Origin of the sequence: Deinococcus aerius (assembly GCF_002897375.1) — a bacterium.
In the GTDB taxonomy this organism is placed as follows: Bacteria; Deinococcota; Deinococci; order Deinococcales; family Deinococcaceae; genus Deinococcus; species Deinococcus aerius.
Genome location: NZ_BFAG01000006.1, coordinates 175,842 through 230,561, shown reverse-complemented (window position 1 = coordinate 230,561; position 54,720 = coordinate 175,842). Strand labels below are relative to the sequence as shown.

Annotated in this window: 56 protein-coding genes, 2 pseudogenes and 1 riboswitch (2 of these 59 running past the window's edge); of the genes and pseudogenes, 23 read left to right on the top strand and 35 right to left on the bottom strand. The window is 69.8% G+C overall.

Annotated features, from left to right (window positions below; genetic code table 11):
* Positions 1 to 182, bottom strand: partial view of a hypothetical protein gene (locus DAERI_RS10605; protein ID WP_103129381.1) — the 5' portion only. 67 nt of this gene lie to the left of the window's left edge; the window shows 182 of its 249 coding nt (coding positions 1-182); it begins with the start codon at positions 180 to 182; its stop codon lies beyond the left edge, outside the window.
* 21 nt (positions 183 to 203) lie between these two features.
* Positions 204 to 848, bottom strand: coding sequence for a response regulator transcription factor (locus DAERI_RS10600; RefSeq protein WP_103129380.1), 645 nt, complete (start codon positions 846 to 848; stop codon positions 204 to 206).
* A gap of 120 nt (positions 849 to 968) precedes the next feature.
* Here DAERI_RS10600 and DAERI_RS10595 point away from each other — a divergent pair, with 120 nt between their 5' ends.
* Complete coding sequence (locus DAERI_RS10595; RefSeq protein WP_103129379.1) at positions 969 to 1,448, top strand: hypothetical protein; 480 nt, start codon at positions 969 to 971, stop codon at positions 1,446 to 1,448.
* A 9-nt stretch (positions 1,449 to 1,457) separates the two neighbouring features.
* Here the strand turns inward: DAERI_RS10595 and DAERI_RS10590 are convergent, their stop codons facing one another.
* The 6 genes from DAERI_RS10590 to DAERI_RS10565 form a co-directional block, all read right to left on the bottom strand.
* The gene (locus DAERI_RS10590; protein ID WP_103129378.1) at positions 1,458 to 2,372 is read right to left on the bottom strand and encodes a DMT family transporter; all 915 of its coding nucleotides are present in this window, start codon (positions 2,370 to 2,372) and stop codon (positions 1,458 to 1,460) included.
* An 82-nt stretch (positions 2,373 to 2,454) separates the two neighbouring features.
* Positions 2,455 to 5,382 (bottom strand): beta strand repeat-containing protein, encoded by a 2,928-nt coding sequence (locus DAERI_RS10585; RefSeq protein WP_103129377.1) that lies wholly within the window; start codon positions 5,380 to 5,382, stop codon positions 2,455 to 2,457.
* 58 nt (positions 5,383 to 5,440) lie between these two features.
* On the bottom strand, positions 5,441 to 8,602 hold the full coding sequence (locus tag DAERI_RS10580; protein ID WP_235610339.1) for an RHS repeat domain-containing protein: 3,162 nt from the start codon (positions 8,600 to 8,602) through the stop codon (positions 5,441 to 5,443).
* A 1-nt stretch (position 8,603) separates the two neighbouring features.
* Positions 8,604 to 11,372 (bottom strand): DUF11 domain-containing protein, encoded by a 2,769-nt coding sequence (locus DAERI_RS10575; RefSeq protein ID WP_103129375.1) that lies wholly within the window; start codon positions 11,370 to 11,372, stop codon positions 8,604 to 8,606.
* A gap of 126 nt (positions 11,373 to 11,498) precedes the next feature.
* Entirely contained in the window at positions 11,499 to 13,775 is a 2,277-nt protein-coding gene (locus tag DAERI_RS10570; RefSeq protein ID WP_103129374.1) for a hypothetical protein, read from the bottom strand.
* 56 nt (positions 13,776 to 13,831) lie between these two features.
* The gene (locus DAERI_RS10565; RefSeq protein WP_103129373.1) at positions 13,832 to 14,329 is read right to left on the bottom strand and encodes a hypothetical protein; all 498 of its coding nucleotides are present in this window, start codon (positions 14,327 to 14,329) and stop codon (positions 13,832 to 13,834) included.
* A gap of 355 nt (positions 14,330 to 14,684) precedes the next feature.
* Between DAERI_RS10565 and DAERI_RS10560 the strand changes: the two genes are divergently transcribed.
* On the top strand, positions 14,685 to 15,896 hold the full coding sequence (locus DAERI_RS10560; protein WP_103129372.1) for a vWA domain-containing protein: 1,212 nt from the start codon (positions 14,685 to 14,687) through the stop codon (positions 15,894 to 15,896).
* A 101-nt stretch (positions 15,897 to 15,997) separates the two neighbouring features.
* Here the strand turns inward: DAERI_RS10560 and DAERI_RS10555 are convergent, their stop codons facing one another.
* The 11 genes from DAERI_RS10555 to DAERI_RS10505 all read right to left on the bottom strand — a co-directional run bounded on the left by DAERI_RS10555 (position 15,998) and on the right by DAERI_RS10505 (position 24,947).
* Positions 15,998 to 16,462 (bottom strand): DinB family protein, encoded by a 465-nt coding sequence (locus DAERI_RS10555; protein WP_103129371.1) that lies wholly within the window; start codon positions 16,460 to 16,462, stop codon positions 15,998 to 16,000.
* 19 nt (positions 16,463 to 16,481) lie between these two features.
* Positions 16,482 to 16,868: a large conductance mechanosensitive channel protein MscL gene (mscL, locus tag DAERI_RS10550; RefSeq protein ID WP_103129370.1), complete on the bottom strand. Its 387-nt coding sequence runs from the start codon at positions 16,866 to 16,868 to the stop codon at positions 16,482 to 16,484.
* Positions 16,869 to 16,956: 88 nt separating this feature from the next.
* Positions 16,957 to 18,429, bottom strand: coding sequence for a DUF512 domain-containing protein (locus DAERI_RS10545; RefSeq protein ID WP_103129369.1), 1,473 nt, complete (start codon positions 18,427 to 18,429; stop codon positions 16,957 to 16,959).
* Between the two features lie 276 nt (positions 18,430 to 18,705).
* Positions 18,706 to 19,170 (bottom strand): 6,7-dimethyl-8-ribityllumazine synthase, encoded by a 465-nt coding sequence (ribH, locus tag DAERI_RS10540; protein WP_103129368.1) that lies wholly within the window; start codon positions 19,168 to 19,170, stop codon positions 18,706 to 18,708.
* A 149-nt stretch (positions 19,171 to 19,319) separates the two neighbouring features.
* Positions 19,320 to 20,531, bottom strand: coding sequence for a bifunctional 3,4-dihydroxy-2-butanone-4-phosphate synthase/GTP cyclohydrolase II (locus DAERI_RS10535; protein WP_103129367.1), 1,212 nt, complete (start codon positions 20,529 to 20,531; stop codon positions 19,320 to 19,322).
* A complete protein-coding gene (locus DAERI_RS10530; protein WP_103129366.1) occupies positions 20,528 to 21,166 on the bottom strand; it encodes a riboflavin synthase in 639 nt (212 codons plus the stop codon). The genes DAERI_RS10535 and DAERI_RS10530 overlap by 4 nt, the downstream gene beginning before the upstream one ends.
* Positions 21,166 to 22,233 carry a bifunctional diaminohydroxyphosphoribosylaminopyrimidine deaminase/5-amino-6-(5-phosphoribosylamino)uracil reductase RibD gene (gene ribD / locus DAERI_RS10525; RefSeq protein ID WP_103129365.1) on the bottom strand — a complete coding sequence of 356 codons (1,068 nt, stop codon included), beginning with the start codon at positions 22,231 to 22,233 and terminating at the stop codon, positions 21,166 to 21,168. Before ribD ends, DAERI_RS10530 begins: the two co-directional genes overlap by 1 nt.
* 105 nt (positions 22,234 to 22,338) lie before the next feature.
* Positions 22,339 to 22,557: riboswitch (FMN riboswitch) on the bottom strand.
* Positions 22,558 to 22,683: 126 nt separating this feature from the next.
* Positions 22,684 to 23,412: an SIR2 family NAD-dependent protein deacylase gene (locus DAERI_RS10520; protein ID WP_103129364.1), complete on the bottom strand. Its 729-nt coding sequence runs from the start codon at positions 23,410 to 23,412 to the stop codon at positions 22,684 to 22,686.
* A 49-nt stretch (positions 23,413 to 23,461) separates the two neighbouring features.
* The gene (locus tag DAERI_RS10515) at positions 23,462 to 23,956 is read right to left on the bottom strand and encodes a hypothetical protein (RefSeq protein ID WP_103129363.1); all 495 of its coding nucleotides are present in this window, start codon (positions 23,954 to 23,956) and stop codon (positions 23,462 to 23,464) included.
* Between the two features lie 141 nt (positions 23,957 to 24,097).
* On the bottom strand, positions 24,098 to 24,622 hold the full coding sequence (locus tag DAERI_RS10510; RefSeq protein ID WP_103129362.1) for an RNA 2'-phosphotransferase: 525 nt from the start codon (positions 24,620 to 24,622) through the stop codon (positions 24,098 to 24,100).
* A gap of 28 nt (positions 24,623 to 24,650) precedes the next feature.
* On the bottom strand, positions 24,651 to 24,947 hold the full coding sequence (locus DAERI_RS10505) for a hypothetical protein (RefSeq protein WP_103129361.1): 297 nt from the start codon (positions 24,945 to 24,947) through the stop codon (positions 24,651 to 24,653).
* Between the two features lie 37 nt (positions 24,948 to 24,984).
* Between DAERI_RS10505 and DAERI_RS10500 the strand changes: the two genes are divergently transcribed.
* The 5 genes and pseudogenes from DAERI_RS10500 (at position 24,985) to DAERI_RS10480 (ending at position 28,117) form a co-directional block, all read left to right on the top strand.
* The gene (locus DAERI_RS10500) at positions 24,985 to 25,599 is read left to right on the top strand and encodes a gluzincin family metallopeptidase (protein WP_235610338.1); all 615 of its coding nucleotides are present in this window, start codon (positions 24,985 to 24,987) and stop codon (positions 25,597 to 25,599) included.
* 61 nt (positions 25,600 to 25,660) lie between these two features.
* Positions 25,661 to 26,458 carry an IS5 family transposase gene (locus DAERI_RS10495; RefSeq protein WP_103129360.1) on the top strand — a complete coding sequence of 266 codons (798 nt, stop codon included), beginning with the start codon at positions 25,661 to 25,663 and terminating at the stop codon, positions 26,456 to 26,458.
* Positions 26,448 to 27,383, top strand: a pseudogene (locus DAERI_RS10490) (carboxypeptidase M32); the annotation flags it as partial. The gene DAERI_RS10495 and the pseudogene DAERI_RS10490, both read left to right, overlap by 11 nt.
* 54 nt (positions 27,384 to 27,437) lie before the next feature.
* Positions 27,438 to 27,704 (top strand): toxin-antitoxin system HicB family antitoxin, encoded by a 267-nt coding sequence (locus DAERI_RS10485; RefSeq protein WP_103129359.1) that lies wholly within the window; start codon positions 27,438 to 27,440, stop codon positions 27,702 to 27,704.
* Positions 27,701 to 28,117 carry a TA system VapC family ribonuclease toxin gene (locus tag DAERI_RS10480; protein ID WP_103129358.1) on the top strand — a complete coding sequence of 139 codons (417 nt, stop codon included), beginning with the start codon at positions 27,701 to 27,703 and terminating at the stop codon, positions 28,115 to 28,117. Before DAERI_RS10485 ends, DAERI_RS10480 begins: the two co-directional genes overlap by 4 nt.
* A gap of 97 nt (positions 28,118 to 28,214) precedes the next feature.
* On the opposite strand, the gene DAERI_RS10475 is transcribed toward DAERI_RS10480, so the two are convergent.
* Positions 28,215 to 29,264 (bottom strand): M42 family metallopeptidase, encoded by a 1,050-nt coding sequence (locus DAERI_RS10475; protein ID WP_103129357.1) that lies wholly within the window; start codon positions 29,262 to 29,264, stop codon positions 28,215 to 28,217.
* Between the two features lie 100 nt (positions 29,265 to 29,364).
* On the opposite strand from DAERI_RS10475, the gene DAERI_RS10470 reads away from it, so the two are divergent.
* The 3 genes from DAERI_RS10470 to DAERI_RS10460 are packed head-to-tail and all read left to right on the top strand — an operon-like array spanning position 29,365 to position 31,224.
* The gene (locus tag DAERI_RS10470; RefSeq protein WP_103129356.1) at positions 29,365 to 30,207 is read left to right on the top strand and encodes a MerR family transcriptional regulator; all 843 of its coding nucleotides are present in this window, start codon (positions 29,365 to 29,367) and stop codon (positions 30,205 to 30,207) included.
* Positions 30,208 to 30,260: 53 nt separating this feature from the next.
* Complete coding sequence (gene paaI / locus DAERI_RS10465) at positions 30,261 to 30,638, top strand: hydroxyphenylacetyl-CoA thioesterase PaaI (protein ID WP_103129355.1); 378 nt, start codon at positions 30,261 to 30,263, stop codon at positions 30,636 to 30,638.
* Positions 30,639 to 30,678: 40 nt separating this feature from the next.
* Positions 30,679 to 31,224 (top strand): single-stranded DNA-binding protein, encoded by a 546-nt coding sequence (locus DAERI_RS10460; RefSeq protein ID WP_103129354.1) that lies wholly within the window; start codon positions 30,679 to 30,681, stop codon positions 31,222 to 31,224.
* Between the two features lie 42 nt (positions 31,225 to 31,266).
* Here DAERI_RS10460 and DAERI_RS10455 read toward each other — a convergent pair whose 3' ends face one another.
* The 3 genes from DAERI_RS10455 to DAERI_RS10445 form a co-directional block, all read right to left on the bottom strand.
* Positions 31,267 to 31,698: a pyrophosphohydrolase domain-containing protein gene (locus DAERI_RS10455; protein ID WP_103129417.1), complete on the bottom strand. Its 432-nt coding sequence runs from the start codon at positions 31,696 to 31,698 to the stop codon at positions 31,267 to 31,269.
* Positions 31,699 to 31,958: 260 nt separating this feature from the next.
* Positions 31,959 to 32,597: a metallophosphoesterase family protein gene (locus DAERI_RS10450; RefSeq protein WP_103129353.1), complete on the bottom strand. Its 639-nt coding sequence runs from the start codon at positions 32,595 to 32,597 to the stop codon at positions 31,959 to 31,961.
* 609 nt (positions 32,598 to 33,206) lie between these two features.
* Complete coding sequence (locus DAERI_RS10445; protein WP_103129416.1) at positions 33,207 to 34,406, bottom strand: RNA-guided endonuclease InsQ/TnpB family protein; 1,200 nt, start codon at positions 34,404 to 34,406, stop codon at positions 33,207 to 33,209.
* 181 nt (positions 34,407 to 34,587) lie between these two features.
* Here DAERI_RS10445 and rocF point away from each other — a divergent pair, with 181 nt between their 5' ends.
* Positions 34,588 to 35,484 carry an arginase gene (gene rocF / locus DAERI_RS10440; RefSeq protein ID WP_103129352.1) on the top strand — a complete coding sequence of 299 codons (897 nt, stop codon included), beginning with the start codon at positions 34,588 to 34,590 and terminating at the stop codon, positions 35,482 to 35,484.
* A gap of 10 nt (positions 35,485 to 35,494) precedes the next feature.
* A complete protein-coding gene (locus DAERI_RS10435) occupies positions 35,495 to 35,695 on the top strand; it encodes a hypothetical protein (protein ID WP_103129351.1) in 201 nt (66 codons plus the stop codon).
* A gap of 1 nt (position 35,696) precedes the next feature.
* Here the strand turns inward: DAERI_RS10435 and DAERI_RS10430 are convergent, their stop codons facing one another.
* The gene (locus tag DAERI_RS10430; RefSeq protein ID WP_103129415.1) at positions 35,697 to 35,963 is read right to left on the bottom strand and encodes a hypothetical protein; all 267 of its coding nucleotides are present in this window, start codon (positions 35,961 to 35,963) and stop codon (positions 35,697 to 35,699) included.
* Positions 35,964 to 36,007: 44 nt separating this feature from the next.
* Between DAERI_RS10430 and DAERI_RS10425 the strand changes: the two genes are divergently transcribed.
* The 4 genes from DAERI_RS10425 (at position 36,008) to metK (ending at position 38,775) form a co-directional block, all read left to right on the top strand.
* Positions 36,008 to 36,292 (top strand): DUF3248 domain-containing protein, encoded by a 285-nt coding sequence (locus tag DAERI_RS10425; RefSeq protein ID WP_165794156.1) that lies wholly within the window; start codon positions 36,008 to 36,010, stop codon positions 36,290 to 36,292.
* 7 nt (positions 36,293 to 36,299) lie between these two features.
* On the top strand, positions 36,300 to 36,776 hold the full coding sequence (locus DAERI_RS10420) for a DUF3809 domain-containing protein (protein WP_103129350.1): 477 nt from the start codon (positions 36,300 to 36,302) through the stop codon (positions 36,774 to 36,776).
* Between the two features lie 72 nt (positions 36,777 to 36,848).
* Positions 36,849 to 37,313, top strand: coding sequence for a GNAT family N-acetyltransferase (locus tag DAERI_RS10415; RefSeq protein WP_103129349.1), 465 nt, complete (start codon positions 36,849 to 36,851; stop codon positions 37,311 to 37,313).
* Positions 37,314 to 37,485: 172 nt separating this feature from the next.
* The gene (metK, locus tag DAERI_RS10410; protein ID WP_103129348.1) at positions 37,486 to 38,775 is read left to right on the top strand and encodes a methionine adenosyltransferase; all 1,290 of its coding nucleotides are present in this window, start codon (positions 37,486 to 37,488) and stop codon (positions 38,773 to 38,775) included.
* A 238-nt stretch (positions 38,776 to 39,013) separates the two neighbouring features.
* Here the strand turns inward: metK and coaD are convergent, their stop codons facing one another.
* From coaD to DAERI_RS10395, 3 genes are all read right to left on the bottom strand, one after another.
* Positions 39,014 to 39,523 (bottom strand): pantetheine-phosphate adenylyltransferase, encoded by a 510-nt coding sequence (coaD, locus tag DAERI_RS10405; RefSeq protein WP_103129347.1) that lies wholly within the window; start codon positions 39,521 to 39,523, stop codon positions 39,014 to 39,016.
* Entirely contained in the window at positions 39,520 to 40,071 is a 552-nt protein-coding gene (locus DAERI_RS10400) for an RsmD family RNA methyltransferase (protein ID WP_103129346.1), read from the bottom strand. The genes coaD and DAERI_RS10400 overlap by 4 nt, the downstream gene beginning before the upstream one ends.
* A 64-nt stretch (positions 40,072 to 40,135) precedes the next feature.
* Complete coding sequence (locus tag DAERI_RS10395; protein ID WP_103129345.1) at positions 40,136 to 40,579, bottom strand: superoxide dismutase; 444 nt, start codon at positions 40,577 to 40,579, stop codon at positions 40,136 to 40,138.
* Between the two features lie 187 nt (positions 40,580 to 40,766).
* Here DAERI_RS10395 and DAERI_RS10390 point away from each other — a divergent pair, with 187 nt between their 5' ends.
* Positions 40,767 to 42,188 carry an aldehyde dehydrogenase family protein gene (locus DAERI_RS10390; protein WP_103129344.1) on the top strand — a complete coding sequence of 474 codons (1,422 nt, stop codon included), beginning with the start codon at positions 40,767 to 40,769 and terminating at the stop codon, positions 42,186 to 42,188.
* Positions 42,189 to 42,191: 3 nt separating this feature from the next.
* The gene (mobA, locus tag DAERI_RS10385; protein WP_103129343.1) at positions 42,192 to 42,779 is read left to right on the top strand and encodes a molybdenum cofactor guanylyltransferase; all 588 of its coding nucleotides are present in this window, start codon (positions 42,192 to 42,194) and stop codon (positions 42,777 to 42,779) included.
* Positions 42,780 to 42,867: 88 nt separating this feature from the next.
* Here mobA and DAERI_RS10380 read toward each other — a convergent pair whose 3' ends face one another.
* Entirely contained in the window at positions 42,868 to 43,359 is a 492-nt protein-coding gene (locus tag DAERI_RS10380; protein ID WP_103129342.1) for a DUF4385 domain-containing protein, read from the bottom strand.
* Between the two features lie 77 nt (positions 43,360 to 43,436).
* Positions 43,437 to 44,018, bottom strand: a complete 582-nt coding sequence (locus DAERI_RS10375; protein WP_103129413.1) for a Dps family protein — start codon at positions 44,016 to 44,018, stop codon at positions 43,437 to 43,439.
* Positions 44,019 to 44,338: 320 nt separating this feature from the next.
* On the opposite strand from DAERI_RS10375, the pseudogene DAERI_RS23325 reads away from it, so the two are divergent.
* Together DAERI_RS23325 and DAERI_RS22395 are read left to right on the top strand one after the other, a co-directional pair.
* Positions 44,339 to 44,611, top strand: a pseudogene (locus DAERI_RS23325) (DUF6328 family protein); the annotation flags it as partial.
* Positions 44,612 to 44,631: 20 nt separating this feature from the next.
* Complete coding sequence (locus DAERI_RS22395) at positions 44,632 to 44,778, top strand: hypothetical protein (RefSeq protein ID WP_165794155.1); 147 nt, start codon at positions 44,632 to 44,634, stop codon at positions 44,776 to 44,778.
* Between the two features lie 92 nt (positions 44,779 to 44,870).
* On the opposite strand, the gene DAERI_RS10370 is transcribed toward DAERI_RS22395, so the two are convergent.
* On the bottom strand, positions 44,871 to 45,773 hold the full coding sequence (locus DAERI_RS10370) for an MBL fold metallo-hydrolase (RefSeq protein ID WP_103129341.1): 903 nt from the start codon (positions 45,771 to 45,773) through the stop codon (positions 44,871 to 44,873).
* Positions 45,774 to 45,853: 80 nt separating this feature from the next.
* Between DAERI_RS10370 and DAERI_RS10365 the strand changes: the two genes are divergently transcribed.
* Positions 45,854 to 48,055, top strand: coding sequence for an APC family permease (locus DAERI_RS10365; protein WP_103129340.1), 2,202 nt, complete (start codon positions 45,854 to 45,856; stop codon positions 48,053 to 48,055).
* A gap of 454 nt (positions 48,056 to 48,509) precedes the next feature.
* Positions 48,510 to 49,721, top strand: coding sequence for an MFS transporter (locus DAERI_RS10360; protein WP_103129339.1), 1,212 nt, complete (start codon positions 48,510 to 48,512; stop codon positions 49,719 to 49,721).
* A gap of 60 nt (positions 49,722 to 49,781) precedes the next feature.
* On the opposite strand, the gene DAERI_RS10355 is transcribed toward DAERI_RS10360, so the two are convergent.
* Positions 49,782 to 50,330: a DUF4142 domain-containing protein gene (locus tag DAERI_RS10355; protein WP_103129338.1), complete on the bottom strand. Its 549-nt coding sequence runs from the start codon at positions 50,328 to 50,330 to the stop codon at positions 49,782 to 49,784.
* Between the two features lie 267 nt (positions 50,331 to 50,597).
* Here DAERI_RS10355 and DAERI_RS10350 point away from each other — a divergent pair, with 267 nt between their 5' ends.
* The gene (locus tag DAERI_RS10350) at positions 50,598 to 50,990 is read left to right on the top strand and encodes a hypothetical protein (RefSeq protein ID WP_103129337.1); all 393 of its coding nucleotides are present in this window, start codon (positions 50,598 to 50,600) and stop codon (positions 50,988 to 50,990) included.
* Between the two features lie 12 nt (positions 50,991 to 51,002).
* Here DAERI_RS10350 and DAERI_RS10345 read toward each other — a convergent pair whose 3' ends face one another.
* From DAERI_RS10345 to DAERI_RS10330, 4 genes are all read right to left on the bottom strand, one after another.
* Entirely contained in the window at positions 51,003 to 51,404 is a 402-nt protein-coding gene (locus DAERI_RS10345) for a hypothetical protein (RefSeq protein WP_103129336.1), read from the bottom strand.
* Between the two features lie 89 nt (positions 51,405 to 51,493).
* Positions 51,494 to 52,828 (bottom strand): S41 family peptidase, encoded by a 1,335-nt coding sequence (locus DAERI_RS10340; RefSeq protein WP_103129335.1) that lies wholly within the window; start codon positions 52,826 to 52,828, stop codon positions 51,494 to 51,496.
* 376 nt (positions 52,829 to 53,204) lie between these two features.
* On the bottom strand, positions 53,205 to 54,290 hold the full coding sequence (locus tag DAERI_RS10335) for a M20/M25/M40 family metallo-hydrolase (protein WP_103129334.1): 1,086 nt from the start codon (positions 54,288 to 54,290) through the stop codon (positions 53,205 to 53,207).
* 119 nt (positions 54,291 to 54,409) lie between these two features.
* A protein-coding gene (locus tag DAERI_RS10330) for a hypothetical protein (RefSeq protein WP_103129333.1) crosses the window boundary here: on the bottom strand, positions 54,410 to 54,720 show its 3' portion. It continues 115 nt past the right edge of the window; 311 of the gene's 426 nt are visible here — the last part of the coding sequence; its start codon lies beyond the right edge, outside the window; the stop codon is at positions 54,410 to 54,412.

Sequence of the window (54,720 nt, the reverse complement as noted above, 5' to 3'; positions counted from 1 at the left end):
CAGAAGGGCAGGGTGCCCTCCGGCTCGACCCGGTGCGGGCAGGCGGGGCATTCGGGAAAGGCCTGCTCGGTGTACGCGAGGTCGGCTTCGGGAGAAACGAGGTTCCACTCCCGACCGCATCCCGCCCGGAAGGTGACGGGGGAGGCGGCGGGTCTGCCGGGTCGGGAGCGGGACTTGGGCATTAAGACTGGTCGGCGTCTCCCCTATTCCAGATTGGCGATGCCCTCGCGGATCGCGTAGAGGGCCGCCTGGGTGCGGTTATTCAGTTGCAGCTTGGTGAAAATCTCCGACAGCCGGTTGCGGACCGTCTTCTCGCTGATGTCGAGCCGCAGCGCGATGTCCTGGTTGGAAAACCCCTGGGCGAGCAGCTTGAGGATCATCGTCTCGCGCTCGTTGAGGTCGGCGTGCTTCTCGCTGGGCAGCTCCTCGCGCTTGTCTCGGAAGTCGTCGAGGACGTTCTGGGCCATGTCGGCGTCGAGCAGCGCCTCGCCCGCCGCCACCCGCCGGATCGCGTCGATCAGGGTGGCGGCGTCGGCGTCCTTGAGGACGTAACCCCGCGCCCCGGCCTTGACGGCCTCGAACACGTAGCGGTCCTGGCGGTACATGGTGATCATGATGACCCTGGCCCCCGGGTCGATCTCCAGGATGCTCTGGGTGGCCTTGACCCCGTCGAGTTCGGGCATCTGGATGTCCATGAGGATCACGTCGGGGTGGGTCTCGGCGGCGTAGCGGATCGCCTCGCGCCCGTTGGCCGCCTCGCCGATCACCCGCATCCCCTCGGACTCCAGCAGGCTCCGCAGGCCCTGGCGGAACAGGGCGTGGTCATCGACGAGGAGGACACGAATCATGCGCCCAGTCTAGCCAGGTGTGGGCCGAAGACGGCAGCCCTCCCCACCATCGGGCTTTCCCCGCGTCCCGCCGGGCGTCGGCAGGAGTTCTGTCAGAGTTCGGGCGATAGACTGCCCCGCGTGATCACCTGGTTCGATGCCCTGCTCGTGACCGTGTGGGCCGTGGTGACCGCGCTGGGCGCGCGGCGGGGTCTGTCGGGGCTGGTGTGGGGCCTGGGCGGCGTGGCGGTCTGTTTCCTGGCGAGCCTGCTCGCCCGGGGCGCCGTCGCCGCCGCCGTCCTCGCGCTGCTGCTGGGGCTGGTCCTGGCCGTGGTGACCCGGCGCCTGGTGCGCGAGTCCCTGGTCGGCCCGTGGTCGGCGGGCGCGGGAGCGCTGGGCGGCTTCGCCCTCGGGGGCCTGCTCGTGGCGACGCTCACCCTGGGCTTTCCCATCGAGGTGCGGGTGGGGGGGCAGGGCCGCACCGGCGTCTACCCCTCCACCAGCCTCCCCCCGGTGGTGTACACGGCGGTCAACAACTCGGTGCTCAAGGGCAGTCTGCGGCGGGTGTGGGGGGCGAGCCCCGCCCTGCGGACGCTGCTCGTGCCCGACCAGACCCGGTAGGCGCGAATCTCAGGACGGTCGGCCCTCCACCTGGGGCGCGGGCGTTTCCGGGTGCGGCGCCTGCCCGGCCCGCTGGCTCAGGAGCGTGGCCCCCACCACCAGCAGCCCGCCCAGCGCCCCGCGCAGGCCGATGCGCTCGCCGATCAGCAGGAAGCTGAAGACGGCGGCGGCGACCGGCTCCAGCGTGTAGATCAGGCTGGCCTCGGCCGCGCTGACGGCACGCTGCCCCACCGTTTGGAGCAGGGTGGTGACGGCGGTGGCGGCCACGCCCAGGTACAGCAGCGGTCCCCAGGCGGGGGCGGGGGGCCAGAGTTGCCCCGGGGTGGACAACGCCGCCCAGATCCACGCGAACAGGGTCACGGCCACAAGCTGGGCGAGGGTGAAGCGCAGCGCCTCGTGCCGGGCGGCGGTGCCCTCCAGCGCGACGATGAACCCCGCGTACGTGACCGCGCAGGCGAGCGCCCAGGCGTCCCCCACCACGAGCGCGCCGCCCTCCCACGAGAGGAACGCCAGCCCGGCGACCGCCAGCGGCAGGGCGAGCCACAGGGCGAGCGGCAGGGGGCGTCGCTGCGCCAGCGCGAGCCACAGCGGCACCAGGACCACGCTGAGCGCCGTGAAAAAGGCCGCCCGATTCGCCCCGGTCGTTTGCAGGGCGATGGTCTGGGTGCCGTACCCGGCGATGAGCCAGGCACCCAGGACCAGGCCGTCGCGCCAGAGGGGACGCCCGGGCGCGGAAGGCCTTGCCCCCGCCGCCCGGGAGAGGGCCAGCGCGGGCAGCAGGGCCAGGGTGGCGATCAGGAAGCGCCAGGCGATCAGCACTGGGGGGGGCAACTCTTCCCCCAGCTCCTTCACGACGGCGAAGGTGCTGCCCCACAGGGCGGTCACTAGGACGAGAAGCAGGAGGCCGCGGGTGTGGGGGGACACGCAGGGGATTGTACGCGGCGCCCGGCAAGCGCAAGACAGGCCCCGTGCGGGAACCTGTCCGGGGAGGATGGGGCGCGGGCGATCAGCGAATGGTGGCCCCGAAGCACATCTGGCCCTGTGTCCCGGAGGTCAGGCTGCCCACGTTCGCCGTGACCACCCCGTTCACGGCCCGGGTGGTGGTGCCGTCGTTCCAGGTCGTCGCGGCGCCGTTGAAGGAGGGGGTGATTCCGGGGAAGGTGACCGCAGGTGTCACTCCCGCGCTGCCCGTCACGTAGGTCGTGTTGGGGGGCACGCCGTCACTCACGGTGTAGTTGGCGAGGGTGATGCCGCCGTAGTTGCCGAACGCGATGCAGTATTCCAGCACCTCGCCGGGCGACCCGCTCCCCCCGGTGCCGACGGCCGCGTTCCTCGTCACGTTGCGCACCGTCTTGGTCAGCTTGGAGTACACCATGTTCGTCGTGGCCGAGGCCGCGTTGTTCGTGGTGTCCGGGTCGTTGGCGCTGCTGGCCGACACGTTGTTCGTCAGGGTGCGGGCCGCCGGGTTCGCCTCCAGGGTCGCCGCGTCGGGCAGGGTGACGGTCACCGTGTAGGTCAGGGTGCCGTTCGCCGCCAGGGGCACCGCTCCCCAATTCAGCGTCTGCCCGCTCGCCGTCGCCGCTGGGCTGCTGGTCTTGAACGTCATGGTGGCCGGAAGGGTGTCCGTGACCGTCACGTTGTTCGCGGAGTTGGCCGTGCTGTTGTTCTTGACGGTGATGGTGTAGGTCACGTCCGTTCCCGGCTTGGCATAGGCGGGTCCGGTCTTCGTCACGGTGAGGTCGGCGGCGGCCACCACCGTGAGGCTGGCCGTGGCATTCGCCGGGGTGGGCCATGATTGATTGTTGATAGAGCCCGCCACCGTCGAGCCGACGATGGTATTCGTCTTGCTCCCCACGGCTGCCGAGGACGGCACCTGCACCGTCAACACGATGGAGCACCCGGCGGCGGGCAGGGTGCCCCCCGTGAGGACGTACTTGCCGGACGCGGTCGTGACCGTGCCGCTGCCCTTGCAGGTATCGCTGCTCACGGCGGTGATCGTCAGGCCCGTGACCCCCGTGGTGCCCGCGATGTCGTCGGTCAGGGTAAAGGAGGTCGCCGCCGCGGCGTTGGGATTGGTCACCGTGATGGTGAGCTGGGTGGCTGTGCCCTGGAGCACGCTGGCCGGGGCGAAGCTCTTGCCCACCGTGGGGGCCAGGGGCGTGACGGTCAGGTTGGCCGTGTTCGACGTGGCACCGGGCGTGGGCGTCTGAGCCGAGGTCACCCCGCTCGTCGCGTTGGGGTTCACGCCGATCTGCGTGCCCTTGACCTGCACGGTGATGGTGCAGTTGGCACTGGCCGCGAGGCTGGGAATAGTCAGGTTCAGGGTGGTGGCCCCGACGGTCAGGGCCGGGTTGCTCGTCACCGAGGCGCAGGTGCCCCCCAGGGTCGTGCTCGCCACGCTCATGCCCGTGAGGGTGTCGGTGAAGTTCAGGGCGGTGAGGGCACCGCCCGCGTTCGGGTTGGTCACCGTGAAGGTGAGGGTGCTGGTGCCGCCCAGCGCCACGCTTGCCGGACTGAAGGCTTGGCTGATCGTCGCGGGGACGGGGGGCAGGACTGTGGTGGGGTCGCTGGCACAGTGCGAGGTGCAGGTCGAGCCGGGCGTGGGGGCCGCCCCACCGCTGTAGGAGTCGCCGCCCCCGCCGACCGAGACGTAGTTGGTGGATGTCGTGGCGTTCGCGGCGACGTTGACGGTCAGGGTAACGGTGCGGCTCTCGCCCGGCTTGATCGGGGTCGTGGGGGTGAAGGTGAGGCTGACGGTACCGGACGTGCCCGCCGCAGGGCCGGTCACGCTGCCATCGCTCGACGTGGCGCCCGCAAAGGTCATGCCGCTGGGCAGTGCGTCCTTGAGGAGGATGGGCAGGGAGGTGGAGAACTGCCCGTTGTTCGTCACCGTGAGGGTGTAGCTCCCCGCCTGCCAGACCTGGAAGGAACCGCTGTGCGTCTTGGTCACCGCGAGGTCGGGTTTGGGGTAGGAGCACGAGCCGAGGTCGGTGATGGCGCTCTGGCCGCTCACGGCGGCTACGCCATCCTTCGCCACGGCAAGAGTGCCAGCGACGGTGTTGTACTTGTACAGGTCACTGCCGGAGGTGGAGATGTAGAGCAGGCCGTCGGGACCGAAGGCGGCGCCGGTCACCCAGTTCGCCGCGGCCGAGATCACGCCCGCTGTCGGCGCGAAGGACGCGACCTTCTTCGCCTGAAACGCCGTGGCGCTCGTCCGGGTCACCATGTAGATGACGATATTCGTTGTGGTGGACGAGACGAACCACATCCGGCCCTGGCCCACCCCGTCAAAAACCCCGTCGAACGCCATGTCACCGTCTTGAAGAGAGTTCCACTCGGTCGCGTCCCCGGCGGCGGTGGGGGCCGCGATGGCATTGAGATAGCGGGTCACGGTCCCGCCCGAATACTGGTAGACATCACTCGGCGCGGCCCAGTCGGTCGCCCAGAGAGTCCCCGCCTCGTCCACGCCCGCCTGGTGTTCGGTCGTGGGATTGGAGAAGACCGGCGCCCCCGACGCGTCCACGGTCAGCCGGGTAAAGGTCGTGCCATCGTAGGAATAGAGGCGGGCGTATTTGGCGGTGTTGTACCCCGTCCCGCCGTAACCGTCCACGTAGTAGATACGCTTATTCACCGGGTCAACGCCGAAACCGGCCGTGACGCTGCGGCCGCTCACGCCACCGTTGGTGGTGCTCGTCTGGTCCACGCTGGCGGGCAACTGAACGGCGTTGCCGAGGACGCCCCCGGTACTGAGGGTGGCGAGGTAACTACCCACCCCGGCACGGGCCGCGTTCGTCCCGACCGACGCGTAAATCGTGTTGCAGTCGAGCGCCGCCGCTGCCGCTGTCTGGAGAGCCCCCAGACCGACTAGGGCAAGGGCGGCCGTTCCGCCGCGCAGGAGGCCGTTTTTCACCCTCTGATACGAAATTCGACTCATGATCCTTCCTCGTTGTGCCGGGCGGCAGGCCGCCGGATACCGGTCCTTCCCGCCGGGCTCATCGGCGGCCCGCCGTCTCGTCCACCGTCAGATCCAGCCGCAGGTAAGCGCCCTGCTTTGTGTACAGGCCCGCGCTCGGCAGGCCCTCGAACCCCTTGAAGTTGTACCCGGCGGTCAGCCAGGTCCCCGGCAGGGCGCGGACGCTGGCCTCCAGGCCGTACCCGAGCAGCGTGGTGTCCGTCGAGGGCTGGGTGAGCAGGCGGCCCCAGGCCCCCACCCCGAAGCGGTCGGTGAGGTACGCCGTACCTCCCAGGGAAGCCTGCGCGGTGAAGCTGCCGGGGTCGTTCAGCAGGGTGCGGGTGTCGAGCCCGGCGCGCGCGGCCCAGGCTGGCTGGCGGTACTCGGCACTCAGGCCGGTGCTGAACTCGGGGTTGCCCCCCGCCAGGGTGCCGCGCACCAGGCGGGCGTAGCCCAGGCTGCTGACGGTCCGGTTCCGGTAGGCGTACCCCAGGGCGAGGCGCTGGCCGTCCCCATCCGCCCCGAAGGCGGCCAGGCCGTCGGCGGTCAGGGTGAGGTCGGGCGTGACGCTGCCGGTGATCCCGCCGCGCAGCACGGCACTGACCTGCCCCCCCTTGAGCGTGAGGTCGAGGCCGCCCGCGACGCTGAACGTCTCGGCCTTGTAGTTCAGGTCGGCGCCGCCCGCGAGTTCGGCCTGCCCCGCCCCCACGTCGTAGAGGGCGCTGCCGCGCAGGCCCAGGGTGGTGCGGTCACCCAGCGGCAGGGTGGTGGACACCCCGAAGCGGGCCCGGTTCCCCGCCCCGCTCGCGGTGGGCAGTTCGTACCCCACGGCGTAGTTCGTGCGGCCCAGGGTGGTGTCGAGGGTCAGGACCGCCGCCTGGCTCTTGCCCCAGGTGATCTCGTCCCTCAGGCCCAGGGTGACCCGGTCGGTCAGCCGGTAGCGGACATTGAAGGTGGTGGTGGTGTCGAGGTTCCCGCTCAGGGGCTGGGTGTGGGTCACGTCCACGTCGAGGGGCTTCTGGTGATACCCGGCGCTCAGGACGGCCCCCAGCCCGGCGGTATCGCCGAAGGCGTACTTCAGGCCGCCGCCCACACCGAAGGGGCCGAAGCGGGAGTCGGCGCGGGCGGTGACGCTGCCGCCCGTGGCCGTCGGGGTGCGGTGGTACTCGCCGTCGAGGGTGGCGTTCAGGTTCGTGCCGAGCGGGGCGGAGTAGGTGCCGCCCACACTCAGCCCGACGGCGAAGGGGGCGAGGCCCGCGTACCCCGCGTCCTGGTAACGCACCCGGAAGGAGGCGGGGCCGTTCCCGATGCGGGTCTGGAGGTCCGCGCTCGCCTGCATCCCGCCGGAGTAGGCGAGGCGGGTGTCCACGCGGGTGGGGCCGTTGTCAACGGTGCCGCGCACGCCGAAGGTCGTCCGGCCGTCGAGATTGACCACCGCCGCGCCGACGCTGTAGCCGTCCCCCTGCTGCTGAACCTGCGCCCCGGAGGCGAGGCTGCGCCCGGCAGTCTTCCCCACCAGGCGGTAGGAGGCGAGCACCCGCACGTCATCGAAGTTCTCGTCCACCCGGTCGAGCGCCCGCACCAGCGTGACGATCCCCGTGGGGTAGTCGGCGGTGTAGTCCACGTTCCGCACCAGGGTCCGGCGCCCCAGCTCCTTGCCGGTCCCGCGCTCGCGGGTCACGACCTCCAGCGTCTCGCTGCTGTCCACCAGGCCGCCGTCCGGCAGGCGCAGGACGCGGGTGCCGTTCGGGACGATCTCCGTTCCCGAGACGCGGTCGCCCGGCACCGCCGCCACGAAGGCGGAGACGGTGGGGTTGCTCTTCGTCGTCACCGTCAGGGCCGTGAGCTGCTCGCCCACCGGCAGGACGCTGATCGGCAGCGCCGAATTGCGGTAGGCCGCCCGGAAGGCGGGGTGGTCGTAGACGGCGGCGATGGGGTCGATGCCCTGCAGCGGCGTCTCCTCGGTGCTCGCGTCCCCGTAGACCGGGGCGCGGACGCCCGGGTTGTCCGTTCCGGGCAGGCCGTCCTTGTCGGCGGCGGCGTACAGCTTGCCCTCGCCGACCGGCGTTTCGACGTAGCCGCGCGCCTGCCAGGTGAGGTCGCTCGCGTCCAGGTGGCCGTCCAGACCGAGGGTCGCGCTCAGCACGCCGACGCCCACGCGGCTGCGGTCGGGGGTGACCTCGAGGCGCCAGGTCTGGACCTCGTCGCCCTGGAGCACGTCCAGGCGCAGGACCCCCGGCGTGCTCTGGGGCTGGAGTTCGAGGACGCCCTCGCCGTTCTCCAGCCGGACCTGGTAGCCCGCCTCGCCCGGGAGGGCGTCGGGCGTGCGGGGCTCCAGGCTGGAGCGCAGGGTCAGGCTGGACTGCCCGGAGGGCGTGCCGAAGGCGTCGAGGGTGCGAATTTTCAGGCGCAGCGGCGTGCTGCCGTCCGCGACCAGGCTCTCGGGGGTCACCTCCACCCGGGCGGTGCCGCCCGCGAGCGTGACGCGCACCTCCTCCGCCCCCACCCGCAGCACGTTCGGGCCGGTTTTTAGCGGCACACCCACGTAGGTGAGGCGCTGGACCCCGCGCGTGCCGTCCTGGACCTCGGTGCCCAGGCGGTCCTCGCCCACGGGGGCGCCGTTCACCGTCAGGGCCGGGCGCTCCCCCTGCGGCACCTCCACGACCACGTTGATGCGGTCGCGCAGCCGGATGACGCTCCCGGCCAGGGGCAGCCTGATCGCCCCGGGGTTCTCCGCGGCGGTCTCGGCGGCGAGGGGCCGGGCGGCCCCCAGGTCGGCCTCGTCGATCCGGCCCATCAGCGTCTCGCTGCGGTTCCCGGCGAGGCGGGCGAGCAGCGAGGGCCGGGCCAGCTCCCCGAGCGGGGCGGTGTGCGCGAGGTCATAGGTCAGCACCCCGCGCGGCTGCCCGGGGACGACCCAGTACAGGGTCCCGCCCGGCCCGCGCAGGGGGTCGGGGATGGGCTGGTCGTCCAGCCGAGCGCTCCCGGGCACGTAGGTCGCCCCGGCGGGGACGGTGTGCGCGATCACCAGCTCGCGGGCCTGGGTGGGGGCGTCGAAGGGGAGCAGGACGGTGCTGGTGCGCTGCTGGGGGGCCGCCACGTCCGCCGGGGAGGGCGGCGGCTCGGCGTCCCGCGCGCCCGCCGGACCCGCCAGCAGCAGGGCCGTCAGGACGGCGAGGGTTCGGTTGAAGCGTGCGTTCACGTCAGTTTCTCCACTGGACGACCGGATCGGTCACAGCCGCCCCCGGCTCACCCGTGAAGGCGAAGCGGTAGATCAGGGTCGTCTCCCCGGCCTTCAGGCTGCCGCCGAAGGTATTACGGCCTTCTTGCAGGGTCGCGCCCGGGGGCAGGGGGTCTTCCAGGTCGAGGCCGGGGAGGGGCGCGGGCGTAGTCAGGCGCAGGGTCACCACACAGCTCCCCGCCCCGACCCGCACGCTCTTCTCGACGCGCAGCCCGCCCACCGTCAGGGTGGTGCGCCGGGTGGCGGCGATGTCCCCGCCCAGCGGGGCGAGCGGGAAGTCCACGCCCGTCAGGCCGCGCACCTGCACGGTGCGGGTGCCGCCCAGCCCGCCGTCCTGCGGCACGTTCAGGGGGAGGTAGGACGTGGTGTTGGGGTCCAGCCGCAGGGCCTGGGTGCCGAAGGCCACCCCCGCGAAGTGGTAGCGCCCGGCCGCGTCGGTCAGGGCGAGGCGCCCCCCCGCGAGCAGCACGCGGGCCCGCTCGACCGGCGTATCCAGCCCCGGGTCGAACAGGCCGTTGCGGTTGCGGTCCACGAAGACGGTGCCCAGGATCTCGCCCAGCGGGGCGAAGGCGAGCAGGTTCACGCGCGTGACGGCGGTGGCGACGTTGCTGGCGATGGCCCGGGCCACCCCGCCCGCCCCCATGCCCGCGACCTCCACCCGGTTGAGCAGGTCCCCGGTCGCCCCCGGCGTCACGCGGGTCTGGTAGGTCACCTCGGCGCCCCCGTTCGCGGGCAGGCTCCCGATCTCCCAGCGCAGCACCCCGTTCGTGATCGTGGGGTCGGGGAGGGGCTTCCCGCCCAGGGTGCTCGTGCCCGGCAGGTAGCTCAGGCCCGGGGCGGGCGTGTCGGTGACGACAGCCTGCTCGATGGCGGTCGTGGCCGAGAGGTTGTGAATTCCCAGGGTGTACGTCAGGCGGTCGCCGGGCGTGACCTGCGTGCTGCTGACCGCCTTCGTCACCCGCAGCGCGGCGCTCCAGACCGGGCTGCTCACCTCGTTGCTGGGGAGGGGCGTGGGCAGCTCGGTCGAGACGAGGTTGAAGACGTTTCTCAGCGCCTCGCCGTCCACCGCGCGGGAACTGACCCGGGCCGTCACGGTGACGGCGCGCGTCTCCCCGGGGGCGAGGGTGTCCACCGCCCACTCCACGACCTGCGCCCCCGGCTGGCCGCTCACGGCGCCGCCGTCCGACGCGGAGACGAAGTCCACGTGGGCGGGCAGGGGGTCACTCACCCGGAGGCTGGTCAGGGCGTGGGTGTACGGGTTGCGGACCTTCAGGGTGTAGGTCAGCGCCTCCCCCGCCGCGACGGTCTTCGTGGGGTCCGGCGAGACCGTCTTGACGAGTTCGGGGAGCCCGGCCTCGACCGCGCCGACCCGGTCGCGGGTGGTGTTGCTCGTGCCGCGCGCCCCCGTCGCGGTCAGCAGGGCCTCCAGCGGCCCGGTCTGCGCGGCGTCGTAGCACACGCGGATCAGGGCCGTCCCGGCGGGGTCGAGCGCCACGGGCTGCACGAGCGGCCCACCGTCCGCCCCGAGGAACTGGGCCCGCGCGCCCCCCTGGGGATACGTCGCGGTGACGGTGAAGAGGTCGCGCACGTCCCCGGTGTTCTCCAGGGTGTGGTCGAAGCACACCTGCTGGCCGACGACCGCGAAAGGCCTCGACTGCGTGTCGGCGGGCGTGTTCTCGGGGGCCTCGGGCGTGCCGACGGGGCCGAGGGCCACCCCGGGCTGGTAGCGCACGTCCGCGCTGGCGCCCGCCTGGACGCTCTGCCCGCCGGTCACCGCCGTGGCGACGTTGGGGATGATGTGGTTCTCCGCCGCCCCGGTCGCCCGCATGCGGAAGGTGAGGGCCAGCTCGGCCCCCGGCGCGAGGGTCGCCCCCCGCACCCGTACCCCGCGCACCTGGGCCGGTTCCACGGTGCCCCAGGTCAGGCCGTCGGCGGTGTATTCGATTACTCCCGCCGTCGCCGCCGCGCTGGCGGGCACGAAGAGCAGGCCCTGAGCGGCCTGATCCGCGAGCGGGTCGGTGAGGATCACCTCGCGGCTCTCGCCCTGGCCGGTGTTCCGGGCCGTGACGGTCACGGTCGTCTCCGTGCCGGGGCGGACCAGGGCCGGGCTGAAGCTCTTCTGCGCGGTCAGCACGGGCGGCGGGCCGACATGGACGCGGCTCACGTTGTCCGCGTCCTCCTGTCCCCCGCCGCAGCTCGCCACGAGGTTGACGAGGGCATCGTTGCGGTCGCCCACCCCGGTCCCCACGACGAGGAGCACGCTGGCGCTCTCGCCCGCCCCGAGCGTCACCGCGTTGACCTCACCCTCGCCAGCGTCTAGGGCACCGTTCCCATTGGCGTCCAGTACCACGCGCAGGCTGGGGGCGAAGGTGCTACCCCCCTCCGTCCGGGCCGCGAGCGGCAGGGTGAAGCGGTCGTTGCCACTGTTCACGACGGTGTAGCGGAAGACGGCGCTCTCGCCCGGGAGCAGGTTCGCCGTCTGTCCGGGGGCCTGCACGGTGCCGTTCGGCGCCACGCTGACGGCGCACACCGCCTGCACGACCGTGCTGACGATGTTGGACACGGCGCTCGTGGGGCCGCCGGGCAGGGCGGGGTCGAAGGTGGCGGTCGCCTGGTTGGTGATCTGGGTTCCGGCGGGCGTGCCGGTCGGGACCGTCTGGGCCTGCGCTCCTAGGGAGACGGCGGCCACCAGCAGGCCGGGCAGGAGCAGGGCGAGGGGAACGTGTTTCAAGAGAAGGCTCCTCGGGCGGAAACGGGATGGGAAAGAATCGGAGCGCTCAAATGCGCGGAAAAAAGAAGAATCTGCTGTTGTGAAGGGGGCGCACCCCGCAAAGTCGCAGGGTGCGCCGGGAAGGACTTACTTGACCTTGACGGTGAAGTTCATGGTGAGGGTGGCGCCGGAGGCCAGACCACCGGGCTGATAGCCCGCCGTGGCCGCATCGTCGGTCGCCACGTAGAAGTCGGTCCCGCTGGTCGGCGCGCTGGTGCCCCAGGTCGTGCCGTCGGTGCTGTAGATCAGCGTGCCGGTACCGCTACCCGAGACGGACACGAAGGTGGTGTTGCCGGGCACGGAGTCCTTCAGGAAGAAGCCGCCCACGGTCGCGTTGTAGTTGTTCTTGGCAATGATCTGGTAGATGATGTTGCCGTTCGGCAGCGCCGCCGTGTTGTTGGCGGTGAAGTTCACCGGGTTGTCGATGCCGTTTTGCGGCGTGCTGCCCACGGCGGTCTTGCCGTCCCACACGAACTTGGCGACCGCGACCCCGCCGACTGCGCCGACCTTGATCACGTCGTTGAGGTCGGACATGGTGATGGTGCTGTAGTTGCCCACCGCCGTCTGGCTGACCGTGTAGTTGCCCGCCGCCGTGCCGGTCGGCACCGTGATGACGGCGTAGACCTTGATTTCCTGCCCGGCCTTGACGACCGGCGTGACGAAGTTGCCGGTGCCGTTGGTCGGCAGCGCCGTCCCGCTGGAATCGACGTAGGTGATCGTTGCCCCCGAGGGCAGGCCGGGGACGGCGGCGGTCAGCGCGTAGCTGTCGTTGTAGGCGCCCATGTTGGCAACGTCCATCGGGAAGACCGCCACGTTGTCAGCGGTGTTCGTCGTGTCGGTGTTCAGCGAGGTGTTGGCGCTGGGGTCCACCCGCTGGGTGATCCCCGGGGTCGGCACGGCGCCCAGGGTGCCCGGGGTGCTGTCCCCGAACTGCGCGGCGGCAGGCACGATGATGTCGCGGGTGGTGGCATCCGCCATAACGTCCGCGTCGTTCAGCGAGTCGGCGCCGATCACGAGGGTCGTCGAGTTGATCAGGGCGGCGTCCGAGCCGTCGGGCTGGGTGACCTCGGTGCGGTAGATCACCGTCTTGCCCGCCGGGGCAGTCACGGTGGGGTACGTGGCCCCCGACGCGACCGGGATGGGCGTGTTGGTGTTCGGTCCCAGGAACCGGACCTTGGTGCCGTCGGGCAGGGTGAAGATGAGGGTGGTGCTGTCGAAGGTGGTGCCCGCGAGCAGCTTGCCGTCCGCACCCGCCGGGAAGAGCTGCACGGTGTCGTCGTTCGAACCGTTGTTCTTCAGGTCGTTGGTGAAGATGATGGTGTCGGCGGTCCCGTTCTGGTCGTTGACCCGGCCCGCCGCGTTGGGCGCGACGGGGTTGTTATCGGGGTCCGCCTTGGGGTAGGCGATCTGCACGTTGCCCTGCACGTCGGGCACGATGGGCGTGCCGCCCGAACCGCTCGGGTCGTTGGGGTTGCTGGGGTAGGAGGGGTAGCCGGTCACCGTGTTGGTCGGGTTGGGCGTGTTGGGCGTCCCGTCGGCCACCGTGGGCACGCCGACGTTGCTCAGGGCGGGGGGAGTGGCCGTGGTGCTGCCGTCGGGAGCGACCGGGCTGGGGGGGCTGGAGACGTTCGGGCTGCCCACCAGATTGGGCTGGAACGTCGTCACCTTGACGAACTGGAGGTCGGCACCCTGGGCGGGAGTCGCCACCACGGCGCCGCCGCTGACCGTCTGGCCCTCGTACAGGGTGCTGCCGGTGGGGACGCCGTTCTGGCCCGTCCCCGTGCCTGTCCCGACGACCGAGGCTTCCGGCGAGGCGCCGTAGACTGTGTTGGCCGGAGCGCCCGAAGGCACCGTGAGCTCCTGGGTGAACTTGATGACGCCCCCACTGCCCGCCGGGAGCGTGACGGTGTAGGAGCCGTCGCTGTTCTTGCCGGTCAGCTCCACACCGCTGGCGTCGAGGTAGCGCACAGTCACGCCCGACGCGCTGCCCGTGGTGTTGGCCCGCAGCACCACCGTGAGCGTGGTGTTGCCGGTGTTCACGAAATCGTAGTCGGTCTTCACGACCTGACCGGGAACCGCGTTGCTGATCGTCTTGGAGGTGTTCGCCAGCGTGTTGCCGTCGGCCGTGCCGTCGTCATACACCACGTCGAAACCGGGCAGCGCGAGTACCGTGGTGGTCACGGTGTTGGAGGTGACGCTCAGATTGCCGCCGACGGTCGTGTCGGGGTTAGTGAACGTGGCGGTCGCCGTGTTCGTGATGGCCGTTCCCGCCGCCGTGTTCGTGGTGTTCGGGGACGGCGCGGCGAAAGCGGCGCCAGCGGCCAGCGCCGCCATCAGAACAAGAGCTTTCATATTGGTGTTCATGCCTTACTCCTTGTGGGTTGCTTCGGGCCTCGGAGTGCCCTGGGCGGCTTGAGGGCTTACTTCACCTGCACGCGGAATCCCAGGGTCTTCCCGGTTCCGGCGGGCAGCGCGGCGATGGTCCAGCGGACGGCCTGGTACTCGTTGGGCTGCACCTCGACCTCTTTGGTGACGGCCCGGCCGTTCTCGGTGACCGTGACCTTCTTCTTCAGGGGCGCGGGGGCGAAGGTCTTGCCGCCGTCGACGGAGTATTCGGTGCGCACGCCCTCGGGCATGGGGCCGTCGGGGGCGAGGTAGACCATGCCCGCGGGCACGGGCAGCCGCAGCGCGACGTTGGTAAGGGGGCGGGCCGAGACGTTGCGCGCCGTAAGGGTCTGGGCGAGCACGTCGCCGGGGCGCGCCTTCACGTAGTCGGGAATGCGCTTTTCCGTCGTCTTCCCGGCCACGGTCACCGCCTGGACGAGGGCCTGCGAGAGGCTGAGCGTCAGGGGGGAGGCTCCCTGGGCCAGGGCCGCGGCGGACAGCGAGAGCAGCAGGATGGGCAGGTGGGGTTTCACGAACAACTCCTTCGGGGAAAGACCGTGGCGCGGGCTCGTTGCCGCGTCGGCGGACAACTGGAGGCAGCTTAAAGAGGAGTTTCTTACACACCCCTTACCCTGATGAGAAAAGTGTGTGAAGATGAAGGCAGGGAAGCTGGGCCTTTTTCCCCTCAAGCAGCGAAAGAGTCCGTGAGGAACAGCTCTTTCTGGAACCGTTTCCTTAAAGGCAGTTAAAGAAAGGGTCCGGGAGGAAACGGTAAGCGGGGCATACCCCCGATGGGGGTACTCGTCATCTGCGCTTGCACCGAGCGGGGCTGGGTGTTACAAACGCGCCGCCCCTTCCGCGCCATGCTGGGGTACGGAGGTTTCCCCTATGGCCCGTGTCACGCGGTACAGCAAGTTCGAGGGCGAACTCGACCAGCTCGACTCCAGCGAGCTGATGCAGATGATTCAGGAAGCCCTGCTGGGCCAGGGCATGAACGACCCCTACGACCCCGACCCCAACGCGCGCCCCTCCATGGACGACCTCTTCGACGCGATCCTGGAGGCCCTGGCCGAGCGCGGCATGATCCCCGAGGACATGCTCGCCGAGGCGATGGGGGCGGACGATGTGCGGGAAACCCGTTTGGGCCAGCAGATCGAGCGCCTGATGGACAAACTCCAGCAGGACGGCTTCATCCGCAAGGAGTTCGAGGACGGGGAGGGGCAAGGGGGCCAGGGACAGAGCGGCGAGGCCAAGTTCCAACTCACCGACAAGAGCATCGACTTCCTGGGCTACAAGAGCCTGCGTGACCTGATGGGCGGCCTGGGCAAGAGCAGCGCGGGCGCCCACGACACCCGCGAGTACGCCTCGGGCGTCGAGATGACCGGCGAGCTGAAGAACTACGAGTTCGGCGACACCCTCAACCTCGACACGACCGCCACGCTGGGCAACATCATGGGCAAGGGCTTCGACCAACTGGAGGAGTCCGACCTCGTGATCCGGCAGGCGGAGTACAACTCCTCGGCGGCGACGGTCGTGCTGCTGGACTGCTCGCACTCCATGATCCTGTACGGCGAGGACCGCTTCACGCCCGCCAAGCAGGTCGCGCTGGCGCTGGCGCACCTGATCCGCACCCAGTACCCCGGCGACAGCGTCAAGTTCGTGCTGTTCCACGACTTCGCCGAGGAGGTGCCGGTTTCCAAGCTCGCCCAGGCGCAGATCGGGCCGTACCACACGAACACGGCGGGTGGCCTGCGGCTCGCGCAGCAGCTCCTGAAGCGCGAGAACAAGGACATGAAGCAGATCGTGATGATCACCGACGGCAAGCCCTCGGCCCTCACACTGCCCGACGGCCGCATCTACAAGAATGCCTACGGCCTGGACCCCTACGTGCTGGGCGCCACCCTGCGCGAGGTCGCCAACTGCCGCCGCAGCGGCATCCAGGTCAACACCTTCATGCTCGCCCGCGACCCCGAACTCGTGGGCTTCGTCCGGCGCGTGACCGAAATGACCAAGGGCAAGGCCTACTTCACGACCCCGTACAACATCGGCCAGTACGTGCTGATGGACTTCATGACGAACAAGACGAAGATGGTCAATTAGGGGTTAGTGGTCAGCGTTCAGCAAAAGAAGAAAGAGAGAGAGGGCCTGCGCGCGGCGGGCTCTCCCTCTTCTCTTTCTGACTGCTAACCGCTGACCGCTTCCTACCCCATCCTCACGAACATCGGTGGCTTCACGCCCACCATGCGCGCCATCAACCACACCTGGCCCTTGTGGTGCGCCTCATGGGCGATCAGGGCGTCGAGGAGGGCCGAGACGGGCATCTCGCGGCCCCCGAAGGCGGGCACCCGGCGGGCGAGATCCTCGGGCGTGAGGGCGCGCATGACCTCGGCAGCACTCTCGGTGGTGGCAGCGAGACGGTCCCGGGCCTCCTGAAGCGTGGTGCTGCCGCTCCCGGGCGCCGGACGTGCGGGGGCCTGACCCGCAATCATGCCGCTAAACATCTGGCTGCTGCCTGCCAGATGATCAGCCAGGCCGATGAAGCTCATGCCCCCCTCCCATGCGGAGAACCCGCCCTGCTCATCGGGCAATTGGGCGTAGAGGTCCATCAGGGCGCCGCGGTGCGACTGGAAGGTGCGGGCGTAGATTTCGGAAGCAGGAATGGGCATAAGGGCAGGATAACGCCCCTCAACCGGGCCGCCGCCGCAACTCATCCCGGATTTCGGCGAGCAGCTTCTCCTCGTTGCTGGGCTCGGCCACGGCGGGCTTTTCCTCCCGCTTGAAGTAGTCGTTGAGCCGGTTGACCGGCGTGACCACCAGGAAATACAGGATGGCGGCCACGATCAGGAAATTGATGATGGCCGTGATAAAGGCGCCGTAGTCGAAAACGGCCCCGTTGAGGGTGAACGTCCCGCCGACCCTCGCCCCGCCCCCCGTGATCGCCTTGATGAGCGGGTTGATGAAGCCGTTCGAAAAGGCATTCACCACCGTGGTGAAGGCGGCGCCGATCACCACACCCACCGCGAGGTCGACCACGTTGCCGCGCAGAATGAACTCCCGGAATCCCCGCAACATGGTCGAGCTTTACATCTTGGTGAAAAAAGAACAATCGGCGAGGATACGATCCGGTTAGACAACCGGAAAGGCCCGGGGTACAGGCACCTTACGCCTGCCCGCGCCCCTCCTTGACCGCGTGGGCACTCATGCCCCACTGGTGGCCGCTGGAGCGCACGCCCTCCAGGATCACGCGGGCGAGTTCCCCCAGCGTTGCGCCGCCCGCCCGCACGTCCATGCGGAATTCGTTTCGCAGCTCCGTCAGGCTGGTGTCGTCGAGCATGAGTTCGGTGCCGTAGCGCAGGGTGGTCGGCGGAACGATCAGGAGGTCGGCCTCGCCCGGCTTCACCGCGTGGCGGAAGCAGCGGCCCGTCAGCAACCCCGCCACCGTGGTGACCCTCCCGAAGGTCTTGTTCTCGACGGCCCTCACCTCAATCTCCAGCCCCTCGATGCCGCGCAGAGGTTCCACGGCGCGGTCGAGCGACTCGGCGAAGAGCAGGCCGGTGCCCAGGATCACCTTGCGGGGGATGGGGAGGGCGGCGGGCAACTCGGGCAGCCCCTCCGTGAGGAAGTCGCGGATCATGCCCACGCCGTTTTCCAGCATGGGGAAGCCCTCGTACTCCTCCTCGGTGGGGAGGGGTTCGCCCGCGAGCAGGTACAGCTCGTCGGATGGGAAGACGAAGCGGGTGCCGCGCTCGGCCAGGAACTGCTTGCGCCAGCGGTTCAACCGGGCCAGCGTGTCCTGCGCCTCCTCGCGGGTGAAGGTCCGCACGTCGGGCAGATTCTTGCGGTGCCCGGTCAGGCCGATGGGCACGACCGCCGCCGAGATTACGTTGGGGCGGCTGCTCAGGTACTCGACCGTCTCGTCCAGGTGCTCGCGGTCGTTGCGCCCCGGCACGAGGACAATCTGGGTGTAGAGGTCGATGGGCTCCAGCCGCTCGATCATGCTCCTGATCTGCACGGCCTGCGGGTCCTTGACCTTGAGCTTCCACCACTTCATCAGGTCCTGGCGCAGGTCCTGGTTGGCCGTGTGGACCGAGACGTACAGGGGCGAGAGGTTCTCGTCGAGAATCCGGTTGATGTCCCCTTCCGTCAGGTTGGTGAGCGTCACGAAGGAGCCGTACAGGAACGACAGGCGGTAGTCGTCGTCCATGATGTACAGGCTCTTGCGAAAGCCGCGGGGCATCTGGTGGACGTAGCAGAAGTCGCACTTGTTCGCGCACTTCTTGATGCCGTCGAAGAGGACTTCCTCGAACTCCAGGCCGGGGTCCTCCCACTCCACGTCGAAGGTGAAGGTCGGCGCCGCCGGGTCGTAGGCGAGGCGGTGGTGGTCCTGCGCCACGCCCAGCACGCCGCTCAGGACGGAGGGGCGCTCCACCGGGCGGCTGATCTCCAGGGTCGCCCGCCCCTGCGAGAGGCGCCAGCGGTAGGCGAGCACGTCGGTCACGGGTTCGCCATTCACCCGGAGGAGCAGGTCACCGGGTCGCACGCCCGCGCGTTCGGCGGGGCTGCCCGACTCGACCGTTTTGATGGGGGCAGGAAAGACCTGTTCCTGCTCCGAAAGTTGCTGCGCTGCTGTCACGGTATCCCCCAGTCGGGACACGTACGGCCCCGTTCAAACAGGGAAGTTTAACAAAGGGGCGGGGAGGGTGGATGTGAGGCGGCTTCCGCTTCAGGGCCACCGCAACGTCGCCAGGGTGGCACAATCAAGGCCCCTCTGTGAGTCTGGCCCTGCGGGCCGAGGCGGAACCTGGCTCCCCTTCAGGAGAGCTGTCAGCGAAGCTGACTGAGGGGTCGACCCCGGACAGCCTGGCCAAGACTGGGCGTTGCAGTGGCCCCGCCTTCCCCTTTTGCCCCCTCAGCCCACCCGCCGCAGCAGGTTCACCGTCTCGATCATGGCGAGGGTCGCCTCCGCGCCCTTGTTTCCGGCCTTGATCCCGGCGCGGTTGAGGGCCTGCTCGACCGTCTCGGTGGTCAGCACCCCGAAGGCGATGGGCACGCCCGTGTGCAGCGAGGAATTCAGGATGCCGCTCGCCGCGCCGCCCGCCACGAACTCGTAGTGATCGGTGTCACCCCGGATGACGGCGCCCAGGCACACGACCGCGTCGTACCGCCCGGTCTCCGCGAGCCTGCGGGCCACGAGTGGAATCTCGTGCGAGCCGGGCACGATGAAGTGGTCCAGGTTCTCGGTCTTGCCGCCGTGCTGGACGAACGCCAGCTCGGCCCCCTCCACGAGGCGGTCCACAATCAGGTGGTTCCAGCGGGTGGAGACGACGGCGAACTTGAGATCGGCGGCGAGCAGGTTGGCCTCGGTGCGGTTCATGGGGACTCCTGGGGGGATGGGTGATCAAGTTGGGATGCGGAGGATGTGCGGGGAGGGGAACTGGTGCGGCCGGCTCGCGTTCGCAGTTCCCCCGTCGCCCCCTCTCCCCGGCCCTCTCCCACGAGGGGAGAGGGGGAAAAGCCTCGTTGCTACCGGGCTTCCGTGCTGACCTCGCTCCCCAGATGACCGAGTTTCCCGGCTTTGGCAGCGAGGTAAGCCCTGTTGTGGGCGTTCTGACCCACGTGCAGGGGCACGCGCTCCACGACCTCCAGGCCGAAGCCGCTGAGGGCGTGCAGCTTACGCGGGTTGTTGGTGAGCACGCGGAGCTTCCGGGCGCCCAGCAGGTGCAGCATCTGCGCGCCGATGCCGAAGTCGCGGGCGTCGGCGGGAAAGCCGAGTTGCAGGTTCGCCTCGACGGTGTCCGCGCCGCCGTCTTGTAACTCGTAGGCGCGAATCTTGTTCAGCAGGCCGATGCCGCGCCCCTCCTGCCGCAGGTAGATCAGGACGCCCCGGCCCTCCCCGGCAATCGCGCGCATGGCCGCGTCGCGCTGGGGGCCGCAGTCGCAGCGCAGGGAGTGGAAGGCGTCGCCGGTCAGGCATTCGGAGTGGACGCGCACGAGCAGGGGCTCGGGCGTCACCTCGCCCATCACCAGGGCGACGTGTTCGGCCCCACTGAGGGTGTCCTCGAAGCCCACCAGCCGGAACTCGCCGTACTCGGTGGGCAGCCGCGCCCCGGCGACCAGGGCCATAAAGGGGTCGTGCGCCAGGCGGTAGGCGATCAGCGCCTCGATGGAGCCGACCAAGAGGGAGTGCCGCTCGCCGAAAGCCAGCAGGTCGGGCAGACGGCTCATCTCGCCGGAATCATTCATGATTTCACAGATCACCCCGGCGGGCGTGAACCCGGCCAGGCGGGCGAGGTCGCAGCCCGCCTCGGTGTGACCGGCGCGGCGCAGCACCCCACCGGGCCGGGCGACGAGCGGGAAGATGTGGCCGGGGCGGCGGAAGTCTTGGGACCCCGAGGCCGGGTCGATCAGGGCGCGGATGGTGGCGGCGCGGTCGAAGGCGCTGATGCCGGTGGAGTTGCTGACATGGTCCACGCTGACGGTGAAGGCAGTGCCGTTGGGGTCGGTGTTCGCGCCCACCATCGGCCTGAGGTCGAGTTCGCGTGCCCGCTCGGGGGTCAGCGTGACGCAGATGAGCCCCCGGCCCTCACGCGCCATGAAGTTGATCCACTCGGGCGTCGCGGCCTGCGCGGGCATCAGGAGGTCGCCCTCGTTCTCGCGGTGCTCGTCGTCCACCAGGATGACGGGGCGACCCGCGCGCAGTTCGGCGAGGAGGTCGGGGATGGAAGCCAGGCTCACCCGCCCACCTCCGCCCTCTCGCGCATCGCCAGCAGGCGCTCGACGTACTTCGCCATCTGGTCGGCCTCCAGGTTCACGCGTGTGCCGGGCCGCCACCCGCCCAGGGTGGTGACCTCCAGGGTGTGGGGCACCAGCCAGAGGGTGAACTCGTCGGGCGCGAGGTCGGCGCGGCTTCCCGCCGGACCCCCCACGTCCACGACGGTCAGGCTCACCCCGTCCACCGTGACGCTGCCCTTGGGCACGAGGTAGCGGGCGAGGTGCGGGGCTGCGCGCACCCGCAGGGTGTAGGCGCCGGGTTCCCCCCGCACCTCCAGAATCTCGCCCGTGCCGTCCACGTGCCCGCTCACGACGTGCCCGCCGAAGCGGCCCGAGGCGGTCATCGCCCGTTCGAGGTTGAGCCGCGCACCCTCGTGCCAGTTGGGCGCCGTCTTGTTCACCGTCTCGCGTGAGAGGTCCACGGTAAAGCCCGCCTCGTCCCAGCCCGTCACGGTGAGGCAGGTGCCCGAGCAGGCGATGGACTCGCCGAGCGCGAGGTCCGTCCACATCCGCTCCGGCGCGATGGTGAGGGTAAGGTTGCCTTCCTGCTCGGCGGCGCGGGTGACGTGCCCGACCTGTTCCACGATTCCAGTAAACATCAGCGTTCTCCCAGGGCGCCCGGGACTTCCAGGCGCGGAATATCGTTCAGCAGACCCGTGACGAGGAGGTCCGGGCCGAGGGCTTCGAGTTGCACGTCACGCAAAGCCCGGGCATCCGTCATGGAGTACGCGGCGTTGTTCAGCGGCGGCAGGCCCGCGCCGAGGAGCTTGGGGGCGATAAAGGTCCGCACCTCGTCCACCAGACACTCGGCGAAGAGGCTGGACGCCAGGCGCGGCCCGCCCTCCAGAAGCAGGCTGGAAAGGTCCAGCTCCCGCAACTCGCCCAGGGCGTCCGGCAGGGCCTCGGCGCGGACGATGACAGCTCCGACCTCTTCCAGGTGGGTTGTTTCGGCACCGGGCGACGTGACGATGATCGTGCCGGGACGGAGGGCACGGGCCGTTACGGGGGTGCGGGCCTGGCGGTCGAAGATCACCGGTCGCGGATCACGCCCATCCTTGATGCCCCGAGTCGTGAGGGCAGGATCATCACTCAGCACCGTGCCGATGCCAACGGCGATGGCGTCCAGCTCATTCCGCCACTGCATGACCCGCGCCCGACTCTGGGCCGAGGTGACGGCCCCGCTCCCCTCCCCCACCGCCGCGACCTTGCCGTCGAGCGTCATCGCATACTTGTAGACCACCCAGGGGCGCCCCCGCGTGACGAGGGAGCGAAACCCCGCCTGCTGGCGCACGGCCTCAGGCTCCTGCACGCCGACCGTGACCTCAATGCCCGCCGCCCGCAGCCGCTCCACCCCCCGCCCGGCGACCCGCGGGTTGGGGTCGAGCGCGGCCACGACGACCCGGGCGATGCCCGCCGCAATCAGGGCGTCGGCACAGGGGGGCGTTCTCCCGAAATGGCTGCACGGTTCCAGGGTCACGTAGGCCGCCCCGCCCCGCGCCCGCTCGCCCGCCCCGCGCAGGGCGAAGACCTCGGCGTGGGGTTCGCCCGCCCGGGGGTGGAAGCCGCGGCCCACGACCTCTCCCCCACTCACGATTACGCAACCGACGGGGGGATTGGGGGCGGTGCGGCCCAGGCCCCGCGCGGCCTCCCGGAGAGCCTGGGCCATGAAAGCGGCATCCGGCCCAGTCGGAATCTTCCCCACCCGTTCACCGGGCGGAGCATTCTCTTCACACATACGCTGTCGCCACCCGCCGGGGAAGGCGAGATGACGTTCCTCCTTCTCTCATCCGGACTGTGCCATCGACCTCAGGCTCGGGGGCGGCCCCTCGCCTTTCTGGACACGTCGACGTGCCTCTGCCTCTGGTATACCGTCGGCCCCCGAGTTTCACGGGATCGGGCCTGCGCGGGCTGCAATTTGCGCGGGCTTCGCGGGCTGAGGCTCTGCGCCATCACCGCCGGTGGGGAATCTCACCCCGCCCCGAAGGAAGCGGCCCACCCAGGGAGCAGGCCGGGTTCAGGCTAGCACCGCTGCCCAGCCCCAAAGCATTTGACGAAAGAACAGTGTCCTGCTGAGCCCTTCGCTCCGCTCAGGGTGACAAGTCTTCTGTCAACTGCCCTACGGTTCCATCAATGCCGCCAGCCCCCGCGAGGCCACATCGCGGACGCTGAAACTCAGGTAGGGCGTGAGTTCGGTTTCCTCGGGGTTAACCTCGATCACGACGCCACCCTCCCGCCGCGTCTCCAGGGCGAGGCCCGCCGCCGGGTACACCACGCCGCTCGTGCCGACAATCAGGGCCACGTCCGCCTCCTGAAAGGCGAGGGTGGCGGCCTCCAGGGCGTCCTCGGGCAGGAACTCCCCGAACCAGACGATGTTGGGGCGCATCCGGGACCCGCAGACCGGGCAAGTGGGCGGGGGGGTGAAGTCCTCTGGCGCCGGGAGGGGCACGACCGTCCCGCACAACTCGCAGCGCGCGGTCGTCAGGTTGCCGTGGAGTTCCACCAGCCGCTCGCTCCCCGCCCGCGCGTGCAGGCCGTCCACGTTCTGGGTGGCGAGGAGGAAGCCCTCCCCCTTCCCGCGCTCCAACGCCGCGAGGAGGTGATGGGCCGCGCCCGGCTGCGCCCGGGTCACGTCGCGGTAGCGGCCCGCGTACCACGCCCACACCGTCTCCGGGTCGCGGTGGTAGGCCCCCGGGCTGGCGAGGTCTTCCGGGCGAAAGCGCGCCCAGTGTCCCGTCTGCGCGTCACGAAAGGTGGGGATGCCGCTCTCGGCACTCACGCCCGCGCCGGTCAGCACGGCCACGCGGCGGGCGGAACGCAGGGCGGCGCGGGCCTCTTGCAGATTCATGGGGTCAGGGTAACGCGCGGCCCAAGGGCCTCCGCCCCGAGCTTCACCCTCACGGCCTCGTGATGCCGCGCATATACCGGAAGTACACCCACAGCATCAGCGCCTCCAGGCCCGCCGCGCCCAGCGTTCCCAGCAACGCGCGGGCCGGACTCTCCTCCTCCTGGAGGGTCGAGAAGACCCAGAAGATCGTGAGGACCGGCAGGAAGCACAGGCCGATCATCGAGAGCAGCCCCAGGACCACGGCGATGTACGCGCCCGCCAGGTACAGCCAGTACCCGGAGGTGTCCAGGCGCCCAAAGTCGGGCAAGGGTGGCAGGTTCGGGTGGGGGGAACCGGGCGGGCGATGCCCCCGGGTCAGCCTCAGGCACCGCCACGCCCACCCGGCGCACAGGCACAGCCAGACCGGCACGAACAGGGCGTGGGTGATGCCGATCACCAGCTCGAAGAAGCGGCGCTGCCCGGGCGACATGGCGGCGAGGTCGCGCTCGATCCGCTCCCTGCGCGACAGCCCGGAGGACGTGGAGACCCGTGACGACCTGAGCATCTTGCTTCCCTTTCCGCGGAGGGCGCGCCCCGGATGCCCGACCTCCTGCCCCGCGCGAACCCGCTGGCCTGAACTTTCCCAGACCATCAGTATGGGTGGGCCGCCCGGGGTGGGATTGTCATGTGGGTCGCCGGGGAGAACTCAGAGGTCTTGCGGAAACACCAGGAACTCCGGCGGCACGGCCTCCACCAGCCATACGCCGTTCGCGCTGAGGAAAAAGACGTGACCGGCGGCGTGCATCTCCCCGGCCCGGACCTCCAGCACCACGGGAGACCCACGCCGGGCGCCGACCCGCCGCGCCGTCTCCCGGTCGGGCGAGAGGTGAACGTGGTGGCGGTTCATGCGGCGCAGCCCCTCGCGGTGGATGGCGGGCAGGGCCGCCGGGTGCGTGCCGTGGTACAGCGTCGCGGGCGGCACGGCGGGCGTCAGGTCCAGATCAACCCGGACGCTGTGGCCCTGATTCGCCCGGATGCGCTCGCCCTCCAGGGAAAACCGCTGCTTGTTGTTCGTCGCCACCACCCGCTCCAGCCGCTCGCGGGGAACGCGCAGGGAACGCAAGACGGCCTGAACGGGAGCCCATCCCCCCGGTTCCAGCGTCACACCCATTTTCTCGGGCGCGTGGCGCAGCAGATACGAGAGGCGGCGGGAGAGCTGTTCGTCGGTCATGGAATCAGTGTGACGTGGGAACTTGGCCTCAAGGCAGGCGGTCGAAAAGCGTCCGCCCCTCCGCATCCAGCACGCGCAACCAGTCCGGGAAGACAAAATAGCCGCAGTGTTCGGTGAAGACGACGATGGCCCTCTTCACCGGATCGTGGAGGAAAAAGGCATAACGAAAGGTGGCGTGCGAGCCGTCTTCAAAGAAGAAGTTCAAGGTTCCGTTGAAGTCCCGGACGTTCAGACCCCGTGCCCGTAGCTCCTCCTCGGAACGTCCCAGCTTGACCGCCAGAGGGATGGCGTCCTCGTTCAACAAGTGGCGGAAAGGCGGGGGCATCCGCTGACTCTACCCCTTCCCCGGTTAAGCTGAGGGTGTGACCCCAACGCAGACGGACACGGCCTGGACTGACCTCCAGACCCGCTTTCAGGAACTCGCCGATCTGGGCGGGATCGGTTCCTTGCTCGGCTGGGACCAGAGCACCTACCTCCCGGCAGGGGCGGCGGCGGGGCGGGCGCGGCAGCAGGCCCTTCTCTCGCGGCTGCGCCACGAGCGGGCGACCGACCCGGCCTACGGGCGACTTCTGGACAGCCTGGCGGAAAGGGACGACCTCTCCCCCGCGCACGCCCGCACCCTCGCCGTGGCCCACAAAAATTTCGAGGAGGCGACCCGCTTCCCCTCGGAGTTCGTCGCCGAGTTCAGCCGCCACATGGGCGAGAGCTACGCGGCGTGGACCCAGGCGCGGCCCGCGAACGACTTTGCCCGAATGGTGCCGCACCTGGAAAAGACGCTGGACCTCAGCCTCCAGTCGGCGAGCTACTTCCCGGAGTTCGCGGACCCGATGGACTACTTCATCGACCAGTCCGACGAGGGCATGACCGCCGCGCAGGTCGGGGAGGTGTTCTCGGCCCTGCGCGCGGCGCTCGTGCCGATGGTGGAGGCGGTCACCGCCGCCCCCCCGCCCCGCACCGACTTCCTGCACCGCCACTAGAGGCTGCCAAGGACAGGGTTGAACTTTGAGGGCGAGAGTTTGGGCAGGGCAGAATAGGCGGGTGAAGCGGCGAGGTTACCCGAGTGACGTAGACGACGACACCTACCTGTTTTTGCTCCCCTACCTGCTGCTCAGTCCCCAGGAGGCAAGGCAGCGGAAATACGGCATTCGAGAAGTCCTGAATGCGCTGCTCTGGGTGGCCCGCACCGGGGCACAGTGGGCCTACCTGCCCCACGATTTCCCGCCCGCGGAGACGGTGCGCCAACAGGCGCACCGCTGGTTTGCGGCTGGATGTTTCGAGAACGCCGCCCACGACCTGCGCCTGCTCTCCCGCGTCGAGCGGTCAAGGAATGGGGAGCCGACGGCCATCATCATCGATAGTCGCACCTTGCAAAGCACACCCGAGAGCGGGCACCGTGCAGGTTTCGACGGCGCCAAGAAACGAAAAGGGACGAAGGTACATCTGGCCGTGGACACCCTGGGACACCTGCTGGCGGTGCTGACCACGCCAGCCAATGAGCAGGATCGGGCACAGGTCTTTGACCTGTGCCTGGAGGTGCAGGAAGCCACAGGGGTGAACGTGGAAGTGGCGTTTGCCGATCAGGGCTACACCGGACAGCGCACCGCCCTGGAGGCGACCGAGGCGGGAGTGGAACTGGTCGTGATCAAACGTCCGGAGGCCGCCAAAGGCTTCATCCTGCTGCCCCGACGCTGGGTGGTCGAACGATCTTTCGCATGGCTGTCGCGCTTCCGCCGCTTGGGACGCGATCTGGAGCGGCTGCCGTCCACCCTGGTCGGCTTCCATTTCCTGGCCGCCTGCGTTCTGCTCTGTAACAACCTCAAACCACTTTTTGCATAGCGTTCTTGGCAGCCTCTACCCGGGGCACCAGCAACTCGCCTTCGGGGAGAGCGTGATCCGCGACTACGGGTACGACTTCACGCGCGGGCGGCAGGACCTGACGCACCACCCCTTCATGACCCGGCTGGGCGAACACGACCTGAGGATCACGACCCGGGTGAAGGAGGACGACCTGGGCGAGGCGCTGTACTCCACCCTGCACGAGTCCGGGCACGCGATGTACGAGCAGGGGGTGGCGGAGGAGTTTCTGGGCACCCCCCTGGGCGGCGGCGTCAGCGCGGGGGTCCACGAGAGCCAGTCGCGGCTGTGGGAGAACCTCGTCGGGCGCAGCCGGGCCTTCTGGGCCGCGTACTTCGGCAAACTCCGCGACGCCTTTCCCGAGGGACTTGCGGACGTGACGGAAGACGAGATGCACCGCGCCGTGAACACCGTCGCCCGCTCGCTGATCCGCACCGACGCCGACGAATTGACCTACAACCTGCACGTCGTCACCCGCTTCGAGCTGGAGCGCGAGCTGCTCTCGGGCCGCCTCGCCGTGCGCGACCTCGCCGACGCCTGGCACGCGGCGTACGAGGGGAACCTGGGCCTGCGGGCACCCAGCGACGTGAACGGCGTGTTGCAGGATGTCCACTGGTACTTCGGGCGCATCGGGGGGGTGTTCCAGGGCTACACGCTGGGCAACGTGCTGAGCGCGCAGTTCTACGCCGCCGCCGAACGCGCCCACCCCGGGCTGGAAGGCGACATCGCCCGCGCCGACTTCACCCGGCTGCACGGCTGGCTGCGGGAGAACGTGTACGCGCCGGGCCGCCTCTACACCCCCAACGAACTCGTCGAGCGGGCGACCGGGCAGCCCATGACGGTCGAGCCTTACCTGAAATACCTGCGGGAGAAGTACGCGGCGCTGTACGGGGTGGCCCTGAGTTGAAGCAGACGTGAGGGGAGACAGTTTGCTGTCTATCTGTCGGAGGTAGACTGATCCATGCAAACGACCCTTAGATTGGACGACGACCTGCACCGCCGAGCCAAGATGGAGGCGGCCCGGCGGGGCATTACCCTCACCCAACTGGTGGAGGAGGGATTGCGAATGCAGTTGGAGCAGGCCCCCGCTGTCTCCAACCGCCCTCTTGTCGAGCTGCACACCTACACCAGCCCCGAGGGCTTCAACCTTTCCCCTGAAGAGATCAAGGCGATGATCAACGATGACGGCGAGCAACTCGCCAAGCTCGGACTGCCCCGACCCGAATGAGCTATCTCCTTGACGCCAACGTCTTGATCTGCGCCTTCCAGACAACCCAGCCGCACCACCCCGCCTTTTATCGCTGGCTGAGACAGGCTCTGACCGATGGGGAAACCCTGTACTCCACCAGTCTCAACGAAGTCGCGCTGGCCCGCATTTCTACCCGGGTGTACAACACTCCACCGGAAGACGTGTTCGAGTTCCTGGCCGATCTCCACGCCCAGCCCAGTTACCGCCTCCTCGAACTCGGCAAGGCGGGCCTGAGCCGCTGGCGGCAACTGGTCCTCGACCTCAATCTGCGCGGCAACGATCTGAACGATGCCTACCTTGCCGCGCTCGCGCTGGAGCACCGGCTGACGCTGGTGACGGCCGATCAGGGCTTCGCACGCTTTGCAGGGGTGCGGGTGTTCACGCCCACCTGATCGCCACAAAGCCCCAACCCCTCCAGGGACGAAGACCCCCGGCGGCACGGGCATCAGGGCAGCCTACAGCTCACAGCTTCGGTCCGGTGAAGGCCTCCTACCGCACGTGCGCCAGCATCAGCGCCGCCGTCGCCCGCAGCGCGTCCGTGTGGGTACGCTCGTAGGCGTGGCTGGCGTCCACGCCGGGGCCGATCAGGGCCACCGGGTAGTCGCCCCCCGCCCGCCACGCCGCGGTGCCGTCGGAGGAATAGTAGGGGTAGAGGTCCACCTTCAGGTCGAGCCCCGCCCGCCGCGCCGCCTCCCGCAGCCGGTTGCCGAGCGCGTGGTCGTACGGCCCCCCGCTGTCGGCCACGCACAGGGTGACGTGGTGCTCGCTGCTCGTCTGCCCCTCGCCCACGGCGGCCATATCCACCGCGATGAGTTCGTCAGTGCGGGGCGGGATGCCGGTCGCGGCCCCGTGCCCGACCTCCTCGTAGGTGGTCACGTGGAAGGCGACGGTGTGGGCGGGCGGCGTCCCCAGCAGCGCCCGCGTGACGCCCACGAACACGGCGACGGCGGCCTTGTTGTCGAGGTGGCGGCTCTTGAGATACCCGGCGTCCGTCAGTTCCGCGCGGGGGTCGAGGCTCACGAAGTCCCCCACCTCGATCCCGAGTGCCCGCGTCTGCGCGTCCGACGACGTGCGGGCGTCCAGCCGGACCTCCATCACGGCCTGCTCGCGCTTCAGGTCGCGCAGGGCCGAGCCGTGGACGTGGGTACTCTGGCGGGTGTTCACCACCGTCCCGGTAACCACCCCGCCCGCCTGGGTGTGCACCCGCACGTACTCGCCCTCGATGGTGGCCCAGTCGTACCCGCCGAGCATCGCCAGCCGCAGCCGCCCGCACTCCTTGATCTCCTTCACCATCGCGCCCAGGGTGTCCACGTGCCCGCTGAAGGTGGTGTGGGGCGCCCCCGCCGTTCCCGCGACCTCCCAGGTCAACGCCCCCTTCTTGCTGCGGCGGTGCGGCACCCCGAGCGCGTCCAGCTCCCCCTCCAGCAGGCGCACGGCGGCGTCGGTAAAGCCCGTTGGGCTGGGCGTGTCCAGCAGCCGCAGGAGGAGGTCCGTGGTGTACGGGAGGTCGAACACCGCAGGGGCGGGGGAAACGGTCATGGGGGCATGATAGCCACGCCGCACGGCCCTTGACCCTGCCCCTGGGGCAGAGCGCACACTGCCCCTACCTATAGGGACAGCCTCCGGGGGTGACCGCAGCATGACCGACAACAGCACCGCAGACACGCCCACCAGCCTCACCATCGGCGCGTTCGCGCGCGCCTCGCGCCTGAGCCCCAAGGCCCTGCGGCTGTACGACGACCTGGGCCTGCTGCCCCCCGCCCGGGTGGACCCCGCGACGGGCTACCGCTACTACGCCCCGGGCCAACTCGCCGCCGCGCAACTGATCGCCCTGCTGCGGCAACTCGACCTGCCGCTGAGCGAGATCAGGAGCTTGCTGGACGCCCCAGCCCCCGAGCGGGCGGCGCGGCTGACCCAGTGCTGGGGAGGACTGGAGCGGGCGCACGGGCGGCGGCGCGGCCTGGCGCAGTACCTCATCGAGAAACTGCAAGGAGAGACGGAGATGACCATTACTTATGAGGTTCGGGAACGGTTCGTGCCTGCCCAGCGCATGGCGACCCTCTCGCGGCGGCTGTATGTGGCCGACCTGCAAGGCTTCATCATGGAGTCGTTTGACACCCTGCACGCTCTTGTGGGCGCGCAGGCGGCGGGTGCGAGCCTGGTGATCTTCCACGGCCAGGTGAACGCCGACAGCGACGGCCCGGTTGAGGTATGTGTGCCTTTCAGCGGAACCCTGACCGTCCCGGAGAAGGTGACTGTACGCGAGGAACCCGCCCACCAGGAGGCCTACGTCACCCTGACCAAGGCCCAGTTCGTGTTCCCGGACATCCTGCGGGCCTACGACGCCGTGTTCGAGTACGCGCGCCATCACGGGACTTCGGGCGAGTTGCACCCCCGCGAGGTGTACCCGAGGGACTGGAACACCCTGGGGGAGCACGACCCAGCGGGCGACGTGGCCTATCCGTTCGTGCCCCGGGGCTGAGCCTCGCTCCCCTGCCCCCGGCCTCCCCCGGCTGGGGGCGTTACCCTGCCGCCATGAGCTACGCGGACACTCTGGGGATGCGGGTGCTGGAGGCCACACCGGAACGCACCCGCGTCGCCCTGACCGTGACCTGGGGCGGCCTGAACATGCACGGCACCGCGCACGGCGGCCTGCTCTTCAGCCTGGCGGACGAGGCCTTCGCGGTCATCAGCAACCTGGAGGCGCAGGCGGTGGCGGTCGAGACGCACCTGAGTTTCTTCCGGGCGGCGCGGGAGGGGGAACAGCTCGTCGCCGTCGCCACCCCCGAGCGGGTGGGCCGCACCCTGGCGACCTACCGGGTCGAGGTCCGCCGGGGCGAGGAGGGCGAGGTGCTGGCCCTGTTCCTGGGCACGGTGTCGCGGCGGAAGAGGACGAGTTCCTCCTCCCCCTGAGCCCGCCTTTTATGTTATGTTATTTACGTAAGGAGGCATGATGCTGCATATCGAATTCATCACCGACCTGGGGGCGCGCGTCACGGTGGACGTGGAGAGCGCGGACAAGCTGCTCGACGTACAGCGCCAGTACGGCCGCCTGGGCTGGACGAGCGGCGACATTCCCGTCGGCGGCTACCAGTTCCCGCTGGAGAACGAGCCCGACTTCGACTGGACCCTGATCGGCGCGCGCAAGTGGACCAACCCCGAGGGCGAGGAGATGATCCTGCACAAGGGCCATGCCTACCGCCGCCGCGAGTTGGAGGCCGTGGACAGCCGCAAGATGAGGCTGCCCGCCGCCGTGAAGTACAGCCGGGGCGCCAAGAACACCGACCCCGACCACGTGCGCGAGAAGGCCGACGGCGAGTTCGAGTACGTGACCCTCGCCATTTTCCGCGGCGGCAAGCGCCAGGAGCGGTACGCCATTCCGGGGGGCAGCCGTCCGGCCGCCCAGCCCAGCGCCCCCGCGCGTCCGGCCGCGGCCCGTCCCCAGCCCGCCGCCCGGTCTGCCCCCGTCGCGGTCGCGGAAGAGGAAACGCCGTTCTGAAGAAGGTCTGTGGTCAGTAAGAAGTGGGGGAACTACGACCCACTAACCACTTCCCACTTCCTGCCCCTCAATCACCCCCCGCACGTCGGCAGGCTGCCAGCCCCCGGGCTTGAGCAGCTTGCCGTCCGCTCGTCTGGGGCCGCCGAGCTTTGCCATGTTGGCGCGGTGGACCTCGGCGAACACCGCGTCGGCGTCAATCCCCAGGGCGTCCAGGGCGCCGTAGGTCACGTACAGCAGGTCGGCGAGTTCGTGCGCGAGCGGGGCGAGGTCGGCGGGCGTGACGGCCTCGCCTGACCGGAGCCGCTCCTCCAGGCGACCCCATTCCCCCTCCACCTCCCCCGCCTCCTCGCGGATCAGGGTGCGGCGCAGGGTCAGGAGGTCGGGGCCGGGGACGGTCGGGCGCGCGGGCGAGGCCAGGCCCACGGCCCGGTGAAACTCACGCAGGCGGGCGGCGTTGCTGGGGGTCAGGGTCATGCCCGGATGGTAGAGCAAGGAAAAAGGGAGCCGGTGGGGGCTCCCTTCTGCCGTTTTGGGGGATGCGGGTGACAGGACTCGAACCTGCTCGCGGCCTACTTCCGGCCCGCTCGCGCGCCCGTTTGGTAGGAGGTGGGCGTCTCCCTCCGGCCCCTCGGGGCCAGGGCGCAGTATGCCGCCCCCCTGTCAGGGCTACGTGTGCCAAAGGACTACCCAGCCTTAAGGAAAATGGCGTACCGGGCGACAAAATTCGGCTTTTCCTACAGTTCGACCACCCGGTAGCCGTAGGCATTAATGACCTCGGCGCCGCTGGCGGGGTCGGTGTAGTCGGGCTTGCGGCCCTCGTACTCGTGGATGTGGCCGTGGACGACCAGGCGCGGGTGGCGGCGGATCATGAAGTCGGTGATCGCCGCGCAGCCCCGGTGGGCGTAGTCGCTGCCCGCGTGCGGACCCAGGGGCGGCGCGTGGGTCAGCAGCACGTCCACACCCCCCCGCGCCCGCCAGGCCAGCCACCCCAGGCCCCGGCGGGCCTGCGCCTCGGTGTACTGGCCCGGCCCCTTCTCGCTGTAACGCGGCACCCCGCCCCAGCCCGCGATCCTCAGCCCCGCCGCCGTCACGACCCGGCCGTGGGCGGGGATCACGCCCCGCGGCGGCACCCGTTTGTCCCCCTCGGTCACGTCCTCGTTCGCGTGGTTGCCCCGCACGTACACGACGGGCACCGGGAGCTTGCTCGCCAGGAACTCCAGGTACGAGCCCGGCAGGTCGCCCGCCGCGAGCACGAGGTCCACCTCCGGCAGCCCCTGCGGAAAAGCGGTGCGGTAGATGAAGGGGTGGACATAGTCCGCGACCAGCAGGAGCCGCCGGGGGCCGGGGGGGAGGGGGGAAGCGGAGTCGGACATAGGGGCGGGCCGGGCAGACTGGGCGGCGCCCGGCACGGGCCCCTCCAGACGGTGAAGCGATCCGGTCAGTTTAGCTCCGCCGGGCCGGGGGCGGTAGGGGGTCGGGCCCGGCAGGACAGGGCGACCGCAACGTCGGGGGTTGAGGGCGCTCGCCCCGCTCCACCCCTCCGTCAGCGGTGCTGACCGCTCCCCTGGAAAGGGAGCCAGGTCGGGCCTTTGCCCTCCAGAGCGTTCATTCTTCTGCCTCCCTTGGAACGCTTGATGTGCAATGAGAAGTTGGGCGAAGTGGCCTTTTCGTTGTCTGGCACGAGGGCGAGCTGCGCTCGCCACCCCTCTCCCCAACCCTCTCCCTCAAGGGGAGAGGGAGAAAAAACCTCATCCCACAGGGTGCTTTCTGCATTGCACATCAGGCGTTTGGAGGGGAGGTGGCCCGGAGGGCCGGCAGGGTGATACGAGCCTGGGCGGACTGAGCGACTTTGCGCTCACCCTGCCCGGCAGAAGACCTCCGGCGCCTCCACCCGGCCCGCGCCCACTTGGCAGCATGGCTATTCATCGCCCATCCGCCCACCTCCCTTGAAAGCGTCAGGGCAAAAATTGACACTCCAACGGCTAAAGCCGTTGGATTCTTGGTTCGGCGACAGCACTTGCGGAATTGGCAGTTTCCCCCGACTCCGTAGAGGCGCTGTCTCCCCAAGCGTAGATTCCCGCTTGCCCAGCGGTATGGATACCCAACGTGAGAATGTTGCGGGCCGCGTTTTTATCGCGGTCTGCAACGTATCCGCAGTGAGGGCATCTGTGTGTGCGAGTAGAAAGCGTCTTCTCGACCTTGCTGCCACACTCGCTGCAAGCCTGACTGGTGTACTGGGGAGGCACGGGGACGGTGATTCGTCCATAGACCTTCCCAAAATACTCCAGCCAGGTTCTGAACTGATACCAGGAGGCATCGCTGATGAACTTTGCAAGGCTATGATTCTTCACCATGTTGCGGATTCTCAAGTCCTCATAGGCAACCAAGTCTGCCGACTGGATGACGCACCGCGCCAGTTTGATGGCGTGGTCTTTACGCTGCCTTTGGATTTTGAGATGCTTCCTGGCGAGACGCTTCACGGCCTTACGCCGATTGTTCGACCCCTTGACCTTCTTGCTCACGCGACGTTGCAGTTTCTTGGTCTGCTTCTCCGCCTTCCGCAAGAAGTGGGGGTTGGGTTCCTTGTGTCCAGCACTGTCTGTGTAGAAGTCCTGCAAGCCCACATCCAGACCCAGGGTCTTTCCGGTGGCTTCCAATGGCTCCCTGCGGTCGGCGTCCACAACAAACTGAATGTAGTACCCATCCGCCTTCTTGACCAGCCGAACCCGTTTGATGAGCGTGGGGTGGTAGAACAGCAGGTCGCGGGTGCCCTTCATCTTCAGCCTGCCGATGCCGCACTTGTCGGTGAAGGTGATGGACTTCCGGTCTTCGGAGAGCCTCCAGCCCGTTGTCTTGTACTCGACGGAGCGGACGTTCTTCTTGAACTGCGGGTAGCCCTTCTTCCCCTTCACCTTCTTCTTGCAGTTGTCGTAGAACCGCGCCACCGCACTCCAGGCCCGTTCGGCGGCGGCCTGACGGGCCTGGGAGTTGAGGCGGTCGGCGAAGTCGTACTCGGCGGCGAGGACAGCACACTGCTTGTTGAGGTCGTACTTGCTGACCCCACGGTTGTCCATCCAGTAGCGCAGAGCCTTGTTCCTGATGAACTGGGTGACGCGGATGGCTTCGTCTAGAGCGACGAACTGCTCCGCTCTCCCGTAGGCTTTGAACTCAAGGATGACCATGACCACGCGCAGTCTAGCCTTCCTTATACTAAGGCGTCACGCATAAGCTCTAGCACCGCCGCCCGTTGGGCGGCCTGGGTTCTGCATCCCACCGCTGAAGCGGTGGGTTTTCCACCCAGACCCGTTTTTATAATGTTGCAGCCGTGAGGCATAGCCCCTTCCCCGCCCTACCCTGAAGGCCATGAACGTGAACATCCTGGGTATTCCGATGGATCTGGGCGCGGGGCGCCGGGGCGTGGACATGGGGCCGTCGGCGCTGCGGAACGCACACCTGGCGAGAACCCTGCGCGGACTGGGGCACACCGTGTGCGACCTGGGGGACGTGCCCGTGGCCCTCCCCGAAACGATGGACAAGCACGCCTCGGCGGGGCTGGTGTTCCTGGAGCCCATCCTGGAGGCCTGCCGCGCGGCGGCCCAGCGCGTGGCCGCCCTGCCGGACGACGTATTTCCCATCACGCTGGGCGGGGACCACTCGGTGAGCATGGGCACAGTGACGGGGAACGCGCTGCGTGGCGGGACGGGCGAACGCACTGGGCTGATCTGGGTGGATGCCCACACCGACTACAACACGCCGGAGACCAGTCCCAGCGGCAACATCCACGGGATGCCCGTCGCGCACCTGACGGGCCTGGGGGACGCCAGCCTCGCCGGGCTGGGCGGGGGCTGGACCCTGCGCCCCGAGGACATCGTGATGATCGGCATTCGCAGCGTGGACGTGCGCGAGCGCGAGCTGCTGCGCGAGATCGGCGTCAAGGCCTACACCATGAAGGACGTGGACCAGCTCGGCATCACCCGCATCACCGAGGAGACGTTAGAGAGGCTCTCGGACGCGGCGCGGCTGCACGTCTCCTTCGACGCCGACGCGCTCGATCCTTCCGTCGCCCCCGGGGTGGGCACCCCCGTCCCCGGCGGCCTGACGTACCGCGAGGGGCACCTGCTCATGGAACTGCTCTCCGAGTCGGGGCGGGTGACCAGCCTGGACATCGTGGAGGTCAATCCGGTCCTCGACACCCGCAACCAGACCGCCGAGGTGATGGTGGGGATGGCCGCGAGCCTGCTGGGCCAGCGGATTCTGTAACCTGACGCCCATGCCCTACGCCGTCCGCCTCCAGTACATGCACAAGGACGCCCACGGCCAGGACGCCCTGCTGGACGAACCCCACTGGCTGGAGGACGATGCGGGGGGGCGCCGGGTCTTCGCCACCCCGGGGGAGGCGGACGAGGCGGCCCGGCTCGCCACCGACGAGGGATGGCTCTACGAGGTCGTCGAGGTGCCGCCCCTCCCGTAGCTCACAGGTCTGCCAAGTACGGTTGGGCCGCCCCGAAGCCGTCCAGCGCGCCGGGCGAGAGCAGCCAGTCCTCGCCCTGCCGCTGGGCCTGCCCGCCCTGCACCAGCCGGTTCAGTTCGGCCTCGACCCGCTGGCCCACCCGGCGCAGCGGCATCTCGCCCGCGCCCTCCACCCCGCGCCAGGTCAGAAAGGCGCGGTGGAACTCGGGCAGGGCGTCCAGGCCCACGCGGGTTTCCAGGGCTCGCCAGGAGAGGGGGGAGGGAGTCACGCCCCCGGTTCTACTCCCCCGGCGGTCCACGTACAATGGCCCGCATGACTGGCCCCCCGTCTCCTGATGGCGCTGCCCCGGACGGCGCCGCCCCCGACCTGCCCCCGGAGCTGGTGCCCCCCGAACTGGCCCGGCAACTGGAGGCGCTGGGCGCGGGGCTGGTGTGGCGCGTCGGCAAGGACGAGCTGAGTGACGACGTGGTCGTGCGGCTGGGCTACGCCTCGGCCACCCCCCGCTTCGCGTTCCTGCCCCGGCTGCGCAGCGCGAACGACGCCGAGCTTCAGGCCGCGCTCAATGAGAACCGCCTGGTGATCGAGTGGGTGGACTGATCCCCGCGTGCTGATTGAGGCGCACCAGTCCTTTACCCTCGCGCATCCGGGCGGGCAGGAGGCGGCGCTCGCGTTTGTGCGGGACGCGGGCGTGGCCCTGGCGCGCGTTCGCTTCCTGCGAAACCTGCGGGCCGACCACGAGGGGGTGACCGGCGAACTCATCGTCCCCGTCCCCGTGCTGGGCGAGGTGGATCTCCCCTTTCACAGCCTGCTGACGGTGACGCCGGGGGGCGCGACCCTCACGCCGCAGCCCCTCACGGACGAGCGTGCCTGGGTCGAGGTGGCGGGGCAGGCCGAGGTGGACGAGCGGGGCAGCGTCACCTTTCACTTCCACTTCCGCGCCCACCTGACCACCCCCCCCGCCGAGGGCTGGGGCGGCGTGGCCTTTGAGAAGATGGTCCGGGCCGCCGCCGGGCGCACCCTGGAGCGCGTCGCGGGCGAACTCCCCGCCGGAATCTGGGAGGCGATGAGGGCGGACCTCTAGCGCGGGAGATCGGGACTCCATCCCGGCCGATGAACTCCTGAGAAGGGTCACCTCCCCGTGTTACCGTGCCCCATGCCCGCCCTGCTCGACCTTGCCCCCAGCGACCCGCGCGTGATCGACCTGATGAACGCCCAGCAGCGCGAGTTGCGGGCGCTCTACCAGGACACCGACGAGCGCACCGAGCCCTTTGACCCGGCCATCCTCTCCGGCGAGGGCAGCGCGCTCGTGGCGGTCGAGGAGGACGGGCGGCTGCTGGCGTGTGGAGCCCTGAAACGCATCGAGGAGGACACGGCCGAGGTCAAGCGCATGTACACGCTTCCCGAGGCGCGGGGCCGGGGCCTGGGGCGCCAGATTCTCAACGGGCTGATCGAGCGGGGGAGGTCCCTGGGGTTCCGGCGGCTGGTGCTGGAAACCGGAGATTTGCAGGCCGAGGCCATCGGGCTCTACGAGTCGGCGGGCTTCCGGCGCATTCCGAACTACGGTTACTACGTGGGTATCGAGAACAGCCTGTGCTACGAGCTGCCGCTGGATTCGTAGCGCCTTCACCGCCGCCTCTCCCCCATCCCTGCCCTTTGTCCTTTTCCCGGGGCGGGCGGTGCGTTACGCTGCGCCGGTGCCACCTCGCCCGGGGTGGACCGCGCGGGGACCGGGGCGACATCCCTCTCCAGGCCGTTCTGCGAGACGCCTCCCCGCGCGCACAGGAGCGAACATGCGGAAGTTTTACACGTCGGAGTCGGTATCGGAAGGCCACCCGGACAAGCTGGCGGATTTCATCTCGGACAGCATTCTGGACGAATTTCTGCGCCAGGAGCCCAGCAGCCGGGTGGCGGTCGAGACCCTGCTGACCACCGGTATGGCGGTCGTGGCGGGCGAGGTCACGGCGCACAGCGCCCGGGTGGATGTGCAGAAGACCGTGCGCGACGCCGTGATGAAGGTGGGCTACACCCGCGCCAACTACGGCTTCGACGCCGAGTACAGCGCCGTGCTGGTCGCCATCCACGAGCAGTCGCCGGAGATCGCCGGGGGCGTGAACTTCTCCGAGGAGTGGCGCGCCATGACCGAGGAGGAGCGCGCCCGGCCTGGGAACGCCTATAGCCGCATCGGCGCGGGGGACCAGGGCCTGATGTTCGGCTACGCGACCGACGAGACGCCCGAACTCATGCCCCTGCCCATCAGCCTGGCCCACAAGCTCACGCGCAGGCTGGCCGAACTCCGCAAGGCGGCGGGCGAGGCCCGGGAGCGCCGGGCACGCGGCGAGACGCTGACCCCCGAGCAGGAAGGGGCCCTCGCCTTCGCCTACCTGCGCCCCGACGCCAAGGCCCAGGTCACGGTCGTCCGCAACGGCGAGCCGCACGAGGCGACCGAGACGGCGGTGGATACGGTCGTCATCAGCACCCAGCACAGCGAGGACGTGGGGCAGGACCGCATTCGCAAGGACATGATCGAGCACGTGATCCGGGCGGTGATCCCGGGGGACTTGCTCACACCCGACACCAAGTTCTTCATCAACCCCAGCGGCAAATTCGTGATCGGTGGTCCGCACGGCGACACCGGCCTGACCGGGCGCAAGATCATCGTGGACACCTACGGCGGGGCCGTGCCCCACGGGGGCGGCGCCTTCTCCGGCAAGGACCCCACGAAGGTGGACCGCTCGGCGGCCTACTACGCCCGCTACATCGCCAAGAACATTGTCGCGGCGGGGCTGGCGCGGCGGGCGCTGGTGGAGGTCGCCTACGCCATCGGGCGGGCGCACCCTGTCAGCCTACGGGTGGACACCTACGGCACGGGCACGGTGAGCGACGAGAAACTCGCCGACCTCGTGCGCGAACACTTCGACGCCCGGCCCCAGGCGATCATCGCCCAGCTCGACCTGCTGCGGCCCATCTATGCGTGCACCGCCGCCTACGGGCATTTTGGCCGGGAGGAGTTCCCCTGGGAGGCGACCGACCGGTCGGAGGCACTCAGGCAGGCCGCCGAGGGCGTGAAGCAGGAAGCCTGAGGGCAAGGGGGCATCAGGGGGAGGAGGCTGGGGGTCTTCTCCCTCTCCCCTTGCGGGAGAGGGCCGGGGAGAGGGGTGGCAAGCGCCAGCTTGCCCTGCTGCTTCGGCTCAGAACGAGGGGCCTGGACACTCGCCTGGCCTTGTGACGCTATGCCCACTCACCCCCTCCCAACCTCCCCCCTCAAGGGGGAGGAGCTTTTGTGTCTACACCAGGCTTTATCCTCCGGCCCCAGCCCCTCTACCCGTTCTGCGCCGCCCGCCGCTCGTACACCTCCGCGAACTTGCGCCGCAGGGCCGCCGCGCTCGCCCTGGGGACCATCTCCGAGATGTCGCCGCCGTAGCTGGCGATCTCGCGGACCATCGTGGAGCTGACGAAGCTCCAGCGGGTCGCGGCCATGATGAACACGGTCTCCACCTCGCCGATCTGGCGGTTGAGGTGCGCGATCTGAAGTTCGTACTCGTAGTCGGACACGGCGCGCAGGCCGCGGATGATGATGCTCTTCTGCTGCTGGCGCATGTAATCCACGAGCAGGCCGCCAAAGGAATCCACAGCGACGTTGGGCAGATGCGCGGTCGCCTCGCGCAGGATATCCAGGCGCTCCTCCAGGTCGAACAGGTGCTTGCCCTGCTTGCGGGCGTTATGCATCACCGTGACGGTCACGTGGTCGAAGATGCGCGAGGCGCGCGTCAGCACGTCCATGTGCCCGCTGGTGATGGGGTCGAAGGAGCCGGGAAAGACGGCGTTCATGCGGGACCGATGTTATCCCGCGCCGCACCCTCCCGGAGGTACAGGGTGAGGGTGTTGCTGCCATACACCCGCTCCTCGCGCTCGTAGCCGGGGGCCTCGGGCAGGTGCGTCTTGTCGGGATGCTGACAGACGAGCAGGCCGCCGGGGGCCACCACGCCGGAGGCGAGCAGGGTGGCCGTCAGTTTGGGAATGTCCTGCACGTACGGCGGGTCGCTGAACACCACATCGAACTGGCCCAGCCGGGGCAGCAGACCCAGGGCGTCGCCGCGCAGGAGGCGGACGGGGAGGCCCAGGAGGCGGGCGTTCTCCTCCAGCGCGCGGATGGCCCCCGCGTTCTTCTCGATGAGGGTGACCTCGTAGCCCCGGCTGGCCGCCTCCAGCCCCACGGCGCCGCTGCCCCCGTGCAGGTCGAGAAAGGTGCCGGAGGGCGCGCGGGAGGCGAGCAGGTCGAAGAGGCTCTTGCGGAGGCGGGCGCCGCTGGGCCGGGCGCTCGCGGGGACTTTCAGGGCGCGGCCCTTCGCGCTGCCGCCCAGGATTCGCACGCTCACGGGAGGCAGGGTAACGCAAGCGTCCCGGTTCGTGAGGAGCCGGGACGCAGGCAGGGGGTGAACGTTACATCTTGGGCATCTGCACCGCCGTGCAGGCCACGCCCGCGTCGGCCGGGGTGCCCGCCGCGTCGCTGGCGGTGTGGATGTTGAAGTAGGTGGCGTTCATCACGTCGGCCTGGGGTGCGCTGCCCATCAACATCAGCATCCCGCTCGCGTCGGTCTGCCCCACGATCTTGCTGCTCATGATGGGCGCGCCGCCGCTCTCGCAGGGGTTGGGGCTCGCCGTGCCCTGGAGGTGGTAGTGCGCGACGTAGTACTGGTTGGGCTTCAGGCCCATAACCTGAGCCTCCGTCATGATCACCGTGCCGTACCGCTTGCCCATCACCGTCCCGGTGGGGCTCAGGTCCCCGGCGGCGGGCTGCTTGCCCAGCGTGTACGGGCTGCCGGACAGCGTCATGGTGCAGGAGGCGAGGACGAGGGGCAGGGCGAACGCGAAGAGCTTCTTCATAAGCGACCTCCGGGGTGGAAACCGATCAACTGTGACCTACGGCAGTTTGACCCCCCCTCCAAGCTCAACAGTGTTCGCTGGCGCGCAATCTCAGGACAAGCTAAAAGTGGGCGGGGGTGGGGGCACACGTTCCCGCCCCTTGGGGTAGCCTGGCCGCACACCCCACTGCCCCGCCGGAGGTTTCCCCATGACTCAGCCTGTCCCCCCCGAACTCCAGGCCCTCTTCGACGCGCAGCAGGGCTGGCGCTGGCGGGCCGCGCGGACGAGCGCCGGGGAGCGGCAGACGATCCTGCGCCACCTGCGGGAGGGCATTCGGCGCCACCGGGTGCGGCTGGCCGACGCCCTCGCACTCGACCTGGGCAAGAGCCGCGCGGAGGCCGAGATCATGGAACTCCACCCCACGGTGGAAGAACTGGGCCACGCCGTCCGTCACCTGCCGCGCTGGATGGCGCCCCGCCCGGTGCCCACGCCCGCCACCCTGATCGGCACCCGCAGCGAGGTCCAGTTCCAGGCGCGCGGGGTCACGCTGATCCTCAGCCCGTGGAACTACCCGGTCAACCTCGCGCTCGTGCCGCTGATCTCCAGCCTGGCGGCGGGGAACACGGTCATCCTCAAGCCGAGTGAAAAGGCCCCGGCGACTGCCCGCGCCCTGCGCCTCCTGCTGGAGGAAGTGTTCGAGCCCCACCTCGTCGCGGTCGTGGAGGGGGACGCGGGGGTGGCGGGGTCACTCACCACCCTCCCCTTCGACCACATCTTCTTCACGGGGAGCGGCGAGGTCGGGCGCCGGGTCCTGGCCGCCGCCGCGCCCCACCTCACGGGCGTGACGCTGGAACTGGGCGGCAAGAGCCCGGCCCTCGTCCACGCGAGCGCCGACCTCGCCCTGGCGGGGGAGCGGATCGCCTGGGGCAAGTTCCTGAACGCCGGGCAGACCTGCGTGGCGCCCGATTACGTCCTCGTGCCCGAGGAGCTGCGGGACCCGCTGGTGGCGCGGATGATGGAGGTCGTCGCCCGCCGCTTCGGGACGGGGGAGCGGCTGCGCAGCGGGTCCGACTACGGCCGCCTGGTGGACGGGCGCAGCGTGGAACGGCTGGAGCGCCTGACCCGGGGGAGCGTGGCGGCGGGGGCGAGGGTTGTGCTCGGCGGTGAGTTCAACCCTTCCTCGCGCTTCATCTCGCCCACCGTGGTGACGAATGTGACCCCGGACATGCCGCTGATGCGGGAAGAACTCTTCGGCCCGGTCCTCCCGGTGCTGACCTACCGCGACTTCGGCGAGGCGCTCGCCCTGATCCGCCGCCTCGACCCGCCGCTGGCGCTGTACGCCTTCCTGGACGACCGGGACGCGCTCGCCCGGGTGGAGCGCGAGACCACGAGCGGCGGCCTGGTCGTGAACGGCACGGTGGTGCATCTCGTCAATCCGAACCTGCCCTTCGGCGGGGTGGGCGCGAGCGGGACGGGCCGCTACCACGGGGAGTACGGCTTCCGCACCTTCAGCCACGAGCGGGCGGTGATGCACGAGGGGAAACGCAGCTCCGTCCGCCTGCTGTATCCCCCCTATGGCCGGGCCGTCCCGCGCCTCGTCGCCTGGGCCCAGCGCCAGCTCGAGCGCTGAGCCGTGCGGGACGTGACGGCGGCGATCACGGCGGGAGGCCGTTCCAGCCGCTTCGGCAGTGACAAGGCGGCGGCGCGGCTGGAGGGCCGCCCACTCCTCGAACACGTCGCCGCCAGCCTGGAAACCTGCCCCCGGCGCCTGCTCGTCGCGCCGCCCGGACGCTACGCGCTGCCCGGTTGGGTGAACGTGCCCGACACCCGCCCCGGCGAGGGACCCCTCGCGGCGCTGGAGGCGGCCCTGGAGGCCGCACAGGCTGAACGCGGGCCGGGGTGGGTCGCTTTTGCCGGGGTGGACATGCCGCGCCTGACCCCCGCGTACTGGACGGTGCTGGGGCAGGCCCGCACCCCTACGTCTCGCGCCGTCCTCGCCCTGGACGCCGGGGGAAGGCCGCAGCCCCTCGCCGCCCTGTACCACACTGACCTGCTGGAACAGGTGGTCCGGCTTCTGGACGCCGGGGAACGTCGGCTGCGGGACGCCGCCCCACCCGCCCTTACCGTCACTGTGCCGCACCCGCTCATTCAGGCCGTCAGTCCCCACGCCCTGCGGAACGTGAACACTCCCGCCGACCTCGCCGCGCTGGGGGAACAATGAAAAAGCCGCCCCTTGGGCGGTGATGGAAAGAAGATAGCGTGGGATGCAGGAGAAGTCAACTTATGCAGCCCGATTCTTGCAGCGGCCCCTACCCGTAGCGTGCCTTGTGTTCCTTCTTGAGCCGGGCGTACTCCTCGTTCGCCTCCGCCTCTTCCCATTTCGCCTTGAAGATGCGGGCGGATTCGGCCTTAACGGGGTCTTCCGGGGAGCGGGGAAGTTCGGGGCGGCCATGCGCACCGCTGCGGCCTTTCTTGTCCTCCGGCACCGGACCGTCGTACTTCTTGCCGCCTTTGTGGTTGGCGTAGCGCCGCGAGCGGGTGTAGCCCATCTGGAGGAACTTGCGGGCCATATCGGCGCCCACGAAGTCCCCGGCCTCCAAGTACGCCAGGAACATCCGGTAGATCGTCTCGCTGCTCTGGCGGGCGAGTTCGGGTGTGGCGAAGCGCCAGTGCGGGAGGAGTTCTCCCTTGTACGGCTGCACCAGCAACACGCCCTGCTCGCCCACGCCGACCCGGTACAGCTCGGGGTGGGCCCGCAGGTCGAGGTGGGCGTAGTCGAGGGAATAGTCGAACTTGGGCATGGGAGAGGCAAAAGGCTGAAAGCGGATGGCAAAAAGCAGAAGGACCCTCGCCTTCTGCCTGTTGCCTTGCGCCCGCTTCAGTTCATCCGGTCGTCGTCCATCATCGCCTGGAGCATCCAGCGAATCTTGTCCATGGTGGCGGCGTAGCCGTTGTAGAGGTCGGCGGTGGCGGGGTCGTTGGCGTCGTCCACCGTCTTGGAGTCGTCGCGGTAGCCGCGCGAGACGCGGGTGAGGTCCTGCACGAGGTCGGCGACCTGGGTGCGGGCGTCGCGCACGGTCTCGGTGGGCACCTGCACGAGGCTGAATCGTTCGAGGTCGCTCGGCGCGGCGACCGGGCTACCCCCCAGGGCCACGAGGCGCTCGGCCTGCTCGTCAATGCCGTCGAAGATCTCCTCTATGAACTCGTCGTAGGCGAGGTGCAGGTCGCGGAAGAAGCGGCCCCGGATGTCCCAGTGGTACTTCTTGAACTTCAGGTACAGGCTGATGGTCGTGGCAAGGTTGCGTTGCAGCGTCTCGCTGACGACGCCGAACTCCTCCTCGGACAGGTAGCCGTGGTCCACCAGGCGGTTATTCACGGTGTTCAGGTGCGCGGCGTCGGCCTTGGCCTCGCCCTGGGCCTCGACCCCCTGGGCACCCGCCTCAGGCATTGCCTGCTCCATGGCCTGATCCTGAACGGGCTGGTCCTGACCCGCTTGATCCTGGGCCGTCTGGTCCTGCACGCCGCTCGCCAGCACGGCGTCTTCCTGCACCGCATTTTGCTGGGGCTGGCTCTCTTGGGGGGTTGCCTTGCGCCTCGAGGTCCGGCCAGTTCCCGCCTTGCCCGCGCCGCCCGACTTGTCCGTGCTGCCCGACCCCGTACCGCCCGACTTGGCCGCCTTGCTCCCTCGTGTCATGGGTTCACGCTACGCTGCCCGCCCGGAGAGGCCCATAGGGGGTTTCTTCACGCATCCGCCCCGGGGCTGGCTGGGCTGACCTTCCCATGACCGACCCGCACGAGACGGACAGGCTGTCAGACCCGCTGGACGAACCGCGCATCCTGCTCCAGGGCGCGCAGGTCCTCACCAGCTTCCTGATCATCCTGCCGTTCAACACTGAGTTCAGCGGCGTCCTGGCCTCGGAGCGGTGGGTGTACGCGGCCACCTTCCTCTGCTCCCTGACCAGCCTGCTGCTGAGCGCCCCGGCCCTGCACCACTCCCTGCGCCGCCCGGTGAGTCATCCGCGGCAGTTCAAGGAGACGGTCACCCGGCTGGTTCAGGCTGGGGCCGTCTTCATGTGCTGGCGACCCGGCTGGTGGCGAGCCACGTCCTGCCCGGCGCGTTCGGCTGGATCGCCCCGGGAGGAATCGCCCTGCTGCTGGGGGTGTGGTGGGCCGTTCCCCTGTGGCACGAGCACCGGGAGTACGGGGGGCGCGGGCGCTAGGGCGGGGCGCGGAAACCCTGTCGTGCTGAGCGAACGCGAAGCATCTCCAGCCCCTTCGCCTTGCTCAGGGTGACAACCTTTTGAGTCTTGCCCTAGAGGCTTGCGAAGGTTAGTCGGTTCCCCTCCACCCTCAACTCCACCGCCCCCGCCTCCTGCAACTCGGTGAGGTGGGCGCTCACGACCGCGCGGCCCAGGACCACCGCCCCCGCGTTCGTCATCTCCACACCCAGGGCGGCGCACACCCGGGCGAGCAGTTCGTCCACCGGGGCCGCGCCCGCCCGCACCGCCTCCAGCACGGCCCCGGTCGTCCGCTCGTAGGCGGCGAGGTTGGCCGCCACCAGCCCGGCGAGGTCCCCCGTCGGCTCGCCGTGGCCGGGCAGTACGAGGCGCACGCCCGCCAGCTCTCCCAGCCGTGCGGCGGCCTCCTTCTGAAGCCGGGAGTCCGCGCAGAAGGTCAGGGGGTGCTTGCCCAGGCTGTCGGGGCCGAAGAGCGCGTCGGCGGCATACAGCACGTCCCCCACCCGCACGGCGACCATCCCCATGGCGTGCCCCGCCACGTCCAGCAGCTCGACCTCCACCCCGCCGAGGCGCACCGGCCCGGTGTCCGGCAGGGGCCGCGCGGGGCTGGCGGGCGCGAGCAGGAATTTGGTCTGGAGGTCCCGCGGGGGCCGCGCCCCGAAGAGGAAGAGGGGTTCGAGGATCGGCTCTCTAATAATCGCCGCCTCCAGGGGCGGGGCGTAGACCTCCAGCCCCGGAAAACGCTTCAGCAGGAAGGCGTTCCCGCCGTGGTGGTCGGCGTGGCTGTGGGTGTTCAGGATGGCGGTGGGCGTGAGGCCCATCCCCTCCAGCGCCCGGAGCAGCTTGCGCGCGTGGCTGTCGTCGAGGCCGGTGTCCACCAGCAGCGCGCCGCCCTGGCCGTCCTCCAGCACCACGCTGTTCACGGCGCCGGGTAGGAAGTGGACGCCGGGCGCCAGGGTCTGAAGCGGGGAGGTCATGGGGACAGGATAAACAGCCCTGCAAGCCCGGTCAGGCCGCCGACATGGACGAGCCCGGGGGACTGGAGTAGCCTACGCCAATGCCCTCTCCGGTGCATTCCGCGCGGCCCCGCAGCGCCTTTACCCGCTGGTTTCTCGAGACGGCCGACCCGCCCGAGCGCGAGGGCTTCTACGAGGACGAGAAGGTGGCCCGGGCGCGGCAGCACACCCACCCCTGGTGGCAGGTCATGTGCCTGACGGGCGTGGACTACTTCTCCAGCCTGGGGTACGCGCCGGGCATCGCCTTTCTCGCGGCGGGGGCCCTCTCGCCGGTGGCGACGCTGGTGCTCGTGCTCGTGACCCTGCTGTGCGCCCTGCCCATGTACCGCCGGGTCGCCTACGAGAGCCCCCACGGGGACGGCTCGCTGAGCATGCTCGAACGGCTGCTCGCCTACTGGCCCAGCAAGCTGCTCGTGCTCGCCCTGCTGGGCTTCGTCGCCACGGGCTTTGTCATCACCATCACCCTGTCGGCGGCGGACGCGGCGGCACACCTCATCGAGAACCCGCTGCTCAAGGCGGCCCTGAGCGGCAAGCAGGTCATCATCACGCTGGGGCTGATCACGCTGCTGGGCGCGGTGTTTCTCAAGGGCTTCAAGGAGGCCATCGGGATCGCGGTCGCGCTGGTCGCGCTGTACCTGGGGCTGAACGTGATTCTGATCGGGCGCGGGCTGCTGGAGGTCGTGACGCACTCCAGCCTGGTGGGCGACTGGTGGAGCGGCCTGCGGCAGACCTACCTCTCGCCCCTGGCGCTGATCGGGGCGGCGCTGCTGGTGTTTCCCCGGCTGGCGCTGGGCATGAGCGGCTTCGAGACCGGCGTGGTCGTGATGCCCCTCGTGCGCGGCGACCCGGGAGACGCCCCCGAGCGGCCCCTCGGACGCATCCGCAATGCCCGGCTGCTGCTGACGACCGCCGCCACGATCATGAGCGTGCTGCTGCTCAGCTCCTCGGTGGTGAGCACGCTGCTCACGCCCAAAGCGGCGTTCTGGCCCGCGATCACCTACACCCACAACGTCAATGCCGCCGACCTCGCGGCGGGCCGCGCCATCCTCAACGTTCCCCTCGACGACCCCGCCAACCCGCGGGTGGTCCACACCCTGGAGCTGCCCCCCGGGCGCACCGGCACCTTCACCGTCTCCGTCCCGGCGGGGGGCACCACCGTGCCGCTCACGGTCGCGGTGACCCCACTGCCCGGCTCCGGGGCCGATAGCGTGACCGTCACCAAGCCCGCCGGGGAGGCGAACGGTCGCGCCCTGGCCTACCTCGCGCACCGCACCCTGGGCGAGGGCTTCGGCAGCCTGTACGACCTCTCGACCATCCTGATCCTGTGGTTTGCGGGAGCGTCGGCGATGGCGGGCCTGCTGAACATCGTGCCGCGCTACCTGCCCCGTTACGGCATGGCGCCGGAGTGGGCCCGCGCCACCCGGCCCCTGGTGGTGATCTTCACCGGCATCTGCTTCCTGGTCACAATCCTCTTTCGTGCCAGCGTGGACGCCCAGGGCGGGGCCTATGCGACCGGCGTGCTCGCCCTGATGACCTCGGCGGCGGTGGCGGTGTTCCTCACCGAGGTGCGGCGGGGGCACCGGGTCGCCTCCGTCCTGTTCGGCCTGATCAGCATCATTTTCATCTACACCATCAGCGTCACCATCCTGGGGCGCCCCGAGGGTCTGTACATCGCCCTGCTGTTCGTCGCGGCGATCCTGGCGATCAGCGTGGCCTCGCGCGTGAGCCGCTCGACCGAGCTGCGCGTGCAGCAGGTCGTGTTCGACGGGGAGGCCGAGCGCCTGATGCAGGAGACCCGCCAGCGCGGCCTCCCCGTGCGCTTCATCGCCAACCGCCTGAACGCCGGGGACACCACCGAGTACCGCCTCAAGGAGCTGGAGGTCCGGCTGGACACCCACCTCCCGCAGGGCGAACCCGCCCTCTTCCTGGAGGTGGAGGTCACCGACCCCAGCAACTTCAGCGACACCGTGACCGTGACGGGCGTGCGGGTGGGCCGCCACGCGATCCTGCGCGCCCGGGGCAACAGCGTGCCCAACACCATCGCCGCCGTGCTGCTGCACGTGCGCGACCTGACGGGCGTGCCCCCCCACGTGTACTTCGAGTGGAGCGAGAAGGGCCCCGCCGGAAACGCCCTGCGCTTCCTGCTGGCCGGTGAGGGCGACATCCCGCCGCTGACGCACGAGATCCTGCGCGTGGCCGAGCAGGACCAGACCCGGAGGCCGGTGGTGCACGTGGGCGGGTAGGACTGGAATGAGGATAGAGAAGGGGGGCCAGCGTGACCTGCTGGCCCCCACTTCTTTCCAAACAGGACCCCCACCTTGCGGCGGGGGCGTCCAGTCGGGCACGGTGACGCGCTGGGCGCCCGGAGGCTCAGGGCAGGAGCTTAACCAGGGTGTGGATCAGCTCTGCAAGGGCAGTGACCAGGGCCGCGAGGGCGGTGACGAACGCCGTCCAGGTCGCCAGACTCTTCATCCGACGTTGGAATTTGGCTTACTCCACTTTGCGGTCACTGGTATGCTTCTTGTGAGCCAGAGTTATCACCACCTTTCGGTGACCCCCGCGTGCGACCAACACGCGGGGGTTGCTCCTTTCTGGAGCGGTGACCTCCGGCCTACCCGACTTGTCATGCAGCGTGCCCGACTGGACCCGTCCACCATACCGGGTCGGCTTCCCCCCGCCGGGTGTACCCTCTGCCCCGTGACTGCCTCTGCCGCGGCCCCCTTTCGCCTCTCGGCGGCGCAGTACGGCCTGATCGCGGCGAACTTCCTGATGTGGGGCGGGTTCTTCGCGGTGATCCCGCTCGTGACGGTGCATTTCGTGGACGGGCTGGGGTGGGCGGCGGCGAGCGTGGGGCTGGTGCTCGGGCTGCGGCAACTCACCCAGCAGGGCCTGACGGTGTTCGGCGGCGCGTGGGCCGACCGCATCGGCGCCAAGCCGCTCATCTTGGCGGGGTGCCTGATCCGCACGCTGGGCTTCATCTGGATGGGCTTCGCGGGGAACCTCCCCGTGCTGCTCGCCGCGTCCATCCTGGCGGGGATCGGGGGCGGCCTGTTCGACGCCCCGAAAAACGCGGCCATCACCACCGTAACCGCCCCGGAACACCGCGCGCGGATGTTCAGCCTGACCTCCATCTCGGGGAACCTGGGCATGGTGACGGGCCCGCTGATCGGCGCGTGGCTCATCGGCGTGGGTTTCCGAACGGCGGCGGTCGCGGCGGGGAGCGTGTATCTGCTCGCCTGCGCGGTGCTGGCCCTGACCCTGCCCCACATCCGCCCCGAGCGGGCGGCGAGCGGTCTCGCCGGGCTGAGGGCCGCCGCCCTGGACCGCCGCTTCCGGCGCTTCACCCTGGTGCTCGTGGGGTACTTCCTGCTCAGCACCCAGCTCAACGTGGCGGTCACCCTCAAGGCGGTCTCCCTGGCGGGGCCGGGGGCGACGGGGCCGCTGTACGGCCTCTCGGCGGGGCTGGCGGTCGTGCTGCAATATCCCCTGCTGCGGTTCGTGGAGCGGCGGGTGCGGACACGGGTGGCGCTGGTCGCCGCCGTCCTCACCGTGGGCCTGAGCCTGGGTCTGATGGGGCTGGCGGCGACCTTCGGGCAACTGCTCGCCTGCGTGGCCCTGTACAGCCTGGGCACCATGCTGGTGTACCCCACCCAGCAGACGCTGACCGCGCGGCTGGCCCCCCCCGGCCTGACGGGGAGCTACTTCGGCTTCTCGGCGATCAGCCTGGGGCTGGGGGGTGCGGTGGGCAACCTGGTGGGTGGGGTGCTGATCGACCTGGGGGCACGATTGGGTGTGCCGCTGCTCCCCTGGCTGACCCTGATGGGGGTGGGCGTGCTGACCGCCCTGGGCCTGCGCTGGGCGCTGAAAGAGGTGCCGACCCGCGAGCAGGTGGAGCGGGCGCAGGCTTGACCCGGCACGGAAAGTGCCCCACGCCTTCTGGGCACGGGGCAGCTCGGTGAAGAATGCAGCTCAGGGGGCGGAGGGTGGCGGGGCAGCCGGGGCCGGGGCGGAGGGGGCCGTTCCGCCCAGCGCCTGCGCCTGCGCCAGGTGGTCGGTGACGATGGGCTGGAGATGGGCCGCGAGGGCCACCACCGCCGCGTCCTGCCCGGCCGTCTGCTCGTTGAGCAGGACGCTGAGGGTCGCCTGATGACCCACCACCTGCTCGTTGAGGTAGGCCGTGTCGAAGGCCGCGCCGCTCAGGGTACTCAGGGTGCTGACCTTGATCTGGAGTTCGGGCGGCAGCACCTTGGGCAGCGGCACACCGCGGGCGGCGGCCAGGGCGTTGACCTGGTTCTGTGCCGTCGTGTGTTCGCTGATCATGCGCTGGGCATAGGCGCGCACCGCCTCGTTGCTCGACTTGCCCAGCGCCACCTGAGAGGTCTGAATCTCGAAGAGGTTGCTGCCGGTGTTGGCTTGCAGGAACAGGCCGTCGATGGTGCTGGCATTCGGCGCCATCATGGACGGCGCGCACGAGGCGAGAACGAGGGGAACGAGGAACACGGCGGGTCGTCTCAGCATGAAAAGCCTCCGGGCAGGTCGGATGACGAACGGCAACAGGACCGCGACAAGAAACCGACGTTCGCCTCAAGCCTCAGTTTGGGCAGGCGCCGCCTTTGCCCCGTGGAAGTGCTCTTAAGGAGAACTGAGGTTGACCTCACCGCCGCGCAGGTCTCTATGAACCGGCCCGTAGCTTTGTGCCTCATCTCCGAAGAAGTTGAAGAATTCCTACAATGTCAGGACCGGCCTGAATCAGGGTGGCTCATCCCTGCCCGTTACACTTTCCCCATGGTCTGGGTCAACGTCTTCATGCTGCTGCTCGTCGCGCTGGTGGTGGGCTGGGTGCCGGTGGTGGGGCCGCTAGCGCTGGGCTTCCTGGCGGGCCGGGCCGAGCGGGGGCCGCGGGCCGTGCTGGTGCTGCTCCCCGCGCTGGCCGTGCAGACGTTGGGCCTGCTGGGCGTGCGCTGGCTGGAGAACGTGGCCGAGGCGCGCGGCCTGGAGGGCTGGTTCTGGACGGTCCTCGCCTGGCTGGGCAGCCCGGTCAACGCCCTGCTGGGCCGCCCGCTGGGCAACATGATCGGGGACAGCAACGCGGCGGGCTTCCTGCTGCTGTTCACGCTGCCCGCCGTGCTGGGGCTGGGACTGGGCTGGCTGACGGGGCGGCGCCCGCGGCGGCTGTAGGCCGGGGCCCGGCTACCCCACGTGGGCCCGCACGAGGACCCGCAGCAGCGCCCTGAGAGGATCACCCGCGCGGGCCGAAGCGACCGAGTCCACGGCGTGCAGGCTGGCCTCGTAGACGAGGTGATCGCCCCGCTCGTCGAACTCGTTGACGGCCTCCAGCCGGACGCGGTGGTTTTGCAGGGCTGCCCAACCCATCAGGTGCAGCACCAGGTTCGGGCCGTCACCCCGGGTCCACAGCGCGCTTTGCTCCTGGGGCATGACCGAGAGGTGAACCCGCGGCGTGTCCGGCAACCCCCGGGGATCGACGCCCCGGTGACCCGCGTAGAAATGCTCGCCGCTCGCCGTCGAGACGCGGTACAGCGCCCGTGGATCGAACTGGGACAGGGCACGCAGATCCTGGAGCAGGGAATCCATGAACCATCCTCTCATGGTGGGTGATCCTCCTGCTGTGGGAGAACACCCCCCGGCAGGCGTTCACCGGAGCGTTCAGTTGCGCCCGCGCCTCAGGGCAGCCTGCGGTCCTGGGTGATCGTGGGGGCGGTGGCGAGCGCCTGCACGCCGAGGTTGAGCAGGGTGTCCTGCCCGCGGGTGAGGAGCCGAGTGTCCTCCTCGGTCTGGTCGCGGAGCTGGTTGGGGGTCACGCGCACCGGGTAGGGCGTGCCGTCGGGTTTGGCGTAGTGCAGGATGGTGAGTTGCAGCGCGGCGTCCTGCCCGACCGGGAAGATGCGGGTCGCGGTGTTGCCCACGCCCGCCGTCGTCTCGCCGATGATCGGGCCGCGCGCGGCGTACTGCACCTCGTAGGCGAAGAACTCGCTGCACGACGCGCTGCCCTCGTCCACCAGCACGGCGAGCGGCCCGGTCCAGAGCTGCGGGTTGCGCACGCCCCCGGCACTCCGGCCGTCCTCCACCCGGGCGCCCCGGCTCACGAGCGTTCGGGAATCGCCCTCGGGGCCGCGGGCCACCCGCACGAAGGTGGGGACAAAGGCGCCCACCGAGCTGTCACACTCGGCCAGGCTGCCGCCCGTGTTGCCGCGCAGGTCCACGATCATGCCCTGCGCCCCGCGCGTCCGCGCCTCCGCAACGAGGTCGTGGACCCGCTGCGCCACCCCGCCGCCCGCCAGGAAGGTGGGAATCCGCAGCACCGCCACGTTGTTCCCCGCCCCCGCAAAACTCAGCCGCGGCAGGTCGCGGGTGCTGCTGTCGCGCGACGTGAGGCTCACCGTGAGGGATTGCCCGGCCCGCTCCAGCCCCAGCGAGATCGTCCGCCCGTCCACCCGGGCCTGCCGCAGCGCCTCGTAGGTGTAGGGTTTGCCGTCCAGACTGACGAGCAGGTCCCCGCGCATCAGGCCCGCCTCCTCGGCGGCGCTCTGGGGCACGACCTCCAGCACCACCCGGCTCTCGCCGTCGAGCTTCGCCAGCTTCACCCCGAACTGCCGCCGGTTGCCGCCCGTCGCGCTCGCCACGAAATCCTGGAAGTCCTCGGGCGTCTGGAAGAAGCTGTGTTCGTCGCCCAGCGCCGTGATCTCGGCCTCCAGCACCGGGTAGGCCTTTTCGGCCGGGCAGGTCGTGGGCTCGGGGGCGCACGCCGCGTCCAGCCGCCCCTGGTACTCGCGCGTCAGGGCCGGGCGGTCCACCGTGGACAGCCCCCCGTACTCGCCCTGCAGCAGCAGGTTCACCTCGTCGTAGATCGCCTGCGCGGGCGACGGGAGCGTCCCCGTCTGCGCGAGCGTGCCGGGGCCGAACAGCCCGGACGTGAGCAGGGCCGTGGCGGCAAGCAGGGTGGACACACGTTGGGCCGACGGGCGAAGAGCCGGGACGCGGCGCGGGGTGGCAGTCATGGGTCCTTCTATTCTGCTGGGAACAGATGGGAAGTTGGTGGGGCGCGAATGCCGCAGGAGTCACAAAAAGGGGGTGAGAATTGGGGGGGCAGGGTTTGGGAAAGCTTCAGATCGGGAGGCATCCGCGCGAGGTCTGTCCATGCCCTTCCAAATGGGCCGGGCAGGTTACGCAACCTCCCTCAGGGAAGAGACCGTGGAGAAGAACAAAAATCAGCTCCCCCTGGCGGACGTGATCGGGTTGGGCATCCGGGGCCAGGAGGAGCCCGGTTAAGGCCGGCCCCGCAGGGGGAGCGGGAGAATTGATTCGTCCCAAGGGACTTCCCCCTCGCAGAGGCTCTGAGGACGTTCCCCCACCCCGGACGACCAGCCCCTCCCCCTACCCCAGCGGGCGGCGCTGGTACAGGTCCACCACCCGGCGCAGGAAGCGCAGGCCCGGACCCAAGCTGCTCGCCTGCACCCACTCGTCCTCGCGGTGGGCGTTGCCGCCGCGGTAGACGCCCAAGGCGATGGCGGGGAGGCCGTGGGGGGCGGCGGCGTTCGCGTCGGTGCTGCTCGACGCCAGGCGCAGGTCGGTGTGGACCTCCCGGGCCGCCTCCCGCGCGAGGTCGAGGAGGGGCTGCGAGCGCAGGTCGCCGCCGGGCCGGTCGCCGACGCGCTCCAGCCGCAGGCTGACCCCGGCCTGGCGGGCGGCGGCGTGCAGGGCCCCCTGCGCCCGGGTGTCGAGTTCGTCGAGGGCCTCCGGGTCGAGCGAGCGCAGGTCGAGCAGCAGCTCGGCGCTCCCCGCGATGGAGTTGACGCTCGTGCCCCCGGAGGCCAGGCCCACGTTCAGCGTGGTGCGCGGCGAGACCGGTCGGGGCAGCGCGTACAGGTCGTGGATCGCCACCCCGAGGGCGTGCAGGGCGCTGGGGGCCTGGTCGCCCCAGGAGTGGCCCCCCGGTCCCAGAAAGATGGCCCGGTAGCGCCGCACGCCCACCGCCCGGGTCACCGCCACCCCCAGGTAGCCGTCCACGGCGATAAAGGCCCCCAGCCGCTCGCGGTGCCGGGCGAGGAGGTGCTTGGCCCCGCGCAGGTCGCCCAGCCCCTCCTCGCCCACGTTGGCGGCGACCCACAGCGGGCGGCGCAGCCTCCCCTCGTGGCCGCGCAGGTCGCGCAGCAGGGCCGTGACGACCGCCAGGCTGGCGCTGTTGTCGCCCACGCCCGGCCCGATTAGCCGCCCGCGTTCCTCGCGCACCCTCACGTCGGTGCCGCGCGCGAACACGGTGTCGAGGTGCGCGGCGAGGAGCAGGGCGGGTTTGCCCTCCGTTCCGGGGGGCGTGAGGCGGGTCAGGACATTGCCCACCTCGTCGCGGGCCGTCTCGTAGCCGAGGTCCTCCCACAGCCGCGCCATCAGGTCGGCCCGCTCCCCCTCCTCGAAGGTGGGGGCGGGCGTCTGGGCGATGCGCGCGAGGTACGACAGGGGCATTGCGGGCGATTCTAGCGGCCCGGGCGGGGCGCGGCAGTCCCGCCGGGTTCCCACGGCCTTTATCAAGCAAGGCAAGGCCCCCGACCACCTGGGCCGGGGGGCGGGAATTCGGGTTGACCTCAGCGGCGCATCAGCTTCGAGCCGATCATGGCGGCCAGGCCGACCAGGCCCGCCTTGACCATCGGGTTCCCCAGCGCGCCGCCGGGGGCGAAGGCGGCCTCCAGCGGGCTGCGGCCATCCTGGGTGGGCGCCTGCGCCGTGCGGGTGTAGGCGTCGGCCAGGTCGTTCGGGTCGTCGTAACGGACCTGCTGGACCGGGCTGTAGGGGCTCTGCACCATCGCGTCGCCCATCTGCTGGCGCTGATCCGGGGGAAGCTGCTGGAAATACTCCTGGAGGAGCTGCTGCCGCTCCTGGGGCGAGGCGTTCTGGA

Coding starts and splice junctions, on each gene's coding strand:
- DAERI_RS10600 (WP_103129380.1), bottom strand. CDS start 848: ATGATTCGTGTCCTCCTCGTCGATGACCACGCCCTGTTCCGCCAGGGC.
- DAERI_RS10585 (WP_103129377.1), bottom strand. CDS start 5,382: ATGAGTCGAATTTCGTATCAGAGGGTGAAAAACGGCCTCCTGCGCGGC.
- DAERI_RS10570 (WP_103129374.1), bottom strand. CDS start 13,775: ATGAACACCAATATGAAAGCTCTTGTTCTGATGGCGGCGCTGGCCGCT.
- DAERI_RS10560 (WP_103129372.1), top strand. CDS start 14,685: ATGGCCCGTGTCACGCGGTACAGCAAGTTCGAGGGCGAACTCGACCAG.
- DAERI_RS10555 (WP_103129371.1), bottom strand. CDS start 16,462: ATGCCCATTCCTGCTTCCGAAATCTACGCCCGCACCTTCCAGTCGCAC.
- mscL (WP_103129370.1), bottom strand. CDS start 16,868: ATGTTGCGGGGATTCCGGGAGTTCATTCTGCGCGGCAACGTGGTCGAC.
- ribH (WP_103129368.1), bottom strand. CDS start 19,170: ATGAACCGCACCGAGGCCAACCTGCTCGCCGCCGATCTCAAGTTCGCC.
- DAERI_RS10530 (WP_103129366.1), bottom strand. CDS start 21,166: ATGTTTACTGGAATCGTGGAACAGGTCGGGCACGTCACCCGCGCCGCC.
- ribD (WP_103129365.1), bottom strand. CDS start 22,233: ATGGCCCAGGCTCTCCGGGAGGCCGCGCGGGGCCTGGGCCGCACCGCC.
- DAERI_RS10520 (WP_103129364.1), bottom strand. CDS start 23,412: ATGAATCTGCAAGAGGCCCGCGCCGCCCTGCGTTCCGCCCGCCGCGTG.
- DAERI_RS10515 (WP_103129363.1), bottom strand. CDS start 23,956: ATGCTCAGGTCGTCACGGGTCTCCACGTCCTCCGGGCTGTCGCGCAGG.
- DAERI_RS10510 (WP_103129362.1), bottom strand. CDS start 24,622: ATGACCGACGAACAGCTCTCCCGCCGCCTCTCGTATCTGCTGCGCCAC.
- DAERI_RS10505 (WP_103129361.1), bottom strand. CDS start 24,947: ATGCCCCCGCCTTTCCGCCACTTGTTGAACGAGGACGCCATCCCTCTG.
- DAERI_RS10485 (WP_103129359.1), top strand. CDS start 27,438: ATGCAAACGACCCTTAGATTGGACGACGACCTGCACCGCCGAGCCAAG.
- DAERI_RS10480 (WP_103129358.1), top strand. CDS start 27,701: ATGAGCTATCTCCTTGACGCCAACGTCTTGATCTGCGCCTTCCAGACA.
- DAERI_RS10475 (WP_103129357.1), bottom strand. CDS start 29,264: ATGACCGTTTCCCCCGCCCCTGCGGTGTTCGACCTCCCGTACACCACG.
- DAERI_RS10470 (WP_103129356.1), top strand. CDS start 29,365: ATGACCGACAACAGCACCGCAGACACGCCCACCAGCCTCACCATCGGC.
- paaI (WP_103129355.1), top strand. CDS start 30,261: ATGAGCTACGCGGACACTCTGGGGATGCGGGTGCTGGAGGCCACACCG.
- DAERI_RS10460 (WP_103129354.1), top strand. CDS start 30,679: ATGCTGCATATCGAATTCATCACCGACCTGGGGGCGCGCGTCACGGTG.
- DAERI_RS10455 (WP_103129417.1), bottom strand. CDS start 31,698: ATGACCCTGACCCCCAGCAACGCCGCCCGCCTGCGTGAGTTTCACCGG.
- DAERI_RS10450 (WP_103129353.1), bottom strand. CDS start 32,597: ATGTCCGACTCCGCTTCCCCCCTCCCCCCCGGCCCCCGGCGGCTCCTG.
- DAERI_RS10445 (WP_103129416.1), bottom strand. CDS start 34,406: ATGGTCATCCTTGAGTTCAAAGCCTACGGGAGAGCGGAGCAGTTCGTC.
- rocF (WP_103129352.1), top strand. CDS start 34,588: ATGAACGTGAACATCCTGGGTATTCCGATGGATCTGGGCGCGGGGCGC.
- DAERI_RS10435 (WP_103129351.1), top strand. CDS start 35,495: ATGCCCTACGCCGTCCGCCTCCAGTACATGCACAAGGACGCCCACGGC.
- DAERI_RS10425 (WP_165794156.1), top strand. CDS start 36,008: ATGACTGGCCCCCCGTCTCCTGATGGCGCTGCCCCGGACGGCGCCGCC.
- DAERI_RS10415 (WP_103129349.1), top strand. CDS start 36,849: ATGCCCGCCCTGCTCGACCTTGCCCCCAGCGACCCGCGCGTGATCGAC.
- metK (WP_103129348.1), top strand. CDS start 37,486: ATGCGGAAGTTTTACACGTCGGAGTCGGTATCGGAAGGCCACCCGGAC.
- coaD (WP_103129347.1), bottom strand. CDS start 39,523: ATGAACGCCGTCTTTCCCGGCTCCTTCGACCCCATCACCAGCGGGCAC.
- DAERI_RS10395 (WP_103129345.1), bottom strand. CDS start 40,579: ATGAAGAAGCTCTTCGCGTTCGCCCTGCCCCTCGTCCTCGCCTCCTGC.
- DAERI_RS10390 (WP_103129344.1), top strand. CDS start 40,767: ATGACTCAGCCTGTCCCCCCCGAACTCCAGGCCCTCTTCGACGCGCAG.
- DAERI_RS10380 (WP_103129342.1), bottom strand. CDS start 43,359: ATGCCCAAGTTCGACTATTCCCTCGACTACGCCCACCTCGACCTGCGG.
- DAERI_RS10375 (WP_103129413.1), bottom strand. CDS start 44,018: ATGGAGCAGGCAATGCCTGAGGCGGGTGCCCAGGGGGTCGAGGCCCAG.
- DAERI_RS10370 (WP_103129341.1), bottom strand. CDS start 45,773: ATGACCTCCCCGCTTCAGACCCTGGCGCCCGGCGTCCACTTCCTACCC.
- DAERI_RS10365 (WP_103129340.1), top strand. CDS start 45,854: ATGCCCTCTCCGGTGCATTCCGCGCGGCCCCGCAGCGCCTTTACCCGC.
- DAERI_RS10355 (WP_103129338.1), bottom strand. CDS start 50,330: ATGCTGAGACGACCCGCCGTGTTCCTCGTTCCCCTCGTTCTCGCCTCG.
- DAERI_RS10350 (WP_103129337.1), top strand. CDS start 50,598: ATGGTCTGGGTCAACGTCTTCATGCTGCTGCTCGTCGCGCTGGTGGTG.
- DAERI_RS10345 (WP_103129336.1), bottom strand. CDS start 51,404: ATGGATTCCCTGCTCCAGGATCTGCGTGCCCTGTCCCAGTTCGATCCA.
- DAERI_RS10340 (WP_103129335.1), bottom strand. CDS start 52,828: ATGACTGCCACCCCGCGCCGCGTCCCGGCTCTTCGCCCGTCGGCCCAA.
- DAERI_RS10335 (WP_103129334.1), bottom strand. CDS start 54,290: ATGCCCCTGTCGTACCTCGCGCGCATCGCCCAGACGCCCGCCCCCACC.